Source organism: Nodularia harveyana UHCC-0300 (genome assembly GCF_034931085.1).
GTDB lineage: Bacteria > Cyanobacteriota > Cyanobacteriia > Cyanobacteriales > Nostocaceae > Nodularia > Nodularia harveyana.
Map to the genome: position 1 here is coordinate 1 of NZ_JAYGHG010000013.1, position 57671 is coordinate 57671.

Consider the following 57671-nt stretch of genomic DNA (forward strand, 5'->3'; position numbering starts at 1 on the left):
GTGTGGGAGGTGTGGGGAGTGTGGGGGGTGTGAGGGGTGTGGGGGGTGTGGGAGGTGTGGGGGGAAAGATTTTTAGTCCTCAGTACCCAATCCCCAGTCCCCGTTCCCTGCTATATATGAATATTTGTTAAAGTGTCAGTATCAGTACTTCAATTCCCATAAACAGTAATAATTTATTTTCAATGCAATTATATTTACGGCTGCTAGTTACGGGAGGAATAGTTGTTGTTCTTGCCTACTTTGCCATCTGTCTAGTTCTTTTTGTCAAACAGGAAGAGTTTATTTTTTTCCCCTCTACTGTAATTGAAAAAACACCAGAGTTTTTTAATCTCCCATACGAGGATATATGGTTACCGGTAAAGAGTAATCATGGTGAGACGGAATTGATGCATGGTTGGTGGATTAAATCGCCACAACCTGATGCGAATGTGTTGCTGTATCTGCATGGTAACGCCATCAATGTTGGCGCAAACGTTGGTCATGCTAATCGGTTGCATGAATTGGGGTTTTCTGTATTACTAATTGATTATCGGGGGTATGGTCGCAGTACAGGTGACTTTCCTAACGAAAAGCGGGTTTATGAAGATGCAGCCGTAGCGTGGAATCACTTAGTACAAGAGAAACAAATTCCCCCCAGCAAAATTTTTATTTATGGACATTCTATGGGAGGGGCGATCGCTATTGATTTAGCTATCAAACACCCAGAAGCTGCGGGATTAATTGTGGAAAGCTCTTTTACTTCGGTTCAGGAGATGGTAGCTTTCAGGAATTTGTTTCGGATTTTCCCGGTAAATTTAATTTTGACACAACGCTTTGAATCTATTAAAAAAGTCCCAGATTTAAAAATACCTGTTTTATTTATTCATGGTACTGCTGATACAACCGTTCCTTCTTTCATGAGCCAAAAACTGTATCATGCTGCTCCTGAACCGAAAAAACTGCTTTTAGTACAGAGTGCTGAACATAATAATACAGCTACTGTGGGTGGTGAAGAATATTTAAAATGGGTCAGGTCTTTTGTAGAAGCAGCCAAAAGTTACAGTTTCTAAGTTAGTGGAAATGCTGTTAGTTAGCTGTTAATTATACTACTAGAAAATTTATTGGCGATCGCTCCCACATGATTTTGATGGGCTAAATTAGCATGGGAAAAATCAGTAAATTTCCAGAGCATAATCGAAGTTTATAGTTTTTCTGTTAAACCTGAACAATTAATACAGAATATTCCGGATATTACAGCATAAAAAGCGTGAAATTATACAGATATAGCAGAGAACAGTCTCGAAAATCCCTAGTTCTGAGGATTTAATTATCTGTTTGTGTCCTAACCTGCTTGACAGTTGCTATATCCTTCTTTTTTTGTATCAGGAGCAACTTTAATCATGACGATGACACCTGTTTATTTTTTCACGGTTCCCGGAAATGATAGTGTCAAAATTTCTCAAGATCAATTGCGATCGCTATTAAGTGAAATTGAAACTGAACTTCATAGCAGTAAAGTTTATCTGATCGCTATGAATACATTACAAAATTTGTTGGGTAGTTCCGGAGAATCAATCAATATTTTACTAAAAGCTGTGGGGAGAGAAGCTATCAGTTTAGCATTTCAGCAATTATTACAATCAGAAAAAGTTATAGAAAATCATCATGTCTCACCAACTGTTGTATCTGAAACACCTACTAATTCGACAACTATGCAACTAGAACCCCAAACCAGTAAGACAGATATCACCCCAGATCAGATATCAACAGAAACCACTGAAAATATACCTATTAAATCTCCAGAAAAAGCACTGAAAAATTTGTTTCAGCGCCATAAAAAATCCCCGGAACCTGAAATAAAACAGCCAACATTAGCAGAACAACGTCTAGAAATAATGTCGAGCATTGGTCAAAAACTTAAACAAGCTCGTGAGTCTAAAGGTCTTTCTCTATATCAACTTAATGTTTACACTCATATCCCTATTCATCGCATGGAAGCTATCGAAAATAGCGATTTTGAATTGTTACCAGAAGATACTTTGGTGCGTGGATTTATTCGCTCTATGGGTAATGCTGTAGGATTAAATGGGACAAATTTAGCCGCTTCTTTACCAGCTAATAGTGGGCTACCATCACTTACCCGTTCTTGGAATAATTCTACAGAGTCTTCTGAGGAATTGGGAATCGCTCTCAGTCCCATACATTTGTATCTAGGCTATACAACCTTGATAGCTGGCGCGGTGGGGGGACTATCCTTAACTTCTCAACCAGTAAATAGTGGTAGGATACCGGCTCCAGATGTAGTAACTTGTCCGTCTTCGTCTCTTTCTCAACCATTTGAGATGTCAGCAATATGTATTAAACCAGGGCTAATTGATTCTAATATTGCGCCACCAGAAACTTTTTAATCTGGCTATTAGTTTAGTTCTCAAATCTATACTAAAGAAAAGATGTCAGTGGATTATTATTCCATTTCAGCCAATGCTACCCCCTAACAACTTTTTTCGCGTTGATGATTTATCAGTGCAGATTTACAACTCTCAAGTTGAGATGGCAGATAAAGTTGCAGCGATCGCCCAAAATTATTTACAGCAAATTCTCGATCAACAGGAAACAGCAGCTGTATTATTAGCCACAGGAAACTCCCAACTGAAATTTCTGGATGCTTTAATTAGGTTCGGTGGTGTAGATTGGTCACGTATTACCTGTTTTCATTTAGATGAATATTTAGGTATTAAGGCTGATCATCCCGCTAGTTTCCGGCGATATCTGCGAGAACGTGTAGAGAAACGGGTTTTTCCTCTGAAATTCCATTACATAGAAGGTGATGCCTTGCAACCTCTCACAGAGTGCGATCGCTACACCAAACTATTGCAAGCACAGCCCATTGATTTATGCTGTCTTGGTATAGGTGAAAATGGACACTTAGCTTTTAACGATCCCGCAGTAGCCAATTTTCAAGATCCTCACAGCGTTAAACTCGTGAAACTAGATAAAGCCAATCGCCAGCAACAAGTTAATACGGGTCATTTTTCTAATATTGATCATGTTCCCCAGTATGCTTTCACTGTTACTTTGCCATTAATTTGTGCCGCTAAAAAGATTATTTGTCTAGCACCAGAAAAACGCAAAGCCCCTATAGTCAAACAGATGCTCACAGGGTCAATTAATATAAATTGCCCAGCATCAATTTTGCGTCAAAAGTCACCAGCTACCTTATTTTTAGATATCGATTCTGCCAGTTTATTGTAGTTAAATATAGGGTTTTATTGTTACAGAAAAATCATACCTTCCTTGGGGGTAGGGTTCTTACGATATTGGTTTATGACCCAGTTTCAAGTGAGATAAACAAGATACTTCATTTTCTTTCGTGGATTTCCACAACCACAGGGAGGATTGATACTCATAATTTATTTGTATAGGTTGGTTTAAGGAACAGAGAAACCAGCACTCTTGACAGAGTTGGATTTTCCTAAGCCTCAAGCCAACCTACTTTAATCACGTTTCAGTTATAGCAACCGCCAAGGAAGTTAGGACAGAAACAGATAATAAAACCCTTACAATTAGCGAGTTTCCAGCTTCCTGTTCCCTGCGATGCACTGAGCAGTTCGACAGGCTCACTGTAACACTTGTCGAAGTGTTCCCTGCCATAATAGGAACGGGAATCTCACCGAAGCAAAGAGAGAAGAGACTTGATTAACCAATACCAAATACCGAACCGACTGTTGATTTAAATGAATCCCTAGCATCTCTCAAACTTTGCGCCAAAGGATGTTTAGCTTGCAAAAATACCCGCGCACAATTACGTCCCGGCATTCCTGAAATTGAACCCCCTGGATGAGTTCCCGCACCAGTCAAAAATAGATTTTCAATTGGTGTTTTATAATTAGCTAATTCTGGTAAAGGACGGAAAAACACCATTTGATCTAAAGTCATATCAATATGATAATAATTCCCTTTGTAAGCACCTAACCTTTCTCCTAATTCGGCGGGACTTTCCACACGGCGGGCGATAGTTGCGGTTTTCACATTGGGGGCATAATTAGCTAACTTATCAATTACTTTGTCTGCAACTTGATTTTTTAGTTCATCTGTCCAACCAGTACCCTTTAAACCAGTACCCGCCGCACCTGCTATTTGATAAGGAGCAAAAAACTCAATCCATAAAGTATGCTTACCTGGGGGTGCTAATGTGGGGTCAAGGGCGCTAGGCATCACCGCATACATAGAAGGGTTAGCATCAGGAATCTCTCCCAAGGTACATTTACTGTGTGCCTGTTCCACATGAGCCATTGAATCTGCAATTAAGATAGAACCAGTGAGATAATCATCTTTGTGGTCGTGGTGGGGAAAATGCAGAGGTTCATCTAAAGCCAAGTCAATTTTGAGGATGGTTTCATTGTTATTAATGATGCGACGTTCTAACCTTTCTCGTAAATCAGGGTCAGCATCATTTACTTCACTGGTATCTATTAGTTGTAAAAATAGCCGTTGAGCATCAATATTAGAAATCACACCATATTTAGCCCGATATTCTTGACCACCGGCAACCCCGACACCAACAGCTTTACCATCATTAATTAAGACTTTTTCTACCTGTTGGTCGGTGAGAATTTTACCGCCTTTACTAGTAACTAATTTGACTAATGCCTGAATTAAACCCCCAGTTCCTCCGCGTGGTCTACTCATACCGGGGTTGTGACGCATAGCCATCATCATTACGCCAATGGCTAGGTTTTTTTGTGAAGGTGGCGCACCCAGTTCGGAAGCCAGTCGAGAAAGTGGGGCTTTTAAGAATTCTTCATCAAACCACTCCTCTAAAATATCTTCAGCACTGTTTAGCATCGTGCGGACAAAATCTAAGGTTTTCGATGGTGAACCGACTACGGAAAATAAATCTTTAAATTTTTCAATATTGTAGTTACTAAAAATATCTATAACTGATTTTGGTGGGGCGTTAAACATCGGAATCATGGCATTGATTGCCCTTTGCCAGTAATCTATAAACTCTGCATATTTTTTAGCGTCACGTTGATTATAACGGGCGATTTCGGCACAAGTTTTTTCTACTGATTTATGGGCTAGAAAATACTTTCCATCAGGATGGGGACAAAAAACAACCGGGTCACATTCTAGGTATTCTAAGCCGTATTTTGTTAACTCTAATTCCTCGACAACTGGACCCAAATGGATAAATTCATGGTCAATGGCACACAAGTTAAATTTAAATCCTGGTGCTTTGTCTGGGATACATTCTTCTGTTGTGGCTGCACCCCCTGGAACGGAGCGTTTTTCTAGTAGTAGAACGCTATAACCGGCTTTGAGTAAATAAGCTGCACAAACTAAACCGTTATGTCCTGCGCCAATAATCACAACATCATACTCTTGCATATCTGTAATTGGGAAGATAAGAATAAATTCTTATTATAAATTGTGATCAAATAAAATTTCTGATAATTATTATAAATTCTATAATTTGGTTAACTGAAAGCTTTTCTGTTTGCGGTAGCATTACTGATGAGAAAGTGAAGTTTGGAACTAATTTTTCTGGGTTTAAAGGTATAAAGTCTTGTATTAAGGTAGCAGTAATACTACTGAAAATAAATCTAAATAATTCCGTGTTTGTCAGACAATGATTGAAAGTCCTTATCCTGACCTTGGGAAAATGCAATCTATTCTGGCTACCGCAAAGATGTAAAATTTTGGTTAAATTCATCAAGCATCTACAATTTTCCCTGTTTTTATAAGGTAATCAGCATGACATCAAAAGCATCTTCCCCACTGCCTAATTTTTATGAAGGAATTCAATATTTTGGTGAGGCGTTACCAAATTTTGCCACTTATGGTAAAGTAGCTGCAATAGAATCAGGCAAAAAGGCGATCGCAGACCCTACAGATCCTACAGCCGTCTATCAAACTTTACTTGCTGCCGATGCCCTCCGCTACTTAACCCTACAAGTCACAGCTAGTAAGGCTTCTGGACATCCAGGCGGTTTTGCTAGTCAAGTGGAAGCCTATGCCGCATTGGTGATGCTGGGACACAAAAATATTATCACCGAAGTGGGACACCATGCCCCTGGATTCTATAGTGCCATGTTTTTGGATCGTTCTTTGGAAGACATGGGAATCTCTACAGTACAGCAATTGCGCGATCGCTTCCGAGAAAAGCACGGACTATTAGGACACCTTTCCGGTTTTATCCCTGGTATTCTCGCCCCAGCAGGACCTCTAGGACAAGGACAACACTTCGCCATGTCCGCCGCATTGCTGCATAAAGATACATTATTCCCCTTCACCGTCGGGGATGGTGGATTGGGTGAGCCTTATATTATGAGTTCAATGGCGCACTTTAACACAGCATATCCCAGCGTCACCAACTTCTTACCTGTCATGGTGTGGAATGGTTACAGCCAAGAACATCATAGTATGGTTTCCCTGAAAACCAACGCCGAAATGCAAGCCTACTGGCAAGGAAACGGTTTTGCAGAAGTCATTTTAGTCGATGCCAAAGACTTTGACGATCAAAACCAACCAGGGGATTATGTAGATAGTACAGTATTTTCCTTTGAGCAGCGCCTAGCCTTTACCAAAGCCGTACTTTTAGGAATAGATAAAGCCGCTCATTCTGCCTTAAATGGTAAATTAACGGTATTTATCATTAAACAACTCAAAGGAGCCGGAGTTCACGCCCTGGGTTCCAAATCACACAACCTTTATCCGAAAGATACCCTAGACGCGCCGCACATTATCAGTGCATTAAAAACCCGCGCTTTATCCCTAGAAGCTTGGGAAATCGTCAGAACAAATGCAGAACGCGCCGGAGGTGGACCCGCAGCCAAAACAGTAGTTACAGAATTTGAATTACCATTAGTAGATTTAGGGAAATTACCCTTAGAAGAATATACAGTAGGAGGAGATCCCAAAGTTTCCACAACCGCAATGGGTAAACTAGTGGGATATGTGGGAAATAAGGATAAAAACTTCCTGGTTACTAACGCCGATGGTAACGCCGCATCCGGAATTGGTAACATTAATGAAGCCCTAAAAATCATTCACCCCACCACCGATGACACCTATCATCAAGCCCCAGACGGTCAAGTTTACGAACCATTGAGCGAAGATGCTTGTGCAGGTTTAGCGGCTGGATTATCCTTAATGGGTGCGAGAACTTTATGGTGTTCTTACGAATCTTTTGCCATCAACGGTTTACCAATTTGGCAAACTGTCACCCAAGCAATGGCAGAATTGCGCCGTCAAACTCCCTCGACCATAACATTATTTACAGCCGGGGCTTTAGAACAAGGGCGCAACGGTTGGACACACCAAAGACCAGAAATTGAAGCTTATTTTGCTTCGTTGATGAGAACCGGAAATGTTTTCCCATTATTTCCCCCAGATGCTAACAGTATCCAAGGCTGTTATGACTGGGCTTTGCAAACGAAGAATAAGGGAATTGTGATTACAGCCAGTAAATCTCCGTTACCAATTCGCACAACTTTAGAACAAACTCGGCAAGGGTTAGAAGATGGAGCAATCTTATTACAAGAAGTGCCAGGAGATCAACAAGTTGTGTTTGCAGTCATTGGCGATATGACATTAATTCCTGTGTTTGAAGCGGCGGCTTTCTTAGAAACTGAAGGTATTGGTGTGAAGATAGTTTCTATTATCAATCCTCGCCGTTTGTATCGTCCTAATGATACTGCTTGGGAAACTTGTTCAGAAGCCGATGGTGGTTTTATGGATGATGCCAAATTTGCCGAATTATTTGATGGAAGTGCCTTAATTGGTGTAACTGGTGGTGCTGCGGCGATGCTGGAACCAATTATGTTACGCAGTAATTGCAAGCGTGATACTTTCGCCTGGAAGCGTGGGGAAACTACCGCCAGTGCTGGTGAGTTGATGGCGTTTAATGGCTTGACTGCGGAAGCGTTGACTAAGCGCGCTATTGAGTTAGTTCATTAAGCATTTTTAACCGCAGATGTACGTAGATAAACGCGGATAATTTGGCGTTTACTTGCGTGTATTTGCGGTTTTATCTCTTGATAAAAGAAGATACGCTATTGATTGTTTATATGTTATGTTTCAAATTAGTAGTAAACTCACTTAATCCTGTTAATAATTGATTACAAAAAATTAAATTAAAAAGTTAAATTTTTATGCAGAAAAAAGAAGCTATAGAGAGTAGTATTTTAATTAGTAAACGCTGGCTACAAAAATCTAAATCTGAAGAATATCAAAATAAAAATATAGTGACTGTATTTGATAAGTTTTTTACTTTATTTGTATCCTATAATGCATTGTACTGTGCAATTAATCTACATGATCATTATGTAGATTATGTAAAAGAGAATAAGGATGATAAAAAATCTGTCACTGAAAATGTTCCTAAATACTTAGGTTATTCTAGTTTAACTGAAAACCTTCTTTTTAATGAAAAAATTAAACAGGGGATTAAGCAAATTGTTCGTGTTATAGAAGAGAAAAAATTTTATATAGTACATTCAAGAAAAGATTTTAAACCAGATTTTAATCAGGATACAGCACACATTAATAATATCAAGCAAGGGTTAGATAAGAATTATGATGAGCTAGATCAGTCGATTTCTACAGAATTTATAAAATCATTACTGACTTTAATTTATGAAACTCGTTGTAATATGTTTCACGGACGTAAGCAAATAAACGATCCTCAGATAAAACTATTAATTCCTATGAATGCAATTCTTATGGAAATTATTGAAATGGGTTTATCGAAATTGGAAAGTGACATTAGTGATATTAGATAAACTTTATATAAAACATTTACGTTGATGCTAAATTGGATGTTGGATATAACAACAAATAAATAGAGTTAAGACAAAAGGCACTTCCAAGGAAAATCAACGAGATAATTTATAATATGATTAAATACCTCATTATGAATTACTTTAAGTTCACTAAAGAGAACTGCATTGCTGTCTGATAACTGTTGCGTATATATTTGTTTGAAAAAATCATTTATTAATTTATCATTTGATAGAATTTCGTTACCTTTCTTTATTATGCTTAAATCAAATCCTAAGACTTTTTTAATTTCACCAAAATTGGTAACATTTTCTATTTCATCTTCTAATTCTATACCCTTAATTTCTTGCTTGTAAACATATTTGCCAAAAATATAACTCAGTATTTTTTCTATAAAATCATCACTAGCTTCATTGATTATAAACTCTAATCCCCAAATCAAACTATTAGAGTTTTCTTTTATAAAACTTAATTGACTTTCTATAGAAAGAATTAATATTTTTCTCTGTATTGAATCCTTGCTATATGAATTAATTTTTTGATAGATTTTATCTTTATATAATTGTTCAATTTTCTGAGAGTTTGCTACTTCTAAAATATATCTACCATTTTGAGGTGCTGCAATTATTTTCTTGTTTAAAGCTATAAATATAGCTATGGCTTCTAATGCTGCTTGATTTGTTGAGTAATGTTCTGTAAGACTAACTTCACTTTTATATTTTAAATATTTCAAAAAGTTCTTTTTCAGAAGCTTAAAATATTGTTCGCGTGAATGAGGGTAACTTATTTTGGACTTTGTAGCGCTAAAATTCAAATTTATTCTATGTGGACATTGTTTTTCCAAAACTGTTTCACCTGGAGGATGAATAAAAGCCGCAGTTATTGTTGTGCCATCTGAACGAGTATATTCTTTTCTTAGCCGCAATCCTACTTTACAATGTGGACACTGAAAAATTCCATAATATTCTGGATAATCTACTTCAGATGCGCGAACGATTCTTCCAGTAGCTATATGACGAGCTTCTTTCATCTTAAAGTTTTAACTTAAATATACTTGACTACAGTATACGATACTACATTCCTATGAGTGAATTTAGGACAAGCAGGATGAAATATCTGCCATAATTCAGTACGGTTTATACCCAAGCAAAACCATAAATACCGAATATTATGGTGTTTAGTAGTTTTTGGTTTAAATATTAATTATGACTGAACAACAGAAAGAGCTAGTTATGACAAATATTGCTAAAATGGCTGACCTTGATGAATTAAAGCTAATAGAATTGTCCGAAATTCATAAAAAAATAGGTATAGACAGTGTTGGATTACAAAATATTTTATATTCCTTAGCTGGGGAAGGTTATATTAATGAACTACCGAAAGTTATCAATGATTTTAATAAGGATGAGGTAGTAATAAAGATTACACACTCAGGCATAAATAAATGTCTTACATCTAATCAGGAAAAACAGATAAACCTAGTTTTGACAATTATTGCTGAAATCGCTGAAGATAATATATTTAAGCCTGTTGGCTTTATTGAAATTCTTGAAAAAGCAGATATAGACTGCGATAAACTGGAAAACATTGTAATTTTCTTAGGTAAACAAGATTATATCAAGAATCGGCACAAAGTTTTGAAGCATGGGTCAGCCGAAATATATATTACAGATACAGGTATAGCTAAAGGTCGTTCCTTTAACCAGGGATAAACAATACCGTAGGGTGGGTTAGCGATCGCGTAACCCACCAAAGCAATAACCTAAGTATCAATGGCAGAAAATGACAAAAACTGCCATAATATAGAAAAGCATATTCACCGAACTAACCCTTATGAAAAGTATGAATATTTCCTTACCTGATACTATGCGAACTTATATAGAAGAACAGGTAGCTCAAGGTGCTTACAGCAGCGTCAGTGAATATTTTCGGGAATTAGTGCGACAAGACCAAAAACAGAAAGCAAATGAACGTCTACAAACCATGCTCTTAGAAGGATTAAACTCTGGAAATGCCACACAAATGACTGCTCAAGATTGGGAAGATATCCGTCAAACAGTCAGTGAAAGAATTAACAAACGTCAAAGCGCAAATTAGCAGTGATGTATTAAATTAAAAAAAGACCTCAAAAAAAACGCTATGAAATTTCAAGTAATATTCACTTATGATTCAGAATATCTAGGTTACGTTGCTGAAGTACCAGAACTTCCTGGTTGTGTCAGTCAAGGTAAAACCTTAGATGAAGCAATTGAAAATATCAAAGATGCAATAAAAGGCTATCTTCACGTATTAGAAAAACATGGTAAACCGTATGTACCTAAAGAGTCTCAATCTTTTGTAGGAGAAGTATTAGTATAAATGGGACGTTTATCCAATATTTCCGGTAAACAAACAATCAAAATTTTTGAAAAATTTGGCTATGCTGTAGATCATCAAACCGGAAGTCATATCATACTTTGGCACGAATCAAAACCCATTTTATCAGTTCCCAATCATAAAGAACTAGCACCAGGGTTACTCAGAAGTTTAATTAGACAAGCAGGAATTACAGTAGATGAATTTTTAGGAAATAAGTAATACCTTAGTAATTTTAGCAGAATATTTAGGACATGGACGCATTTTTTCAGTAGATCAACGTGATTTTAATACCTATCGTTGGAAGCAAACTTATCCTTTTGAAAATCTCCTATTTTGACGGATAATTTTTCAAGTTATAATAAATTAATACCGAAAAATTTACTCAATTTAGGGTTTAAGGTTATTCATAATGCTGCAAATCATCCAAGCAACCTGTACAAACGGTGAACTTGTTTTGAGTGAAAAGCTAAGTTCCGAATTAGAAGGTAAAACCATACAAATTATGATTCTCGAACCTAGCGAATCTACTCAAGCAATAGATTCTGAAGAATTAAAAATACAACAATTTTTAGCACGAGTTAATAACTACTCCTTCCCACTCCCCCCAGACTACAAATTCAATCGAGAAGAAATCTATGACAGATAAAATTTTTCTCGATACCAATCTCTGGATTTATCTCTATGCAAAAAATCCGCCCGAAAAATCCCAGCAAGTTGCAGAAATTTTAAAAAATAATTCTTCATCGCTTCTAGTTAGCACTCAGATTTTGAATGAGTAAAATAATTAATTCTTCATCTTGAATTTCATAACGTAAGCGATAGTCTCCAATTCTAATTCGATATTCATTTTCATAACCTTTCAGTTTTACTACTACATTAGGACGAGGTTCATCTGCAAGCTGGAAAATCTTTTCATATACACGCTCTTTGAGATTATTAGGAAGATTATCTAATTGTTTTTGAATAGATTTAGTTATAATAATTTGGTACGTCATAGTATCTATTTACGCTGATTGCTTAGATACTGCTCAAAAGTAGTATATTCACCATTGGCGTATTCATCACGTACTAACTGAATCTCTCTTGCGGTTGCTTCATCTTCTTCCCAACTTTCTTCTTCAGCTTCAGCAATAGCTTGGTAAAGAATCTCCCAAAGTAGCTTTTTTTCTGATAGATTTAGCGCACTTAAGGAGTTAATAAGTAACTCCATAGGAATGAATAAATTTAGTCCTGCTTGTGACATTGCTTTGATTATATTAATGTCTATCTTTATATTTTATCAGATAACTATTAGGCGATCGCACAAAATCGTTTTAAGCTTTTCACACCAGTAGAGTGGGTTAGCAACAGCGTAACCCACCAAAGCAATAACCTAAGTATCATTAGATGAGGATTTATAACTATTACTGATACACCGGGGAAAGTTAAACTAACCTTAGATTTATCACCGGTAACCCACCAAACCAATAACCTAAGCTAAAATGGTGGGTTAGGTTGCAAACAAAAATCTTCACGTTGAACATATTATTATCTGCGCCTAACCCACCCTACATCCTGTGTATCTTTAGCTCTTATATAAATAAGAAATGACAGAGAAATAGAACTCTAAATAGTAGTTCTTATATCGGCTTATATGGTCAAATTTGGGTCAATTGTAAGGATGTTTGTCTAGATTTAGTAAAGCCAGCAATATTCAATGGTGGAGTAAGCGTCGTTGGCAGATAAAGAGATGGTTTAAAACTGCAAAACACCGTTTTGGTTTGAACCGTTTTGGACAAGCTACTCTACTTGGTCTCTATCGCTGGCTCATTCTTTCTGTAACTGCTTAAATCATTGCTTACTGGACTTATTTGGAAACACAGTTTCCGTTACCACCTAATTGGGGTGATGCTGCACAAACTGCTCTGGAATCTCTTTTTACTCAAATAGTTGTGTCTCTTATTGTACTTGATATCAGCGATGTATTTCCCTTGCACGTAGTTCTGGTTTTGACATCTATATTTCCAGGTGGAAGATGTGAGTTTAGCAATTCTAGCTCAAAAATGAGAAAATACTGAGACAAAAATTCTTATTCTATAGGCATTTGAGGCTTATTGAACTCTCATATATCATTTAGGATTGCTATAGCACATGATTGTGTAATAGTATATTACCCAATCAAAAGCTAGAAATATTTACATGATTAAACGACTACAAATCTTTCAAGATGGTACTTTGTCAGAAGTGGAAGAAGACACGATCTTCAAAGTAACAGAAACAAAAGGACAAGTGGACTTGCTGATTGAAGCTTTGCAGTTCACTCAAGCAGAGACTTTTACAGTTACACCGGATGATGCAGTTCCACCAAGTGTACCAGAACCGCGAGCGTCAATAAAAACAATTAACGCCGAGGGATTGAGGTTGCTGCAATCATTTGAGGGATTGTATTTAGAAGCATATTTAGACCCAGTTAATATTTGGACTATAGGTTGGGGAGCTACAGAAGGTGTTTACAAAGGCATGAAGATTACCAAGGCACAAGCTGAGGAAATCCTCAAAAAAGAATTGAGTAAATTTGAAGCTGCGGTAGCCAAGGCTGTCAAAGTGCAAATAAATGACAATCAACATTCAGCCTTAGTTTGTTTTAGCTACAACGTAGGTGCTCGTGCTTTGTTTAAATCAACACTTTTAGCGCTATTAAATCAAGGCAAGTACCAAGAAGCAGCAGATCAATTTTTGCGCTGGGACAAAGCTCGTGGTCAAGCCCTGCTAGGTCTATCACGTCGCAGGAGAGCTGAACAATCCTTATTTTTGAGTAAGCCTTGGGAATGGGCTAAAACTTGGGAGCCAACAAGAGTGCTGCGCTTGGCTGCACCTGGACAACCTCTGATTCAAGGAGATGATGTTATCAAACTTCAGCAAGCCTTAGTCAAAGCTGGTTTTAGTCTTAAAGTTGATGGTTATTTTGGAAATGACACAGATGTAGCAGTCAAGCAATTTCAACAAAAGAAAGGGTTGACAGTAGATGGTGATGTAGGACCTAAAACTTTACAAGCTTTAGGTTTGTGAACTCATAGATAAGAGATAGACAAGGCAGTGAGGCAGCTTCAGCAATGGATAGCTTGAAAGATAGAATTGTCAGTGCTGAAACTTGAAAAATGCCGACTTGTAGATTGTTGACTTTTTGGAATAAATTAAAGAGGTGAAAATGAGCGACTCCATTAGCGATACATCTGAACAATTTGATGATTTGGTTGTTGAACCTTGTCTAGAAATTAATGAATTTGAAGAAAATGCACCGAGAGCAAGTTTTCATGGTTTGCTCGAAAAGGCTCCTACGGCGAATACTTCTGTTGTCAATGGGTTATCCCAACAATTAATCTATCAGATTAATCTCCTCGTCCCAGATGCTTTAATGAGTTTTGATGATCTAGATGTCGAGTTAGGAAGTGCAGCATATCCTTTCGTAGCACCCGCCGCTAAACTGGCATTACAAAAGGCTATTGAAAAGCGGGGTAGAAAACTTGTTGTTAATTCAGCCTATCGAACTCTCGCACAGCAAATGCTGCTGTTTAATGGCAAAAAAAGGGGAGAGAATCCAAATCCTGTAGCTCTACCAGGTAGAAGTTATCATCAGAGTGGCTTGGCGCTCGATATTGAGGATCGCCAAGGATGGCTACCTTTTCTAAAAGGTACGGGTTGGGAGCCTTTGCGTAATGATCCACCACACATCGATTATCGAGGCGCAGGTGCGAAGGATCTTCGCAGAGAAACTATATTAGCCTTTCAGCAACTTTGGAACAAGAATAATCTCACTGAGAAGATTGGCGAGGATGGTGTCTGGGGTCCTAAAACTGAGAGTGCTTTAAATCGCTCTCCTGCAATGGGTTTTGCGAAAACACCTTGGGACGACAAGCCTAGAACTTTGCGTCTCAGCCGTCCGTTAATGGAAGGTTCAGACGTGCGTAAACTTCAGGAAAAGTTAAAGGCAGCAGGTTTTGCTATTACAGTTGCTGATGGTGTCTTGGGAGCAGAAACTCAAAGGGCTATAAAAGAATTCCAACAGCAAAAAGGTTTGGTTGTTGATGGATTGGCTGGAGTAAAAACCCTTGAACTAATCGCATAAACTCCTGCACCAGACAGTTAACCCAAACTTAAATTAATAAGCTAATCGTTATTCAAATTGCATCTCCGTGTCCCCGTGTCGCCGCCTCTTTCTGGGGAGTAGAGTTAGGCAATTTAAAAGCGCATTAGCTTAATAGGATTATGGTTATGGAAAAGCGCAAATTAACGCTCTAAAAATGGACAATATAGCCATTTTTATCGAAATATTAAGGATTTATATGGCTGACGAAATTTCTCAAACAGCAAACTTGTACGCACTATTAATCGGGATTGACTCGTATATGCCCAACAGATTACCTGATGGTAGTCTTTATAAAAGTCTTGGGGGATGTGTACGAGATATTAATCATGTGGAAGCTTTTTTAATTGATGAGCGGAAAGTTCCGAAAGAACAGATTTTGAAGTTGACAGCTTCTATTGGTGACCCGAACGAACCAAGCAAACCACTAGAAAAAGAGACCCCGGAAAAACTACCTACTCGTCAGAATATGATCGATTCCTTCAGAAAGCTGAAGAAAATGGTTCCAGAAGGTTCGCAGGTATATATCCACTACTCTGGACACGGTGGACGGGCAAAAACAGTTTTCCCATCGATTAAAGGTGATGATGGCATTGATGAAGGATTAGTCCCTACAGATATTGGTACTTCTGAAGGACAGTATTTGCGCGATCTGGACCTGAGACAATTGTTAAAGGAATTGGTAGGTAAAAAACTAACAGTTACGGTCGTATTGGATTGTTGTCACTCTGGGGGTGCAACGCGAGGGGATGTAGAAATTCGAGGGGGTGAGGGTGTTGATGATAAACCTCTGCAACCTGGTCAAGAACTTATCGCACCTGTAGAAATACTAGCAGAAACTTGGCGATCGGTCACTGAAGAAACACCCCGTGGACTAAAACCTTCTGGACTACGTGCAGCCAGAGATTATGTGCTTCTAGCAGCCTGTCGTCAGAATGAATATGCTTATGAGTATGCGTTCAATCGGGAAACCAAAGAACGAAACGGTGCGCTGACCTATTGGTTGCTAGATACTTTAAGACAACAAAATCCTGGACAAACTTATAAGGATTTGTTCGAGCGCATTAATGCCAAAATCCACAGTCAATTCCCACAACAAACTCCCATTTCAATGGGTGAGGTAAATCGGATTATTTTTGGTGATGAGTTTGCTGAAACTGTTTATGCAGTTCCAGTTTTGAATGTGGAGAAAGATGCACAGACAGGTGAAATACAGGCAAAGTTAGGGGTGGGACAAGCAAATGGTGTTGCTAAGGGAGCAGAATTTGCGATTTATCCTCGTACCGTAACTGATTTAAAAAATAAACAAAATCGGATTGCGATCGCCACAATTATTCAAAGGGGAGCAACTGAATCTCTTTGCTATTTGAAACTTATTGAGGGCAGAGAACTTGAGGTTGAAGATGGAGATCAAGCTGTTTTAGTTTCTCCTTCAATTAATCTGGTTCGTAAAGTTTCTCTGTTTAATCAAGAACAAGCAACAGAAACAGAGTTGGCTGAATCTGGTAAAGTACCAGCTAACAAACTTCTGCCAGAAATCTTTAAACAGCAACCGAATGCTTTGCAGTCACTAAGAAAAGCTCTTCCTGAAAATGGTAATGGTTGGGTAGAGTTAGCAGAAGAAAAAGTAACTGAAGATGACGATGATGGAGTTGCTTATCGAGTTGTTGTTAATAACAAGGGAGAATATGAGATATGCGATCGCACTGGACATCCATATCAAAATATCACTCCTGTAAAAATAAGTGACCCTGATGCAGCTGCAACTGTCATTAAAAGATTAGTTCATCTAGCCAAATACCATGCTACAGCAGAGTTAGATAACAGAGATAAAGCTTCGCCTTTAGCAGGTAAACTAACTATTGAGTGGCTAGGAACATCAGATATTTATGAGGAAGGAGATGATATTCCACCTCAATCTCAGTTGAAAAAGTTTGCCGATCCCAGTAACCCCACTGTAAAATCAGGTGAATATGTATTCCTGTCAATTTATAATAATTCATCGCAAGACCTCAATGTTGCTGTTCTAGATATTGCTTCTGATTGGTCAGTGCAACAAATTCATCCAGGTAACGGAGAAAAGTTCGTGACAATTTATGCATCCAAAGGAGAGGTTGTAGCAATTCCAGCAGGTTCGGCAGGTGAAGATACTGTGAAAGCCTTTGCTACCGTTGACCAAGCAAACTTCCGTTGGCTAGAACTACCTTCACTTGATAAACAGCCTAAAGCTCAAGGATTAACCCGCTCCGGGAATCCGCTAGATACTCTCTTGGCGGCAATTGGTCAGGAGCAACCACCAACTAGAAAGTTATCTGTAGCTGCATCTCCCAGCCGCGAGTGGACAACAACACAGATAAGCTTGACTGTCACCAAATAATCAAATGCTATCTTAACGCTCTTAGTTAGTCTAACAAGGATAATAGGTTAATCCTAGCGCATTTAATTTTTTTGTTGGATGCTTTTATATGAAAAAGTGTAAAAAATTTGACATATAAATGAATAAAAACTTTGAAAAAGAAATCTTGACTGAAGCTGAACGAGCCTTTGGAATTTATCTTGAAGGAGGCTCTCCACTGGAACAATAAGAAGTACAGCAGCGATCGCCTTTTCTATAGGATTTTATAATAGCGTTGGGGCTAGAAAATGTATTGAAGTTGCCTATGAGCTAGAGTGCAACTCAATTGCTCTGGAGTTTTCTTCTCCCTCTACTCAAAGTCGTAAACTTATCCCAATTCAGTCTCCTGAAAATAGACAAACTCCAGTCTTTCTCGACCACTTGATTCCTGTACTGAAGAAAAAAGGAAATCTCAACTTGCAAAAGGAGAACCAAAGAACAAATCACCTTTAACCAATGGGATGATTTCCCGGATTAACAGCGTGAATTTGTTCACTACCCGATTGCGGTCTTCCCCGTTTGTAACGAGCTTCTTCTGGTTTTCCCCATCCTAATTGCAAAATCATTTCCAAAAAGTTAGAATTTTCCCACTTCCATAAACTTGCCCATTCTGTGGTTTTAGCAATTCTCTTTACATCAGGTGGGAGAATTTTTTGGTGTTGTTTATTGTTATTAAAACTCAAGTACAAATCCATCCCCGCAGTCACTTCATCCCAAAATGTTAAGAGAGAATTTTTCTGCGCTTTAATGATTTCTAAGTCCGTACTCAGAGCGATTAATTCGGTATCGACTTCTGGATAGTGCAAAGTTTTACCTTTGACTGTCATTTCTCTCCAGACAATCCCTGATACTTGATTTTCTCTTTGATAATCGTGAATCGCCGCTTTAAAATCTTGATAGGCGGTGAACTTTTGCAACCCATCAGTTTTGATAAACTGGTCGATTACAGGATTACCAGAAACTGTCACCTCTAATTTTAGGCGTTTCCCCTTCAGACAAGCTTGGCGTTCATCTGCCAAAATTTGGATTAGTTCTTCGGAAGTATAAACCTTTGACATCAGAACACACTCTAGTAATCATTAGTCATTAGTTATTAACTTTTATATTATCCTTTTTCATCCAGGGGAATGCAGTATCCCACGAAACTAAAAATTAGGGCAGACCGATTTGGTCTACCCTGAAAGTTATTCGGCTAATTCACTACTAAATTCGTTGAATGAACGTCGCTGTAATGGCAGAGATTCGGTGCGGGGTAATAAATCAAACACTTCCCGAAATTTATCGTCTATTTCTTCGTAAGGTACTTGACCAGTTTTATTTAAAACTACTTCACCTGATTTATTAAAAACCACAACTTGGGGTACAGCGCCAGAATAATAGTATCCTGGTTCTGTGGGTTCATAGCTTGCTTTCACAGGAATAGTATCCACATCTATAGGGATAATCTCTGCGGCTCGCCCGTAGAATTCCTGTACTTGTGAAATTGAAATAGCGTATTTTTTACAATCGGTGCTGTCATCTACATAAAACGCTAAAAACACGGCTTTATGTTCTTCTAAAGATTTGGCTAAACTCTCTCTGGGGGGAACCAGTGAACCATTACCAGCGTAAACTACGAAAATGTTACCATCATAAAGATCATCATTTATACCAGCATAAGCAGGTTGTATATTTATCATCAATAGACAAGCAACAAATAACAAACATTTGGAGAGTATTCCTCGCCAGTTAGCAATTGTTTTATGTAAAAATAGAAACTTTAGATTTTTCATCAAAGACAACCTTGCAAGCTATTAATTTTCATCAGTTTGTACTGAATTTGTTCCAGTGGGCTGGATATGTAATTACACCCAAGCACTATCCTTTAAGATAACGCTTACAGGTATGGGAGTGGGGAATAGGGAATAGGTAAATTAAAGATTATAAATTAGAAACCGCTAGCAGATTAGGATAGGGATGTGGGAAATAAAATTCAACTCATAGATAGATTGCGGCTCGGTTTCGCGGTGTCGGTGGCTAAAAGTGTGACGTTTATAGTCAAGTCGCTGCGTTTGGGTGCTGCTAGTGTATTACCAGGCTCAATTGCTCGTCGTATTCAACCCCGATTGTTGGAATTATTGAGTCAGCAAGTGAAAAATGGGGTAATTCTGATTGCTGGTACTAATGGCAAAACTACCACGGCACTGCTTTTATGTACAATCCTAGAACGCCAAGGTTATCGCATCGCCCATAACTCTACAGGCGCAAATCTGGAAAATGGCTTGATGACGGCGTTGATGGAAAATACCAGCTTGCTGGGAACGCTGAATGTTGATTACGCGATTCTGGAAGTAGATGAGAATATTGTACCCAGAGTTTTAAAGCCTCTCCAGCCGAGAATTATTCTCTGTTTAAATTTATTCCGCGACCAATTGGATAGGTATGGGGAAGTGGACAGTATTAGTAAGCGCTGGACGAAGGTAATTTCTACTCTCCCTCTGGAAACGGTGGTGATTCCTAATGCTGATGACCCAACTTTATGTTATCTCGGTCAGCAGTTACCCCAAAAGGTGTCATTTTTTGGGATGAATGAACCGGAATACTATCTGGAAGCTATTCCTCACGCTGTGGATTCGATTTATTGTCCCAGTTGTGGACATTCTTTAGATTACAAAGGTGTGTATTTGTCCCATTTGGGAGATTTTACTTGTCCCCAGTGTGGTTTTAGTAAAAGTAAACCGACGCTAGAAAGCAGCGAATGGTCACAAATTTTGGTGGGTTTATATAACAAATATAATACTTTAGCGGCTGTAACTGCGGCAAAAGAGTTAGGCGTTGATGAGGCGGTAATTCGAGATGCAGTTAACAATTTTCAAGCTGCTTTTGGTCGGGCTGAAGATTTGGTAATTAATGATAAGCGGGTGCGGATTTTATTATCAAAAAATCCGGTGGGGACTAATGAAACAATTCGGGTGGTGACTGAAAGCAATGATAAAACTACACTTCTGGTTTTGAACGATCGCACTCCTGATGGTACTGATGTATCATGGATTTGGGATGTTGATACAGAGAAGTTAGTCCAACGGGGAGGAACTTTGGTTGTGAGTGGCGATCGCGTCTATGATTTGGCGTTACGTCTGCGGTATAGTGAAAATCTGGGACAGAGTAACCTGAATTTAATTGTAGAAGAGGATTTGCGTCAGGCGATCGCAATTGCATTAAAACATACGCCAGAAAATGAAACTCTCCACATTTTACCAACCTATTCCGCGATGTTAGAAGTGCGCGAAGTTCTGACTGGGAGAAAAATTTTGTAAAACGATATTGGGAAAGTCCTGGGGATGAGAAATCGCAGCTACACAGACAAAACCCACACTTCGGCAAGCTCAGTGACCACCTGCGTGGGTTTATATTCTCCCCTTTTCTTAGTCAGGAAAATGGTTGAAGTTTCCCTAGACTAAATAACTAGTATTAGGAATGATGGGAAAAAACACATAGGAATAACGTTCGCGTAGCGTGCGCGTAGCGCATACCACAGAGACGCAGAGGACACAGAGAAATCAGGATGTGAGAGAGTTTTTGCGTAACTCCTAACACATATTCATCCTTTGATATTTTTGTTGATAATAGGACTTACGCATAATCTACGTTTTCTTGGCGTTCTTGGCGGCTTGGCGGTTGGATAAATCAAGATTTTTGGCAATTGTTGCGTAAGTCCTGGATAAAAATTATTAGTTATTAGTGAGGTTTTATGAGTTCGGAAAATTTAGAATTAATAATTGGCTGGTTATATCCCACTTTAATGAGTACTTATGGCGATCGCGGAAATGTGATAACTATCCAACGTCGCGCCCAGTGGCGGGGGTATAATGTGGAGGTGGTGGCATTAGACCAAAATTCCACAGCTGCTGATATTCAAGGTGTAGATATCATCGTGGGTGGTGGCGCACAAGACCGTCAGCAAGAAATTGTCATGCGTGATTTGCAAGGCGCGAAGGCTGAGGCGATGCGTGAGAAAATTGAAAATGGCACACCAGGAGTATTTACCTGTGGTTCTCCTCAATTGCTGGGAAAATATTATGAACCTGCTTTGGGAAAGCGGATTGAAGGTTTAGGAATCCTGGATTTAGTCTCTATTCATCCTGGTGAAAATACTCAACGCTGTATTGGTAACTTGGTAATTGAAGTTACAGCTTCTCGTCTGGCGCGGGAACTGGAAGAGATGACGGGGAATAAACCTTATTTAGTGGGGTTTGAAAATCATGGGGGACGCACCAAGTTAGGTAAAGTGGAAGCTTTGGGGCGTGTGGTCTATGGTTTGGGTAATAATGGTGAAGATGGGACTGAAGGAGCATTTTATCAGAATGCGATCGCCACTTATTCCCACGGTCCTCTGTTACCCAAAAATCCCTTTGTCGCTGACTGGTTGATTCAAACGGCGTTGCGTCTCAAATATCAACAGGCGATCGCCTTATCAGCTTTAGATGATAGTCTAGCTTTACAAGCTCGGTCAGCCATGTTAAATCGGCTAAAAGTCAGTTTACCAAATTCTGCCACGGCTAAAGTTTAGCAAAAAAAATCCCCTCCTCGTTTCCGGTTTGGGGTGATTATTGATATTTTATCTAACTCCCCTCATCCCTTGGGGTTTAGGGGTGATTATTGATATTTTATCTAACTCCCCTCATCCCTTGGGGTTTGGGGTGATTATTGATATTTTATCTAACTCCCCTCCTCCCTTCCGGTTTGGGGTGATTATTGATATTTTATCTAACTCCCCTCCTCGCTTGCGGGGAGGGGTTGGGGGTGGGGTTCTTAACGTTTAGCAAACTTTTTGCTAACTTTCCGTAAACGAATAGATTCCGGTGTCACTTCCACCAATTCATCGGGTCCGATATATTCCAAAGCCCGTTCTAGACTCATGTCTATTGGTGTTTGCAATTGTACTAGTTCTTCACCACCAGAAGCGCGGTGATTGGTTAACTGCTTAGTCTTACAGACATTTAGTTCTAAGTCTTGGGGGCGATTATGTTCACCGATAATCATACCCTTGTAAACTTTAGTACCTGGAACGATAAAGAATGCGCCTCGGTCTTCCGAGTTTTTCATAGCGTAGAAAGTCGAAACACCTTCTTCAAAAGCAATGAGAACGCCTTTGTTACGGGCTTCAATATCACCAGATAGGGGACGATAATCATGGAAACTGTGGTTCATAATACCTTCACCACGAGTCATCCGCATAAATTCACCCCGGAAACCAATCAAACCACGGGCGGGAATAATAAACTCTAGTAGAGTGCGTCCATTACCAACAACCTGCATATCCTGCATTTCGCCTTTCCGTTGTCCCAGGCGTTCAATACAGCTACCGACAGCATCTTCAGGGATATCCAATGCTAGGAGTTCAAAAGGTTCGCAAGGTTGACCATTGATTTCTCTATAAATTACCTGTGGTTGAGATACTTGGAACTCGAAACCTTCTCGGCGCATGGTTTCAATTAAGATACCCAAGTGTAATTCACCCCGTCCACAAACTTGGAATTTATCGGGAGAATCAGTTTCTTCCACTCGGAGGGCGACATTAGTTTCTAGTTCGCGGAATAGGCGATCGCGTACTTGTCTAGATGTTACCAGTTTACCTTCTTGACCAGCAAAAGGTGAATCATTTACCCAGAAGGTCATTTGTAAAGTTGGTTCATCAACCTTAATCAGTGGTAAAGCTTGGGGTTCATTGGGGTCAGTAATAGTTTCTCCAATGTAAGCATCAGCGAAACCAGACACAGCCACAATATATCCGGCGGTGGCTTCTTCCATTTCCACCCGCTTCAGTCCTTCAAATCCCATCAATTTGGTAATTTTGGACTTGACAATTGTGCCATTTTCTGTTACTAGAGCCGCTTGTTGTCCAGCGCGGATCGTACCATTGTGGATTCTACCAATCACAATCCGTCCTAGATATTCTGAATAATCTAGAGTGGTGACTTGCAATTGCAAAGGCTTGTTGATGTCGCCAACAGGAGGTGGAACGTGTTGCAGAATCGCATTAAACAGAGGCTGCATATCTACATCTTCTGCTTCCATGCTTTCCTTAGCGAAACCGCCCATCCCGGAAGCAAACAGATAGGTAAAATCACACTGGTCTTCATCTGCGCCTAATTCTAAGAACAGATCCAAAACCTTATCCACAGCAACGTGGGGGTCAGCTTGGGCGCGGTCAATCTTGTTAATGACAACAATGGGGCGCAAACCTTTTTCCAGCGCTTTTTTCAAAACAAAGCGGGTCTGAGGCATAGGGCCTTCGTTAGCATCGACAATTAACAAACAACCGTCAACCATCCCTAACACCCGTTCAACTTCGCCGCCAAAGTCAGCGTGTCCTGGGGTATCAACAATATTGATTAAAGTTTCTTTGTAGCGAACGGCTGTATTTTTCGAGAGAATTGTAATACCCCGCTCCCGTTCTAGGGTGTTGGAATCCATGACACAATCCGGAACGTCTTCACCTTCTCGGAAAATACCAGATTGTTTGAGGAGCGCATCAACCAGGGTAGTTTTGCCGTGGTCAACGTGGGCGATAATGGCGACGTTGCGAATTGGGAGCGTCATAGGAGCTTTTTATTGAACTCTAGAGGGGGCTTTTAGATTTAATTTTCAATGCTGAGTTGCTTTAACAGAATTGTTTATGATTTGCAATTTCTGTAAAGAACCTTTAATAATTCTAGCGTAATTGTCACAATTCCGGTTAGTTTTCTGGCGACTATCCAGGAATCAATAATTTTTCTTGATAATTTTGTTGATAATCGTGTCACAATTAACACCAATTTTGTAGAATAGCAAATCATGGCTTGGGTATCAGGACAGCAATTGCAGGGTGGTATAGCAAAAGTCAAAAGTCAAAAGTCAAAAGTCAAAAGTCAAAATTGAAATGCTTGGTGTGGCTGGGTTTTAGACTTTTGCCATGTCCTAACTACCTTGGCGGTTGCTGTAAATATCTATCTCACCTTCAACCAACTAAAAATATCTTTTGCTTGTAACCGCCAATCTGTAAACACATCGAGAACAGGTAAGATATCAGCATTGTATTTAACTTCAGGTAATTGATGGGGTTGAAATACCATCACCGATTTATCATTAGGGTCAATAAACCAACCTAATTTAGTCCCCTGGTTAATACAAAAAATAATTTTATTAATTACATGATTAGGAGATTGATCAGGGGATAAAATTTCAATAGTCCAATCTGGATAACTTTCAAACCTATTGGCAATTTCTCCATCTGCATCAGTAGGGATGCGTGACCACTCAAACACAGCAATATCTGGAACTAAAGAACGTCCCCCAAAAGTGCAGCGTAACTCAGTTAATGCTAAAGCTTTCTGCTGGGGTTCACCCACCTGATTAATATTAGTTGATAAACAAGTTTGAATCCTGCTATGTTTACCTTGGGGCATTGGTTTTTGGTAGATGCATCCATCAATATATTCACTAGCTGGTTTAGTTTCTGGTAATTTAAAAAATTCTGCTAAAGAAACTTGAGAATTTACCTGAGTTGGTAGTGTCATCAGCAATTACTCCTAAACTAATCCTGACAAATCAATATTTTAAGACTTCCGCAAACAACCCCTCAAATCTTAATTTCTCTGCGTTCTCTGTGCCTCTGTGGTTCGTTTATCCTCTATTATAAGATTTGCCAGAACTTCTTAGCTAAACAAAAAAACCACCTAAACCAAATCAGTTTAAGTGGAAAATCTTATAGACAAAAAAACTCTAATTATTCTAAATTAACTCGCCGCTAACTTACCCCAACTGATATAAGGCAACTTTGCAGCCGTAGCCCGAACTTGGTCAGCATGAGCGACTAACTGACCGCAAGCATCCCATGTCCCCGCAATAAAAGTACTGCGAGTGCCTTCATTCATGGCAACTTTGGCAGTATAATCATTAATCTGGGCTTCTAAAGTTTCCAAGTTCACTGTGACAGCAGCTTGGGGATTAGCAGCTACAAGTTCTTGCAGTTTTTTCACTGTGGTAGTGTCTGCGGTCAGGCAAGGTATACCCATTGCTACACAGTTACCAAAAAATATTTCGGCGAAACTCTCACCAATTAAAGCTTGAATACCCCATTTAGCGATCGCCTGGGGAGCGTGTTCTCGTGATGAACCACAGCCAAAGTTGCGGTTAACTATTAAAACATTCGCCCCTTGATATTGCGGTTGGTCAAAAGGATGTTCACCTTTCAAAGCTGTCCGGTCATCAATAAATACACCTTCACCCAATCCATCAAAGGTGATGGCTTTTAAGTACCGGGCGGGAATAATTCTATCTGTATCTATATCATCCCCAATAAGGATTATACCGCGCCCTGAGATTTTTTTAACTTCACTGACCATAAATTTAAATTCTTACTCAACTTTTAACAACAATCTGGTTATGAGAGATTTTCCAACTTATCTGGGTAAAGTACACAAGAAAATCCCAAAATTACACCTCTTAAACTCCTCTTCTTTGCGACTTTGCGCCTTTGCGTGAAACTAATCCATATTCATAACAACTCGCGCACATCTGAAACTTCCCCTTGGATAGCCGCAGTTGCAACCATAGCCGGACTCATGAGTAATGTGCGACCAGAGGATGAACCTTGTCGGCCTTTAAAGTTGCGGTTGGAGGAAGAGGCGCTGATTTGTCTGCCTTGGAGTTTGTCGGGGTTCATGGCTAAACACATAGAACAACCGGGTTCACGCCACTCAAATCCTGCTGCTTCAAAGATTTTGTCTAGTCCTTCGGCTTCTGCTTCTTGCTTCACTCGTTCTGAACCAGGGACAACAAAGGCTTTAACTCCCTCTGCAACTTTGCGCCCTTGAGCAATTTTTGCGGCTTCTCGCAAGTCGCTGATTCTGCCGTTGGTGCAACTCCCAATAAAGCAGACATCAATTTTAGTACCTTTGATTGGTTGACCGGGAAACAAATCCATGTATTTATAGGCTTCTTCCGCAATAAATCGGTCTTCTTCCAGCAATTCTTCGGGTTTGGGTATAAATTGATTTACCCCGATACCTTGACCGGGTGTAATTCCCCAAGTAACTGTGGGGGAAATATCGGCAGCGTCGAAGACTACCACATCATCATATTCGGCATCAGCATCACTCTTGATGGATTCCCACCAAGACACCGCTTTGTCCCATTCTGCACCTTTGGGGGCGAAATCTCGACCTTTTAAGTAATCGTAAGTTACTTGATCAGGGTTGACATAACCGCATCTCGCGCCGCCTTCAATAGCCATGTTGCAAACGGTCATCCGTTCTTCCATGTTCATCTCTGCGAAGGTGCTACCCGCGTATTCATACGCATAACCCACGCCACCTTTTACACCTAGAATCCGAATAATGTGGAGGATGACATCTTTGGCGTAAACACCAGGGTTTAATTTACCGTTGACTTCGATTTTGCGGACTTTGAGTTTAGATAAAGCCAGGGTTTGAGAGGCGAGAACATCCCTTACTTGGCTAGTACCAATTCCAAATGCGATCGCACCGAATGCGCCGTGGCTAGATGTGTGACTATCTCCACAAGCGATCGTCATTCCTGGCTGAGTTAGTCCTTGTTCTGGGGCGATGACGTGGACTATCCCTTGATTACCAGAACCGATATTATGAAAAGTGATGTTATTTTCTTGACAGTTTGTTTCTAAAGCCTGGATCATATCTTCCGCCATCTTGTCAGTAAATGGCCGGGCTTGATTATCAGTAGGGACGATGTGATCCACTGTGGCGATAGTGCGTTGGGGAAATAGCACCTTGAGACCCCTTTCCCTCAACATCGCAAAGGCTTGGGGACTGGTGACTTCATGAATCAGGTGTAGCCCAATAAATAGTTGCGTCAGCCCTGAAGGAAGTGTTCCAACGGTGTGTAAGTTCCAAACTTTATCAAACAGGGTGCCTTTGCTCATACGAAAACCGTTATTTCACGAGTTAGAGCTACTATCGTATCAAAAAACCGTCCGGCTTTTGCAGTTTTACTTTGTGTCTTTGTGCTTTGGGGTTTCTTTCTCAAATGATCAATGTTGATTTTTTCGTTGGTTCTTAACCTCGGTTGTGAGCAAGAGTAATTTAGATGGGTTTACCCTGCATCATCATCTGTAAACTATAGATAGTATTTAATAATCCAAAATCATGAGAAAAAACCCTATACCGTTACTGCTATGTGGATTAGTTGTGAATTTTGGGCTACTGCCATTCTTAGCTCAAGCACAACAAATGGTTTCTAATGCTCAAGTAGCAGCAACCGTAGAGGCTCTGAGACAGTCTGCACCGCAAACAGGTATCGAAAACGATGGACTTTACAGTGAATGGCAAGTTAAACCAGAAACCATCAAAGCTTGGTCGAAATATTGTCTCCAACGGGAATTAACAGCTACGCAGTTTGAAGATAGCCCCGTGACAGCACGCTTTATCGTATCCTGTATCACACGTCGTGAGTTAAACAATCAATTTAAGACTAGTAGTAATAATGAAACTAAAGCTGTGCATGGTGTAGCTTGTTGGTGGATGACTGGTAGCTATACAGGCTGCGATCAAGGCTTTACTGCTACTTACGTGCAAAAAGTTGTTGGCTTTTACCAACAGCAGCGAGCAATTCCAGGGGCTACTCCATCGGCATTACCAACAAAATCCTCACAATAATCAAATCCGGCTCAATGGAGAATGCTAACACGATTGCTAAGAGTCTGGCTGCTTTAATCTGTGGTAAGGGTGAAATTTACTCAGGCAAAAAATCTTTATGCAAACATTCATCCGCAGTAAAAGGAGAATCCATAGGAAAAGTATTAATTAACAAACCAGTTTCTAAAGCCGCTTGTTGTCTTGCATCCTGATAACATATCGCAAAATTTTCGTCAAAGTAGTTTTTTAAACTAGGACTCTCTACTAAACCTTCTTGAAGTCTCCGACGATGCTCAAATATAGTAGATAGCCAACTATTAGTACGTTTCTCTGGCTGATACTTATATTTCAGTAAGTGCATTAAAACAACTATTAAATTACTTTTTAATGCTCTTTTTTCACTTCTACCCATGCATTCAATTTCTTCAATGAGATTGACTAAATCAACTTCCGCTAATTTACCTGCTTTGAGTTGTTTAGCTGTTGTCTCTAGCCAAAGATAAAAATCTTCATTGTAAAGCTGGGAGTTTGTCAAAACTTTTGGTTGAGGTGCTGTCATCTAATTCTTCAACCTCCCGATATTTAACCCGTAAATTAGAAACCATCTGCTTCCAATTTTATTAGGACGCAGATGGTAACATTCTTGAAAAGTGGGTAGTACCAGACTCGAACTGATGACATCCTGCTTGTAAGGCAGGCGCTCTACCAACTGAGCTAACCACCCGTTTGCTCTCACAGTTAACCAATATAGCAAAAGATTTCTGATGGCGCAACCCCTTTGGGAAACTTTTTTTTTCACGTACAATAATAACTCAGTAATTCTTTGCATACAGGCAATTTAACTGCATTATGCCCTCTGGTGGAACCCACGATCGCATCACCTTATATACTCTGCCTGTAATCGCCGGTGTAACTTTATGGCAAACTCGCAGCAGCAATTTAACCTTATTGGTGGCGAGTGGGTTTATGTTTAGCGGTTTGATGTTCGGCCCCGATTTGGATATTTACTCGCGTCAGTTTCAACGCTGGGGCTATTTGCGTTGTATTTGGCGACCTTATCAAAAACATCTCCGTCACCGTTCTGTATTTTCTCATGGTCCCCTTATTGGCACAATTATCCGGGTGATTTATCTGGGCTGTGTGCTGGGGTTGGTGGCGATCGCCTTTTTGCTGATTGGGGAAATGCTGGGAATTTTGGCTGTGACTTGGCAAGATGTGGTTATGGGTCTGGGGCGATCGCTTGTGGTTTACACTACTGAATATTTGGCTTTGTTTTTAGGCTTGGAACTCGGTGCTATGAGTCATTCTCTCAGCGATTGGGGGGGTTCGGCTTATAAGCGGGTGCAGAAGCAGGGGGTTAGGGGTTTGTTTGCTGGGAAGAAGAAGGGGAAGAGAGGAAGAGTTAAACGCAGAGGTACGCTAAGGTAAGCGCAAAGGTTCGCGGAGGTTTTTTATGGATGCTTTAGAAGAGTTGATTGGGGTGGTGGCTAAGTTGCGATCGCCTGATGGGGGTTGTCCTTGGGATTTGGCACAAACGCCTCAAAGTCTGATTCCTTATGTGATTGAGGAGGCTTATGAGGTGGTTGATGCGATTCGGGAAGGGGATCAGGCGGGGATTAAGGAGGAGTTGGGGGATTTACTGTTACAGGTGGTTCTCCAAGCCCAAATTGCTGGGGAGTCGGGGGATTTTAATTTGGAGGATGTGGCTAGGGGAATTTCGCAAAAGTTAATTCGTCGTCATCCCCATGTTTTTGGTGATGTGTCGGTGGATAGTGTGGATGAGGTTCGCCAAAATTGGGAGGCGATAAAGGCACTGGAAAAGGGAGATGTTCCGGAAAAGCATCAATTTAGTCATAAACTAGCTCGTTATTATCGCACTCTTCCCCCTCTAATGGCGGCGATGAAGATTTCCCAAAAGGCTGCGGGTGTCGGGTTTGAGTGGGAAAATATTGACGGAGTTTGGGCGAAGTTTCATGAGGAGTTGGGAGAGTTCCAACAAGCTTTGGCTGAGGAAACACCAGAACGACAAGAAGCAGAATTAGGTGATTTATTATTTGCAGTCATGCAGTTAGCACGGTGGCATAATATTGACCCTAGTGCTGCGTTACATGGGACAAATCAACGCTTTGTGCAGAGATTACAAAAAATGGAGGCGGTTGTCGATCGCCCCCTTTCTGATTACAGTTTGGATGAGTTAGAGTCTCTATGGCAACAGGCTAAAGCCCAAATAGCCAAGGAGAAGTGATAGTTTGATAGTTTTATTGTAACAGTCTTGACTTCGGTGTCATGAGAGTAAGACAGGTATGAAGAAACCCTGGGACAGGAATCTAGGAACTCAAAAAGATAACTAGGAATATTCCCAGGATAATCGCCCCACTACCCAGGATCAATGCCCAAAAGCGATGGTAACTATTTACAATTGTCCCATTATCACTCTCTAGTTGAATTAAATCCATCCAAGGGGCGATACCACGACGGAACCAACCCACAGCCCCGACTTGTTCACCAATCAGGCCTTGGACTCGTGTCATCCCAAATAAGAAGTTACCAATGGGACCAAAGCGAGAACTGTAGTGCAGATACAGCATACCGCTACGGTCTTGGATTTTTAAATCAGAACCAAATTTATAACCTGCGTCGCCACGACCAATGAGTGAACCTGCTATTTTTGCCGGTTGTCCCCGTAAAGGACTAGCATAGGGGTCTGACATTAAGGTGAGAACGTCGGTGGCTGGTGCTTGCTGGTAGCTGGGAAACATCACTAGGGTTTTGATCAATATTCCTAAACCTAAACCGATAAGTGGCGTACCTAGAACTAAACCTGAGTTGGAGGAATTTAAGATCAAGATCATACCCAGGAGAAGCCCAGCGAAGAAACCAATGGTTTCAGCACCATATAACAGGATATCTAAGAAAAAGTTACCGTACAGCCTTTTCTTATTCAGGGTTTTGCCTTCTCCTACGACTTTTCCCATGTCGAACTCAATTGCTAAACCTAACTGTTCCGCATAGTTACTTAACGCCCGGACACGTTTACCAGTTAAGGGATGAGTGGAACTTAATTCCATCCACCAACCCCAAGGGTTAAACATATCCCACAAAAAGACGCGCCCAATTTTTTGGGTATCAGATGCAACTCGATAGGCGGTTCCTGTGGAGGTTGCGGCTTTATGGTCATAAATTCCTAATGCGCGAGTACCTTCCACTAACTGACTGGGTTCTTTGGTTCGCGCTCCTTCTTCTAAAATTCCATAGGCAATCTTCACCAAAGCGCGGGATAATCCATTGGGATTACCTGTGGTTTCGGCGGCGAAGTGGTCAGCAAAGTATTCTCTAGTGCGGGAAAGATAGAGTAATAAATATGTACCGACAACATAAAATACATAGGCCAGAAAAGCCGCGCTTTGTGCTGCATCTTTGATTCTGCTATCGCCACCACCACGACCAAGATTTCTGGCTGTAGAGTAAATCAGGTAGCAAATCTGGACGAGGGTAGATGCTACTGTCATCACGGCAAAGTCCCAATGGACGATGTGTCCTAATTCGTGGGCGTAAACTGTCGCAACTTCATCATCATCTAGGTATGTAAAAAGTCCCTGACTGACTACTAACCGGGCGCTGTTGGGTAAGGAACCATAGGTAAAAGCGGTGGGGTTTTGGTCGTCAATGATTCCTAATCGCGGGGTTTTAAGGTTTTTATCTCGGCAGATTTGACGAATAATTTTAGCTGTTTCTGGGCTGAGGCTTTCTACTTCTGCTAAGTCTACCCAGCGTCTTTGGTAAAGCCAACCTTGGGTTAAGTCCATGAACCACGGAGATAGGAAAAAGGCGGCGATATTGAAAATTAAGGTAATGGCAATGGCGAAGAATAATCCTTGTGCTGGATTTTCACTCCCGACAATGAAGATTAAGTTTAAGCCTAAGACTAATACCATGCCAAACATTAAGGTCATGGTGACAGCAGAGGCCAAAACTAAATTCCCGCCGATAGAACCCATGGCGATTTTGACACCAGTAGTTGCCGCCCGTCCAGCTTTGTGGATGGTTTTGGGCTGGTTGTCTGGTTTTTGAGTGAAAAATTGACTGGCTTTTTCAGCCCATGTCCGCACCTTGGGGTTCTGACTCGTTATTAATTTTTGACAGAGGCTTCTCCCTTTTTCGATTTCGCCTGTAGCTTTATAAGCTTTGGTGAGGCACATTTGTGCAGAAATATAATCAGAGGAGTCTTGATTAATACAATTAATACTAAATTTTTCGAGTATTTCTACTGCTTCCTGATAACGTCCAGCTTGAAAAGCATCTAATCCAGATTGCAATGACATAATATGGCAAGCGTCAAGGTAATTTAAGGATACAATGCGAGTAATTGCTTTTCCAGCTTTGGTGATTAAAAATATTAATTAGGCGATCGCTATATGCCCAAGGGCAGGACTACAATTATAATCTACGTTAAAAGGTCATCCCAGCTATTGAACTTGATGGTTGTAAGAAAACTGAAGCCAGTCAAATGTTTAGTTTAATATTAGCCGCCACACCATCACCTTATAGTTGAAGCGAAAAACCGAAACCGGAGACTTCATCAGCTTTTAGGGTAACCAAAATTAATGAGCTTTACCTGCACCTAAATATAATTCAGCGACTTTAGGATCATGTAATAATTCTTGACCAGGGCCAGAAATAGCATCGCGCCCTGATTCCAGTACATAACCACGGTCAGCCATTTCTAAGGCTTTACGGGCGTTTTGTTCCACTAGGACAATCGCTGTACCTGTTTGATTAACTTGTTTAATTTGCTCAAAAACTTGGGTAACGAGGATGGGAGATAAAGCCGCAGAAGGTTCATCTAAAAGCAGTAAACTCGGTTCTAACATCAAAGCTTTGCCCATCGCCAGCATTTGACGTTCACCACCTGATAGTGTACCAGCACGTTGACGACGGCGATCGCTCAGTCTAGGAAACATCGTAAAAATTCTCTCTTTCAGAGGTTTCAGGGGTACATTACGCACAAACGCCCCCATTTCCAGATTTTCTTCCACACTCAGAGAAGGAAAAACATTAGAGATTTGTGGCACATAAGACATTCCCCGCTTCACTATTTGATTTGACTTTAGCCCAGCAATATTTTCATTTTTAAAGGTAATTGTCCCTGTGTGAGGAGTTAACAGCCCGAAAATAGTTTTGGCTAAGGTGGATTTACCTGCACCATTCGGGCCAATTACTGTGACCAATTCCCCTGCGTCCACCCGAAAATTCACCCCTTGGAGGATATCTATATCTTTGCTGTATCCAGCGTGAACGTTTTGAACTTCTAGCAGTGGCGTAGAATTATTGACTGAAGCTGACATAAAATCCTTTGAAGTCTCTGATGTGCAGTAAGCGTTCTTTGCATCCTAGCTTAAGGGTTTACTGATGAAACCTTTGTGATATTCGCCTTTTGCATCGGTTTAACGCTCACACATTCACTTTTATTAAAATCTGCCTAGTTAGAATTATTTTTTATAAAAAAAATATTCACATAAAGTTAACATAGATTTTCCCACAAAAAAGCATAGATATTTGAATCTATGCTCCAATGTCTGGGGACTGAATCCCACTTCTTATCCAATTGAGGACAGAAGTTTATGGGGGTTTCTATCCTCAATTAGCGGACTTCAGCGTGAAACCTATACAGTTTTTGCAGCTTGCTTACGACGAGATGCAAAGTAGACTCCCATTAAGGATAAAGCAGCCAAAGTAGCAGGTTCTGGAACTGAAGTAGGAGGTGTTACAACATTATGCTGTCCGGAGACAGTTACTTGACCTAGTGACTCACCGTTGTTACCCACGTCTCCAACATAAAGATATAGTGGACCTGCGGCAGAAACGGCACTAGTCAGGTTAAATAGAACTTCGCCATTATCACCTAAGCTAGCAAATCCGCTACCAACAAAATCTGCTGGGTCGCCGTTACCAACGGTATCAAACAAGTTACCATCAAAGCTTCCCAATGTCGCAACGGTGTTATCAATATTACCGCCACTGGTACCAAATAAAGCAGGATCAGCAGGAGCGCGTTGGGTTCCTGGAGTCAATACAGTGCCTGCTGGAGTGAAATCGAACACGCCTAATCCACTAACCGTGTTGATTTGTGAAGCATCGTTAATCAAGGTGGTGCTGAGGATGATGGAATCTAAATCAAAACCACTAAATTGACTAGTTGCGCCAGCCAAGTTACCACTATCCCGCAACAGAATGGAACTGATATCGCCGCCCAAAGTGGAAAAATCAGCACGGAAAATGCCAATATCTGAGGTGTTCGCGCCTGTGTTTATAGAACCTGTTAGTTGTGTGAAGCCAACATCAGTGGTAAATGCTGCGGCTGAAGCCGATTGAGCAGACATTACACTCACTGCTGTAGCAGAGAGACCGAATGCCAATATTTTAGAAATGTTAGTTATGCTGTGTTTGGTCATAAGTTTTGTAGAAGCCTTGGGTGATTTACCGTTTACACGGTTTTTCTATTAACCAACTAATCATACCTGCTAGCTGAGAATATTGACTAGGCATTTTTACACACTTTACAGAAAATTTATTCAGAGATCAGCATATTAGTAAATGTTTCTAACATATCGTATGAGTTGGTGAAATAACATAGATTTATAGAAAAAACAGGCAGTTTTGAAGTGTTTCAAATGCCTGTATTCAGCAAAAAATTCAGTCAATATGTGAATTTAGGGTGTTTTTTGCAAATCTGGTCGTTCTTCAGGGAGGATAGCATCTGTTACAGGACAAACCTGAATACATATACCACAATCGATACAGGTGGCAAAGTCAATCCAATACCAATCGGTTCCCTTAACATTTTTGCCTGGTCCTTCATGAATACAAGCTACTGGACAAGCGTCTACGCAGTCAGCAACCCCTTCACAAACATCAGTCACAATGGTGTGAGCCATTTCTTGTCAATTTCCTTTCTTGCGGATCAGCTATTCTAGCCTACCAGGGGGCTGGGGATTGGGTATTGGTCATTAGTCATTAGTCATTGAGAAGTTACTGCCTTCTCCCCCCTGCTCCCTGCTCCCAGCTCCCCTGCTTCTTTCCCCCTATTCCCTAATTAACTCAAGGATTCATTGGCGATGGAACCATCAGATTTAATCCAAGCAATTTGGGTAATACCGCGATCGCTGGCGTATTGTCTCACAACTGCGGTATCTCTGCCACCTAAATGTATTTCTACCCCCAGGATATCTTTAGAATCACGGAGTTTTTGGGCATGGACAAAGGCCGCCGCTTCAGAATTTGCGGTCTCGGCTACTACTAACCAGTCACTGGCTGGGGTTGATTGTGGTAATTGCTGTGTAGATAAAATCACTTGGTATAAATCTTCGATATTCAGCACAAAACCAATACCGGGAATATCCTGTCCTTGGGGATGATACAGTCCCAAAAGCTGGTCATAGCGACCACCACGCCCCAATACTCTGGTTTGTGAATTGGCATGGCTGACGATTTCAAATACTATGCCAGTGTAGTAATTTATGGTTTGAATTAAGCTGAGGTCAAGAATTAAAGGAAAGTCTCCTGCTGATTCTAATAACTCTACCAGAGATTTGAGGTGGTTAACTTTTTCTTGTTGCTCTGGATCTAAACCAAGGCTACTGACTTTTTGTAAAACATCGGCACTGTTACCGCGTAAATCCATCATGATTCTGGCGCGATCGCGTAGTTCATCGGTCAGGGGTAAAGTATCTATAGCAATACGATCAAGATGAGCGATCGCACTACGAACTTGACCTTGGATATTCACCGGAAAAGCATTCAGGAGCGATCGTGTAATTCCCGCTTCCCCCAAAATTAAATGCCAATCCTCCACACCCAGCGCCGTCAAACAATTTTTCGCCAATAGCAGCACTTCTGCATTCGCCAATAATCCCCCCACACCTAACAACTCAACCCCGGCTTGATAAAACTCTTGCTGGCGATTATGCTTGTTTTCCCAGGTGCGGCGAAAGACATTAGCATTGTAATACAGCCGTTGGGGATAGGTGACATCTGCCATTCTGGTAGCCACTGCACGAGCAATAGAAGCAGTCAACTCTGGACGTAAGCCTAATTCTTCATCTTCACCATTTTGCAGTTGAATCACCATCTGGCGTTGAATTGCTTCTCCCGCCATCAAAGTATCCATGCGTTCCAAAGTTGAAGTGATAATCCTGTGATATCCCCAACCATGAAACACCTGCTGTAACCTATCTTCAATCCAGCGTTTTTGAGCTACATCTAAAGGTAATAAATCTCTAGCTCCCGCTGCTGGTTGATACACCATTATTTTTTCTTCCCACCAAAAAAACCACCAAACAAGCCTCCACCCCCGGACTGATCTGATGGCTGATTTCCATCATCCGGAGGTGAAATAACTTTAGAATCACTGGATTGTTGCCCTAAAGCCTTTTCTATTTTAGGTTTCCATGTCAACGCTATTTTATCCGTGGGATCTAATTTCAAAGCATTATCAAAATGAATTTTAGCCATTTTCACTTGATTTTGCTTCAAATAAACCAAGGCTACCAAACTATGACAGTGACTATTCTTGGGTTCTAGCCTGAGTGCGTCTTGTAATTCCACCTTGGCTTCACTAAGTTTGTTTTTTTCAATCAAATTTTCAGCGCGACGGATATAGTGATCTACAGCCGAATCTTCTTTAATTTTTTGTGGGGGTGGGGGTGGGGGTGGTGTAGAAGATCCTGTTTTGGATTTTGAGGTAGCTAAGTTACCTCTAGCGACAGCTGATGACCCCGGTGAGCCAGAACCATTGGCAGCACTCCGGATGAGATAAACTAAATTTAATTCGCTGATCCGAGATATAAATTTAGTAGATTTTTGTAACGTTTTATACTGTTCTTCCGCCAGTTTAGCGATCGCAGTTTTATAAAAAGAATCAATATTAGGAGCAGCAGCCAGTTGTTTCGCCAAATCCCCATTCAATTCCACTGAACTAGATTGCTGTGCCAGGGACTTACCCATATGGGACAAAATAATTATCTGTTCTGTGCGACTGCGTTCTGTGGACAGATGTTCATAAGCTGGGTTAACCAACTTTGAGAGTAATTCACTCGCCAGATGTTTTTCCTCGGCAGAGGTAAATGCATTACTATCTGGGTGCAAACGGCGAGCAATTTCCAGATAACGTTTACGTATTTCCTTAATATTAGCGTCAACGGAAACACACAGAATTGCGTGATTATCTACGACATCATATTTAAAAAAGCCACGATCTATTTTCAAAGACATAGAGCGGTGTTGCACCCAAAGAGCTTAATATTTTTATAGTTTACCGAACAAATGGTGTTAAAGCTTCGTCCACTTCGGCAAATGTTACACAGTGAGTTTGCTGAACTGCTCAGTGCATCGATTTGAGGAGGGTTTTTTGATACAATAGTGGAAACACGGACGGCATTGTTTATTCTTTATTAATTAACCCTTACTTCCAACTAGACAAAGGCGGAACCTCTACTAACTCACGACTTAGCTGTTCGTGAATATTGCCATTAGTTGCCAAGATTCTACCTGACTCAATTTTGAAAGGAGTACCATCGTAGGCTGTGACTTTACCTCCAGCTTCTCGCAATAAAACTATCCCGGCCACTACATCCCAGGGAGAAATTCCCCTTTCCCAGTAACCATCAACCCGCCCACAAGCAACATAAGCCAAATCCAGGGCGGCGGAACCGCTACGGCGGACACCTTGGGTAAGATGGGTCAAATGACAAAACTCTGCATAGTTGTTATCCGATGTTTCCCGGCGATCATAGGCGAATCCCGTTACCAGAAGACTTTTACTCAGTTCTGATATTTGGGAAACCTGGATTTTTTGGCGGTTACGGGTCGCACCTAAGTCAGTAGCTGCCCGAAATAGTTCATCATGAAAAGGGTCATAAATTACCCCTACCTGCGGCACACCATTAACTAATAACCCAATGGAAACAGCAAAAGCCGAATATTGGTGAGCGTAGTTAGTTGTACCATCTAGCGGATCAATTGCCCAGAGGTACTGATTATCTTGATTTCCTAACTTTCCTGATTCCTCAGCCAAAATCGAATGTTGAGGAAAGTGACGACGCAAAATATCTAAGATCACGACTTCCGAAGCTTTATCCGCAGCCGTAACTAAATCACCAGGGCGGCCTTTTTCCGTAATCGCATCTCCTAACTTACCCAAATAGCCTTGTAAAACAGCACCCGCAGCTAACGCCGCTTCCGTAGCAATATCTAGAAAAATTTGTAAATTAGTCATAAATTAGTCATTTGTAAATTAGTCATTGGTCAGTAGGAAAGAAATTACCGTCTTCTCCCCCCTGCTCCCCGCACCCTGCTCCCTTGCCTCTTACTCCCCCCTGCTCCCCGCCCCCTGCTCCCTTGCCTCTTACTCCCCCCTGCTCCCTGCCCCCTGCCCCCCTGCCTCTTTCTCCCCCCTGCTCCCTGCCCCCTGCCCCCCTGCCTCTTACCCCCCCATTCCCTAAAGATTAAGGCGGCGAAACTCAGCAGGAGGGATTCTCATAGGTTTTTCTGGGTTCCAAATGCCTTTTCCCATGAGTCTAGCCGATTGTTGGGCGCGTTCCAAGCGCTGGTCGTATTTATGGTTAGGCGATCGCCCGATAAACAAAGCATATCCCTGTTTAACCACTTCTTCATTCAATAACTGCTGATTTTGCCACACATAAGCCAAAATGCGACCATTTTTATCTTTGGCTTCCACATCAAATTCCAGGGTTACTGGTTGTGTAGGGTCACCAATCAACTGTGCTAATAGTTCCCTCGATTCTTCTCCCCAAGGGCGTTGGCGAAAATCTGGTGCATCAATCCCCACCAACCGGACACGAGAAATCAAATTTGGTTGTTCAGCCATACCTAATACATCCAAACTTTGCCCACTGACTACCCGCGCTACCTTCACCTGAACTTGATTGCTTACTGTTGGATAATCAGCTTGACAACTCACCAGCAACAGCAAGCAACACAAACAGGCGATTCTACTCAGCAACACCCCAATAAAAACCTGAGTGCGAACCAAAATTTAATCCTCATCTAACGGTAAACCCGCTTTAACTTTACCTCTGGCAAAATAGCGCCCAAACTGTAATTCATACACCTCATCCTCATCTTGAGTTTCTACCTCCAAATCGGAACGGGCATAACTCACGCACAACAAAGCGTAACCTTTACGGCGCAACGCTGGGGATAATCCAATAGCCTCTGGTTGGTATATTTCTCCCGACACCACCCGCACGGCACAAGTCGTACAAGCCCCATTCCGGCAAGAAAAAGGTAGTTCCCCACCTTGTTGTTCGATGGTGTGGAGAATGTAGCGATCCTCTGGAACTTGTAGACTGTATTCTTTACCTGTAGCGCGATCGCGGACTTTAACTGTATAGGTATCGGACATCGTGATTAGAGATCAGAATGTGGACTTTCAACTTTAATTTAATTTATTTGCTCCTCTATTTGCATTTTTTTTAATTCCGTAGTATAGTTGTAAATCGTTGCACCTGGAGAGGTGGCCGAGTGGTTGAAGGCGCAGACCTGGAAAGTCTGTTATGCGGGAACGTATACGAGGGTTCGAATCCCTCCCTCTCCGTTGAAGAACTGAAAATAAGATTTTTTAGTAACCAGTGAAGCTGTGATTCAAAACTACTAATTTCTTGTAGGGGATAGTCTATTAAGATTTAGTTTCCTCTGTCTGCTCCTCAATTACTGAACTCCAATTATCATTTTTAACAGCAGCTTCCAGTCTATGTTGACGTTCTGCTGAACTCCCTTCAATATTTTCTATTTCCGCAGACAAGGTGGAATCAGCCATTGCTTTGCGTAACTTTAACTTTTTCTCCTCGTAGGCTTGGCGTTCGGCTTCTGACATTACCGCTTTAGCCGCTTCCCCCACTGTACTCGCCCATATTCCCCCATCAGCTACATTACCAGGGGGTGTAGTTTCCAGTTCTGCAATCCAAGCATCACGCAAGTCTTCCATTTCTTGACGCTTAGGAAACTTAAAGGTTTGCACACGCACAAAGGCGCATTTTTGTTCACCATATTGACTCACATGGCCGTTGAGGGAAAGCAACACATTTCGGGAATAACCAATATACTGGGTTTGGCTTTGTGCATCTAAAACCGCGTAAACTCCGGCAATTTTGGCGTTATCGGAAGCTGTGCGCCAGGTTTCCAGAGGTATAATTTCCGCCCCATTGTTTGCTAATTCCGGCGTTGCTATCACTTCAGTGATATCGTGTTCATCATCGGAACTGTACAAAAATTCATGTAAGCCACGGTGATTAACTGGGACATTTTGATGCTCAATGGGCAAATTTTTATCAGGTTCCATCATGGTTTATCTCCGTTTGACTAATTATGAGTGTTTACTGTGCGATCGCTGATCCAGGCTAATATTTGTGTAATATTAATTAACTTTTTATCGTTTTTAACAGGTGAATAATTCCTCCACCCAATCAACTATAAAATGCCTATATGAATCAATTTAAGCTGGAAAATTGGAATTTTATCAAACACCGTCTGACTCCTTACCTATTTTTACTCCCGGCTTTAATTCTCTTAGGTTTAACAGTTTTTTGGCCAGCAATACAAGCATTTTACCTAAGTTTCACCAGTTACGAAGACCTTTCCCAGCCTCCCCAATGGATAGGTTTTGATAACTTTCTTCGCCTGTGGAAAGATGCAGTTTTTTGGAAAACATTAGAAAATACATTTCTCTATCTTGTCGGAGTTGTCCCAATTTTAGTCATGGCTCCCTTAGCTTTGGCAATTTTAGTAAATCAGAAACTGCGAGGGATGAATTGGTTTAGAGTAGCTTACTACACCCCAGTAGTGATATCAATGGTAGTGGCTGGTATAGCTTGGAAATGGCTATATGCAGAAAATGGCTTACTCAATCAATTACTAAAAACTTTGAATATTTTTCCTGAAGGTATTCCCTGGCTAACTAGTCCAGAAAAATTGCTGGGTATTGTGCCAATTTCCCTAGCCAGTGTTATGGTTGTGACCATTTGGAAAGGACTAGGTTATTACATGGTGATTTATTTAGCGGGGTTACAATCAATTCCGGCTGATGTATATGAAGCCGCCGCTATTGATGGTTCTGATGGTATTCGCAAACACTGGGATATTACCGTACCGTTAATGCAACCTTATTTAGCATTGGTGGCGGTAATTTCTGCTATTTCTGCGACTAAAGTATTTGAAGAAGTTTTTATTATGACTCAAGGCGGTCCACTGAATAGCTCCAAAACTATTGTTTACTATTTATATGAAGAAGCCTTTAGTAACTTAGAAATTAGCTATGCTTGCACAATGGGATTAGTATTATTTTTAATTATTTTAGGGCTGTCAGTTTTACGATTACTAATTAATCAACAAGAAGATATTACAATTTAGACATTGTTAGAACAAATTAAATGTAGAAATGTTCCATAAACTGATGATCTTTACAGATGGTTTGGCTGGAGAAAAACAAATGAGTTAGTCAATTAGTAGTGAAAACTATTAAGGTTGACTGTTAAGGAATATTGGCGATCGCACATAAACTATTACAGCAGATATTATTCTCATAGCTACAGATGGGAGTTCCACTAGGGACTGAGTTAAAAAAACTAAATTTATACATATTTTTAGATCATGGATTGGAAATGGGCGATCGCCAGTGATGCTGTAAATACTTGGTGGTATCTAGTATAATAGTTCCCACACCAGCCTATCCTAACTTTTTCATAATCTGAGTCTATGTATGGCGTTTCTAAGGAGAATCTTTCAGTGCATCTAAGTAGCCATACTATCGCCGATTTGTTTTATAGTACTATTCGGGAATGATGATCTTCTGATTATCAGTTGCCAAAATTACCATATTTTCTGGAGGTATTCTGAACTCACACAGGTGCAAAAATGGGGAAAACTGGTGATTTTCCAGTAATTACACCCAAGTACCAGCAATAACTGTCAGAAATACTGCACTCAAGAAAGAACCTCCACTGAGGTAATTACCTCAACAGGCCATTCGCGGGGATAGTTTTCAGTTAACTTGAGGTTATATTGGCAGTAGAGGCATTTTTTTTGGTGAAGCTACTAGATATATGTTATTTTGCCGTATCGTGTTAATAGTTAATTTAAGTTGTACTACTTTATTTATTCAGGACCGGTTTAGCTAGAAATAGATTGAACTAAAATTTAAATGAGAACCTTATACTTTTGTAATATCTTTTCTATTTTTGACCAAACTTGGGTTAATAAATTGCAACTCAGTCAGCTATTAAGCAAAATCTGGCTCAACTGATTTTCTGATCCAGAGCAAAGCTGTAATCATGTCACAGGTTACAGTGGAAAGCCTACGGCTTCAGCAGTTAGTGAGGATAAGATTTAATTATCGTTATCTTGCCAGAATTTTGATAAGTCCACGCATTTACCATCAAGTTGATATTTTTATGAAGTCGAAAATTTATAGCTGGTTATCCATATCTTGTGCTAACAACTATGCCTGAGATATTTGAAAACGAACTGGACAGTTTCATGAATAAGAATACTGTTAATCAGCCGATTTTATGGATTAATTTTGCTGATGAAGTGTTTATGAAAATGTCAAACCTCAAAAGGTTGAAGTTTCAGTAGCTTAAGTCTAATATCTTAGCCGATTTTGTGCGGTGCGGGAGGTAAGATAAAAGCTATACATAAAACCCGGTTATGGGAATTTTTGCAAATTGATCATTTGAGAATTGCTATAATCTATTGTCCAATCTATTACTTTTCTATTTGTTAGGTGTATTTTTCTATGGGTTCCCCAATGAATCGTCTGTCTATTTTTGTAGACGGAAATAATATGTTCTATGCTCAACAAAAAAATGGGTGGTTTTTTGACCCAAGGCGAGTCCTAGACTATTTTAAACATGAGCAATCAGACACAACATTGATTAATGCTTTCTGGTACACTGGTTTAAAAGATCCACAAGATCAGCGAGGTTTCAGAGATGCTCTAATTAGCTTAGGATATACAGTACGCACTAAAATTCTCAAAGAATATTATGATGACTCATCGGGGCGCTACTCCCAAAAAGCTAATTTAGATATTGAAATTGTCGTAGATATGTTTAATACCGTTGATCAATATGATCGAGTGGTTTTATTCAGTGGTGATGGGGATTTTGAAAGAGCTATCGAGCTACTCAGGTCTAAAAATACGCATATAACTGTAGTATCAACGGAAGGAATGATAGCTAGAGAGCTACGTAATGCTACTGATAGATATATTGACTTAAACGATATCAGAGACCGTATAGAAAAAGTAGAAGGTTAGTAACCTTAGCAAATAGTTACAAATCTTTAGAGTAAAAAAACTAAGGTTCAAGATATTTTATTAAGCCAACAGTAAAAATTTACCAGGAGGAAAAATGACCAGCAAAGGCGAGAAAATCATCATTTTTGACACGACCCTCAGAGATGGAGAACAGTGTCCAGGAGCAACTTTAAATATAGATGAAAAGCTAGCGATCGCCAAGCAACTATCCCGTTTAGGCGTAGATGTGATTGAAGCGGGTTTCGCCTTTGCGAGTCCTGGAGATTTTGAAGCAGTTAATAAAATTGCTCAACTTGTGGGGACAGAAGACGGCCCCGTAATTTGTAGTTTAGCCAGAGCGATTAAAGCGGATATTGAAGCCGCAGCCGAGGCCTTAAAACCAGCAGTTCATGGTCGGATTCATACCTTTATTTCCACATCAGATATTCATTTAGAGTATCAGTTACGGAAATCAAGAGCCGAAGTGTTGGCGATCGCCGAAGAAATGGTAGCCTATGCGAAGTCATTCATGGCGGATGTGGAATTTTCGCCAATGGATGCAGCCCGTTCTGATCCAGATTTCCTTTATCAGGTATTAGAGCGCACTATCGCCGCCGGTGCAACTACTGTTAACATTCCCGACACTGTAGGTTACTTAACACCCAGTGAATTTGGGGCAATGATTAAAGGTATTAAAGATCATGTCCCCAACATTGATCAAGCCATTATTTCCGTACATGGACATAACGACTTAGGTTTAGCCGTTGCCAACTTCCTGGAAGCTGTGAAAAATGGTGCTACCCAGTTAGAATGTACCATCAACGGCATTGGTGAACGCGCCGGTAATGCTTCCCTAGAAGAATTGGTCATGGCTTTGCACGTGCGGCGACAATATTTCAATCCCTTCTTAGGAAGACCCGCAGAATCGGAAGCACCCCTAACGAATATTGACACCAAGCAAATTTATAAAACCTCCCGCCTAGTTTCTAATTTAACCGGAATGCTAGTGCAACCCAATAAAGCCATAGTGGGAGCCAATGCTTTTGCTCACGAGTCAGGGATTCACCAAGATGGGGTGTTAAAAAACAAGCTCACCTACGAAATCATGGACGCTCAATTGATTGGCTTAACAGACAATCAAATCGTCTTGGGTAAACATTCCGGGCGCAACGCTTTCCGTACTCGGTTAGCAGAATTGGGTTTTGAACTCTCAGAAACCGAATTGAATAAAGCCTTTGTGCGGTTCAAAGATGTCGCCGATAAAAAGAAAGAAATTTCTGATTGGGATTTAGAGGCGATCGTCAATGATGAAATTCAACAAACACCAGATTTATTTAAACTTGAGTTAGTACAAGTGACTTCTGGTAGTAATACTCAACCCACAGCTACCGTTACTCTCCGCAACCCAGACGGTGAAGAATTGACTGATGCGGCCATTGGTACTGGGCCAGTAGACGCAGTTTATAAAGCAATTAACCGTGTTGTGAATGTCCCGAATGAGTTGATTGAGTTCTCTGTCCAGTCAGTTACAGAAGGAATTGATGCGATCGGGGAAGTAACCATCCGTATCCGCCATGATTCTAGAGTATTTTCTGGTCATGCGGCGAATACAGATATTATCGTTGCTTCAGCCCACGCTTATGTGAATGCGCTGAATCGTCTTTACGCATCTTTGCAAACTCAAGAAAAGCCAGAAGAAGTAACTGCTTAGAAAGTGTAAAACTTCCAGGGGTAAGGTTGTGATGAATTATTTTTGTCTTCAACCTGACCCCAACAATCTAAAAATGTCTTTGTAAACAAGGTAATATTTAATTTGGTAAATTATTTGTAATACTTTCGGAGTTACTTACTAATGTTATGAATGTGTGTTCCGCAGAGTTTCAGCTAATCAAATTGTAAGAGATGTAATTTTCCCTTTTAATATTCAAATTAAGCAATGCGAAATCTTCCATGTATTTCGGTAATTATATATTAATAATATATTAATCAATTTTACATAACAAATTATCCTTACATGGTTTTCCAAAAGGTTTATTAAATATACTCTTCCCTGTACAAACCCTCCCTTCATCCCAACCTGTTACTATAAGATTGTCATTTTTAACTTCAAAGTCTACACTGACTGGATGGCAGTTTTCAGTATTGTCCCACTCGAATGTGATCAGATTTGGATATCCACTTTCAGGTTCGCCTAGTTCTCGCCTAATAGCATCAGTAACAACTGAATCAGGATTCCTTTTCAATAATGTAATAACCTCTTTATAACTCATACCTATTCTCATTAGTTGAGCAGACTTAGATAATTCTGTCCTTAAGGGTAATTGTGCAGAAATAGAAGAATCAGGAGTTCTATCATCATCAAAAGCAAATGGGTTATCAACGCAAAGTTGTGTAAGATCAGTAGCTTCTTCTGTAGTTATCTCTCTCCCTGTGGAAGTAACTATCTTAGAGTAGCCTTTCTTCTGACACTCTGATATTGGATTACTGCCACATGAAACCATCAGAATATGTAATATATTAAAGCTTAAAAATATTATTAATTTATTTATTAACATATGTTGTTTTTGGTTATTAAAAGAAATCTTGATTTATTTTACCAAATGTATAAAATGTTTTATTTATTTTGGTGACTTTTATACTCTAACATATTTGAATGCATCATAGTCTTCAGAACAATACATCAAAATATTTGAGCGAATCTAAGAATACCTTCGGCTAGTTCTTGTTCTGTCAATTCACCATAGCCAAAAATGAATTCTCCTGTATGATGAGGTTGAAGATATTGGGGTTTAGCAGACATAATCCCTACACCCATTTGGGGTGCATGATGGATGATTTCTTCATCGCTGAGATGGCTATTTATTTTTACCATTAAATGGATTCCGGCTTTTTCGCCTAAAATAGTGACTTTTTCCCCAAAGTGCAAGTTTAAGGCTTTAACCAGGACTTGAGAACGGCGTTCATAAAGCGATCGCATCTTTCTGATATGACGTTCTAAATGTCCTTCTGAAATAAAATCTGCAAGGGCTTGTTGTTGTAAAATTGGTAAATGGCGATCGCTTAACCACTTAGCACGGGCAAATAAAGCCACTAAATTCTTTGGTAATACTAAATAACCAATCCGCAATCCCGGAAACAGCACTTTGGAAAAAGTCCCAATATACAGCACTGCATCACTACGATCTAAACCTTGTAAAGCTGGAATTGGTCTGTCACCATGCAGCTTAACGAAGTTATCGCGCATTTAAAAGCAAAACGAAAAAAAGGGAAAATTTAGAATATATATTCTATTCTCCCTATACCACGACTATAAATAATCATGAATACACCTGAAATAAACTCTTGGCAAGCAGTCCGCGCTACTTTTCAAAGAATTTGGGGTTATGATGATTTTCGTCCGCCCCAGGGTGAAATAGTCAGGAGTTTATTAGCTAAAAAAGATGCCTTGATTATTATGCCCACAGGAGGCGGAAAATCAATTTGTTTTCAACTTCCTGCACTACTTCAAACAGGATTAACCTTAGTAGTTTCGCCCTTAGTAGCACTAATGGAAAACCAAGTGCAGGAATTACTACAACGCCAACAAAAAGCCGCACTTTTACATAGTGAATTACCAACCTATCAACGCCGTAGCACACTCCAAGCTTTAGAAAGACAACAACTCAGATTACTGTATTTATCCCCAGAAACTTTATTAAGTCCACCAGTCTGGGAAAAATTGTGTCATCCAAGTTTACAAATTAATGGTTTGATATTAGATGAAGCCCATTGTTTAGTCCAGTGGGGAGATACATTCCGCCCAGCTTATCGCAGATTAGGTGCAGTCAGAGAGGCGCTACTCAAAACCAAGCCACCGGGAACAAAAATCTCTATTGCTGCTTTTACTGCTACTGCTGACCCCACCGCCCAGAAAATTATCCAAACAGTTTTAAAATTACAACAACCAGAAATTTTTAGATTAAATCCCTACCGCCCAAATTTACATCCCATTGTGCGGATAGCTTGGACACCACGAAGTCGAAAACAGCAATTATTAAAGTTTATTCAAAATCGCCCCCAACAATCGGGATTAATTTATGTTCGCACTAGAAAAGATAGCGAAAATTTAGCTGTTTGGTTAGCAGAAATGGGTTACACCACAGCTAGTTATCATGGGGGATTAGGAGCAGCAGAACGCCGTGCTATAGAAGCTAAATGGTTAAGTGGTCAAATTCCCTTTGTTATCTGTACTGGTGCTTTTGGGATGGGTATTAATAAATTAGATGTGCGTTATGTAATCCATTTTCACGCCCCTGTCCTGATCTCTGAATATTTGCAAGAAATTGGCCGGGCTGGACGAGATGGAAAACCAGCAGAGGTGTTGGCTTTAATAAGTGAACCTACGGGGTGGTTAGATCCAGAGGATCAGCAGAGAAAGCAGTTTTTTGATCAACAAAGGCGATCGCAACAACGCACAGCCCAACAATTGCTGAAAAAACTGCCCAAACAAGGAGAAATCAATGCAGTCAAGCGTCAATTTCGTGATTCTGATATAGCTTTAGCTGTACTCCATAGCAGTGGTCAACTCAATTGGCTTGACCCTTTCCATTACACTATTGAATCCGGGGCGAAAATTCAGGTAGCAACACAATCACAAGCTGCTCAACAAATGCATCAATATTTGCATAGTAAGAAATGTCGTTGGCAGTTTTTATTAAATGCTTTTGGGTTTGAAAAAGAAGCTGCTAACTGGCGTTGTGGACATTGTGATAATTGTCGAAGTAGCAACAAGTGAAACTTATATAATCAACACTGAATATGATTCTGATATCAACCTGTATCCTCTACTAATTCTATGATATTCAGGGTGTATTTTCCATATTTTAGTATATTTGACCATTTAGAAATTGAGTCTTTGCTATTTAAGGCTCTACAAGGATTGTAGCTAAACTTGCTGTTTAACACAAAGCTAATTTTCAGACTTAAATTCTAAATCAAGAAACCAAGAATTACATTATTTACCATCGTCGATGCTGGCTTCTAGTAACGCTCTCTGTTTTTCTATTCGCTCTTGCGCTCGCTGATTACTACCATAGACAAACACGCCTACTAACGAGACAACAGTGGTTCCAGCAAAAATACTTCCAGCCAAATCATGACCTTGTAGAATTAAAAACGTGCTAGATCCAATACAGATTGAAGCAAGTATAAAACCAAAGATCAGACCAAGCCATGAACGCTTGCTATCACCATTAATCACAGTTTTTTCCATTTCCATACGATGCTGTGATTGTTTTTTAGCCATATCAAATATTTCAACAGCAAGACCTGGCTGAACCAGGTCGTACGCTTTTAGAATCTCAGGTGGGGGAAGAGGCCCGGAAAACATTGACATCGCTTCCAGACGCTTTATCATCGTCTTTTCTGTATTAGCTTTATTTGCTAGACTTTGCTCCAGCTTTTTAGCCTGAGTCTCATTATTGTCTTCATTCTCCATCACACCAAATTAGTCCTTTGTCTAAATTCGAGCCGACTCTAGAGCTTCACAAGCTTCCTGAATCAGCTTATCTCCTATATGGGATTGTACTTCTTTGTACTCAGACATTGCAATCCGCAGATCATTCCCTACTGTCAACCAATCAGATAACAAAGCCAAATAGTCTGCCTGTTCCGTTGTTAATGATGTGTTGTACTCCTGTAGTGTGTTTCCAAAATCAACTATTCTGGCAACACCCTCAGACCAAGATGGTCGTGCGTATAAATAGCTTGAAAATAAGTTCATAGAAACCTGCGCTAGATTACTTCCATACTTTAAGAGTAGTTCGCCTCAGTTTCACTATACATCAGTCAAAAGTACACACTGTACAAGTAGTGTCATCTTGAGCAAATCTTTTATTAGTTTTACTATAAATTTCATCTTGAGCAGACACTAATCCTGAAACATTCTTCAGCAAACTGAAAATTTATAGTTTTATTGATATCTCAATAAAGTAAAATGCTTGTAAAACACGGCTTTGGCTTTTTTATCTAAAGATAACTGTTGTTGTTTGGTTCATTTTCACACACCTGACATGATGTCTGAATATGTACAAAATTGTTTGAGTCAATTCTTATTTTATCATAAATTAGCTGTTATCCCTGAATTATAAATCCAGGGATAAAAACATAAGCAGATTTTATCCGTCCTTAAAACTGCCGTAAAAATCTTAAATCACTAGAGTACAAGCGGCGGATATCATCAATTTGATGTAAAACCATTGCAAAACGTTCTACACCAAAACCAGCAGCAAATCCAGTGTAAACTTCGGGGTCATAACCTACCGATTTCATGACGTTAGGATCAACCATGCCGCAACCCATCACCTCTAACCAGCGACCATTCCACTGTAAATCAACTTCGGCAGAAGGTTCTGTAAAGGGGAAATAACTAGCGCGGAAACGAATGGGTAAATCACCAAATATTGCTTGTAAAAACACTTTCACAGTACCTTTGAGGTCTGTAAATGTTAGACCTTCATCGATCGCTAAAAGTTCTATTTGATGGAAAACCGCCGAGTGCGTCGCATCGACATTATCTCGCCGATAAACTCGCCCTGGAGCCACAACCCGGATCGGTGGTTCTTCTTTTTCCATGTAGCGAATTTGTACGGATGAGGTATGAGTCCGCAACAGATTTCCGTCACTCAGGTAGAAGGTGTCCTGCATATCACGAGCGGGGTGATCTGGGGGGGTGTTCAGAGCCTCGAAGTTATAATAATCGGTTTCCATCTCTGGCCCTTCTGCTACGGTGTAGCCCATGCCGACAAATATATCCAGGGCGCGGTCTATAATGCCGTTGAGTGGATGAATGCGACCTTGGGGGCGGTAAATTCCCGGCATGGTGACATCAAGGGTTTCCGCCTCTAGCTGTGCCTGAATTTTGGCAGATTCTAAGGAGGCGCGTTGCTGGTCTAGACTATTTTGTAGGGATTCTTTGACTGTATTGGCGATCGCCCCAATTTTTGGTCTTTCCTCCGCACTCATTTGTCCCATACTTCGCAATAACGCCCCCAGTTGCCCTTTTTTACCCAGATAGCTAATTCTGAGTTCCTCTAAACGTTCTAGGGTATCGGCGGCGGCGATCGCTTGTTCTCCTTCGTCCCGCAGTGCTAAAAGTTGAGCCTCTAAATTGGTAGTCATTATTTATTAGTTATTGGTTATAGTCTGTAACCAAATAATTTAAACAGAGACTAAGGTAAAACCCTAGTTCTTTTTACTAGTTTAAAGGCCATTGGCTGTCTGAGAGTGATTTTTTGCCTCATACTGAATACATCTGTAATTAACTATTCACCGATGAAATTACTCATTAGCAATGATGATGGAGTATCAGCCTTGGGTATTCGCACCCTAGCTGATTGTTTGGCAGAAGCCGGCCATGACGTGAGTGTAGTTTGCCCAGATCGGGAGCGATCGGCAACTGGACATGGAATCACCATGCATCAACCAATTCGCGCTCAAGTCATAGAATCGGTTTTTCATCCTGCTGTCAATGCTTGGGCTTGTGATGGTACTCCCTCGGACTGTGTAAAATTGGCACTGTGGGCGTTGCTAGATTCCCCCCCTGATTTGGTACTGTCAGGTATTAATCAAGGCGCAAACTTGGGAACTGAAATTCTCTATTCTGGGACTGTTTCGGCGGCGATGGAAGGGATCATTGAGGGGATTCCCAGCATAGCCTTAAGTCTTAATAGCTATACATCCCAAGAGTTTCAACCTGCTGCTAAGTTTGCCCAAATTTTGGTGGACAAAATAGCCGTCAATCCTCTGCCAGAATTGATGTTACTGAATGTTAACGTTCCCGCAGTCAGCTGGGAAAAAATCGCTGGGGTAACTTTTACCCGTCAAGGCGTGCGGCGCTATGTTGATGTTTTTGATAAGCGCGTTGACCCTCGTGGCAAAATTTACTACTGGTTAACGGGAGAAGTTTTAGAAGAAGTGGAACAACCGTCGGGTTTACATCTGTCGGAAAATGTACCGGTTGATGTCCATGTAATCCGCGACAACCATATCAGCATCACTCCTTTGCAATATAACCTCACATCTCCTCAAGGACTAGAGAAGTTGTCTAACTGGGAATTTCCACTTGTATAAGTTGTCAACGCCTTGTAATATCATCTAGTCTAGGTTTAGACAATTAACCAAAAAAGTATAATAGTTTACTAAGTGATAGTCTTCTCCTAAATACATTAAAATAGATTAGATAAAACTCATAAACTTGTTTTTATTGCTCGCCCGATCAATCCAGCAAGCAACAGCCATGTCCAGGATAGAGAACCAATTTAACGTAAAATTTTGGGGCGTTCGCGGGAGCATCCCTTGTCCAGGTCCAAACACTGTCCGTTATGGCGGTAATACCCCTTGCGTGGAGATGCAAGTGGGGGGGCAACGCTTGATTTTTGATTGTGGTACAGGACTGCACGTTTTAGGGCAATCCTTATTGCGCCAAATGCCCACAGAAGGTCATATATTTTTTACCCACTCCCACTGGGATCATATTCAAGGTTTTCCCTTTTTTGTCCCTGGGTTTGTTGATGGGAACAAATTTCATATTTACGGGGCGATCGCTCCTGATGGTTCCACCATAGAACAGCGTCTGAATGACCAGATGCTACATCCAAATTTTCCGGTTCCCTTACAAATCATGCGGTCAAATCTGACCTTCCACAACATTCAACCAGGGGAAGCATTACAGATAAATGACATTACCGTAGAAACAGCAGCCCTGAACCATCCAGGGGAGGCGGTGGGATATCGAGTTAACTGGCGTGGTGGTGCGGCCGTTTACTTAACTGATACCGAACATTTTCCTGACAAGCTGGATGAAAATGTCCTATGGCTATCACGGAATGCGGATGTGATCATTTATGATTCCACTTATACAGATGAGGAATACAATTCACCAAAATCACCAAAAATTGGCTGGGGACATTCTACATGGCAAGAAGCTGTGAAAGTAGCCAAAGCTGCGAATGTGAAAAATCTGGTGATTTACCACCACGATCCCTCCCATAATGACGAGTTTTTGGATCATATCGGGGAACAAGCATCTCAGGAATTTCCAGGTGCAATCATGGCGCGAGAAGGAATGGTTCTCGAAATTCCTACCCCAGATGTTTTATCAGAATCTTTTCCCACCAGCAATTTCTCTGTGTGAAATTTGCAGCCGAAGCAATTGTAGATTTTAGATTAGATTGGTGATCAAGAGCTATTAGCGCGATCGCATACCTGAAAAATCAGCCGCGACCAATGGAGGATCAGCTATGTGGTTGACCGTAAGGTAGCTTGTAGCTAATAGCTAAATAAACCTAAAATCCCAGAATCCGGATGCTCAATTTGTCTAAAAATGGATGTTCTCTGTGGGTTGCTTCATCCACGGAAGAGCTGCTCAAGCCAAATACTGTAGCTCTTGGCAAATTTGATGGTGTGCATCTTGGTCATCACAGGGTTATTCAACCAATTTTGCCGCCAGCATTCCATGAGGACAGACCAGAAAATGGCGAGAACATACCAAAATTTCCTCCCAGATCACCAACCCCACCACAAGAACAGACATACTCGACAGTTGTCACCTTCGATCCCCATCCACTGGAATTTTTTACAGGTCAACCACGGACTTTGTTAACACCACTGGATGAAAAAGTCGAGCAATTGCGATCGCTAGGAGTAGAACAACTTGTACTCCTACCCTTCGACCAAGAACTCTCCGCCTTATCACCCCAAGATTTTGTCAATCAGATATTAGTACAGAAACTCCAATGTCGGCGAATTAGTGTAGGACAGGATTTTTGTTTTGGTAAACAGCGTCGTGGTACTGCTCAAGACCTGCAATCACTAGCCGCCCAGCACCATATCCCCGTCACCATCGTCTCCTTACAAACTTACACAGACAAAGCTCCCACCCAAGAAGCTCCCATTAGCACCTCACTGATTCGGCACTACTTAGAAAGTGGCGACATCAAAAACGCCAACCTCCTATTGGGTAGACCTTACATCCTGCGGGGGACTGTCATTCCCGGTCAAAAAATGGGACGAACCATTGGTTTTCCCACCGCTAACCTGCAACTACCAAAGGAAAAATTTATCCCCCGCCAAGGTGTTTACGCTGTCCGCGCTGCTATTTTGAGTGACACACCAGATGCAACCACTACACAAAAGATAGTAGGTGTAATGAATATAGGTAATCGCCCCACGGTGAATGGTAGCAACTTATCAGTAGAAGTGCATCTGTTCGACTGGTCTAGTGATTTATATGGCAAAAAACTCACCGTACAGTTAGTAGAATTTTTGCGCCCCGAACAGAAATTTCCTTCTCTAGATGAGCTGAAAACACAAATTCAACTTGACTGTACCGTCGCCAGAGAACTTTTAAAAGCTGAATGCTGATTTTGGATCACGGAGTGGGAATACTCTAGACAAGGGAATGGAGAATCTAGCACAAGTAATTCTCCATCCCCATTACTTGACAAATTACCAACCTTTTATTCTGTGGTGCATGAGAGAAAAAATTGACACCCTAACACAAAATCTTGCTCGTACCATCGTCGGCAAAAACGAAGCCATCCGCTTAGTAATAGTCGCCCTGTTAGGTGGTGGTCATGCTCTGCTAGAAGATGTCCCTGGAGTGGGCAAAACTCTCCTCGCTAAATCCCTAGCCCGTTCATTAGATGGCAAATTTCAAAGGCTACAATGTACCCCAGATTTACTTCCAACAGACATCACTGGTACTAATATTTGGAATCCCAAAAGCGGCGAATTTACTTTTCTCCCTGGTCCAGTATTTGCAAATATCCTCCTAGCCGACGAAATCAACCGCGCCACACCCCGCACCCAATCAGCTTTACTGGAAGTAATGGAAGAGCATCAAGTTACAATTGATGGTGTCTCTCGTGCAGTTCCTCAGCCTTTCTTCGTCATTGCTACCCAAAACCCCATAGAATATCAAGGCACTTTTCCCCTACCAGAAGCCCAAATGGATCGGTTTATGTTGTCCTTAAGCTTGGGATATCCTGGGGCTACAGAAGAACTAGAGATGCTGCAAAACCTCCAAAAAGGAGCGAGCTTTAGTGATTTACAGCCTTGTATCACCTTGGCGGAAGTAGCCGAATTGCGTCAAATCTGTTCCCAAGTCAGAGTAGAAACTTCCCTCCAAGAATACATTCTGGAATTAGTCCGCTCAACACGCGAGGATGAAGAAATTACTTTGGGTGTTAGTCCGCGCGGTACTGTCGCATTACAAAAGGCTACCCAAGCCCTAGCTTTTCTCTCAGGGCGTGATTACGCTATTCCCGATGATGTCAAATTTCTCGTTCCTCACGTACTCTGTCATCGCCTGATTCCCAGAGGAGGACGCAACGCTAGAACTGTGGTTGAGCGATTATTAAGGTCAGTTCCCATACCTTAATTTCCTTGTCCTGCTTAAATTTGGGCGTGTTAGGATCTTCTATAAAATAGGAAGATCAAACATGAAAGCTATCGAAGTTACTGGTAAAATTGACGCTGAGGGAAACTTGCTTCTAGATCAGCCGATTCAGGGAACAACTTATCCTCATCAGGTGCGGGTAATTGTGTTAGTTCCAGAAGCGGTAGAACTAGAAGCTGTTGACGCTGATCATACACCTGTTGAAGAGATTAAAGCCAGATTAAAGATAGCTTTGCAACAAACAAAAGCAGGGCAAATTCGACCAATTAGCGATCTCTGGGACAGGATTGATGCAGATTAAAATTTAATTAAAATTATCATGGTATATCTACTCAAGAAAAAAATTAGCATATCTCTACAATAATAAATACTAAAAAAAACTAATCCAGAGTAATCAACTATGATTAAAATCAAAGTATTTTAGCCAGGACTTACGCAACAATTGCCGAAAATCTTGATTTATCGTTCGCGTAGCGTGCGCGAAGCGCATACCGCCAAGCCGCCTTCGCGTAGCGTCTCCCCTTGGGAGAAGAACGCCAAGAAAATGTAGATTATGCGTAAGTCCTATTAGCATCGCCATCTATCTCCTATTCATAGCAGGGGAAATTCTCGCTTTGAGCGACTTGTATGTCCAAAGGCTTAAAACTCCCTTCTCAGGGTTTAATTATCTGTTTATGTCCTCACGCTATACATAAAAATTCCTGCAAAGTAGTAAGTCTGTATCAGATAGATGATTGGTGAAAATGGATATATCTAAGTATTTGGGAATGTGAGGAATGTCAAATCTTGTCAAGGGTAAAGCTCGCACCAAACGTCAACTCAAACGCCGTCCCTTGGGCTTAATTGCGGTAATTTTAGCTTGGAGTTTAGCTATGGGTGGACTGCTTTCCCTTGCAACTACAGCTCACAGCGCTACTCCCGCCTCAGAAATTGGTACAGTTGACGTAGTACCTGCACAATATCAGTTAGGGAAACAACTATATCTGGAAAACTGTGCCACTTGTCACATTGCTCTCCCTCCAGAAGTTTTACCCTCCCAAACCTGGAGAAATCTTTTACAAGACTCACAGCACTACGGCGCACAACTTACACCTCTAATCGACCCGCCCCGAATTCTGGTTTGGAGGTATCTTTCCACCTTTTCTCGCGTACAGCTAAAGGAGGAAGCCACGCCCTATCGTGTCAATTCTTCACGTTATTTTCAGGCTTTACACCCCCAAGTTGATTTACCCAGTCCAGTTAAAATCGGCAGTTGTGTCAGTTGTCATCCCAGCGCGAGGGATTTTAATTTCCGCCATCTAACTGCGGAATGGGAAGGTAAATAAGCAGGGGAGCAGGGAGCAGGGGAGCAGGGAGCAGGGAGCAGGGGGGAGAAGGCGGTAACTTCCCAATGACTAATCACCAGTCCCCAGACACTGAGCGACTTGTACTGAGCGCAGTCGAAGTAAGTCAAAGTAAGTCGAAGTAAGCCGAAGTGCAGTCCCCACCTTGTATGACGCAGTTGAAAGCAAAATGATACTATTAGATTAGTTGCAAATTTAAACTGAAAAATAAAACCAATCGGTTTAGTAAATGATTGGATCTACTTTTTACTGTTTTTGAGTTAGTTCTGATTTTATACCCATCTACGACCTCAATGGCTGCACTGGGTTAAATTCTTATAATCAATACAAAAACTTGATTTTCCGTAACCCTTGATTTAGTTTCATAATCTGCCATGCTAAAACTCTTGTTGGGCGATCCCAACGCTCGTAAGCTCAAAAAATACCAACCTTACATTACTGAAATTAATCTCTTAGAGGAAGAGATTAAAGTCCTTTCCGATGAGGAGTTAAAGGGCAAAACAGGAGAATTTAAACAGCGCCTTGCTCAAGGCGAAACCCTAGATGATATTCTGCCGGAAGCTTTTGCTGTGGTGAGAGAAGCAGGACGGCGAGTATTGGGGTTGCGGCATTTTGACGTTCAGATGTTGGGCGGTGTGATCCTACACTCTGGACAAATTGCCGAAATGAAAACTGGGGAGGGTAAAACTCTAGTTGCTACCTTACCAAGTTATTTAAATGCTCTAAGTGGTAAAGGTGTACACGTAATTACAGTTAACGATTACCTGGCTCGTCGGGATGCTGAATGGATGGGACAGGTACATCGGTTTATGGGTCTGAGTGTGGGGCTAATTCAGTCCACGATGATTCCCAGTGAACGCAAGAAAAACTATGACTGCGATATCACCTATGTTACTAACAGTGAGGTAGGCTTTGACTACCTGCGGGACAATATGGCAACATCAATAGCTGATGTGGTACAACGCCCGTTCAACTATTGCGTGATTGACGAGGTAGACTCGATTTTAGTGGATGAGGCGCGGACACCGCTAATTATTTCTGGACAGGTGGAAAGACCTACGGAAAAATATCTCCGGGCTGCTGAAATTGCCTTTACTCTGCAAAAAGATGAGCATTACGAGGTAGATGAAAAAGCTCGTAACGTCCTGTTAACAGATGAAGGTTTTGCGGAGTCAGAAAATCTGCTGGGAGTTACAGATTTATTTGACCCGGAAGATCCCTGGGCGCATTTCATGTTCAATGCTATTAAAGCCAAGGAATTGTTCCTCAAGGACAAACACTACATTGTCGGTAACAAGGAAGTGATTA

The 57671-nt window shown here is 40.8% G+C and carries 54 protein-coding genes, 2 tRNA genes and 1 pseudogene (1 of these 57 running past the window's edge); 30 read left to right on the forward strand and 27 right to left on the reverse strand.

Features of this window, described 5'->3' with window-relative positions; all coding sequences use genetic code 11:
• Positions 1 to 182 precede the first annotated feature (182 nt).
• The 3 genes from VB620_RS10035 (at position 183) to VB620_RS10045 (ending at position 3231) form a co-directional block, all read left to right on the forward strand.
• Positions 183 to 1049: an alpha/beta hydrolase gene (locus VB620_RS10035; protein WP_323196009.1), complete on the forward strand. Its 867-nt coding sequence runs from the start codon at positions 183 to 185 to the stop codon at positions 1047 to 1049.
• 330 nt (positions 1050 to 1379) lie between these two features.
• A complete protein-coding gene (locus VB620_RS10040; protein ID WP_323196010.1) occupies positions 1380 to 2387 on the forward strand; it encodes a helix-turn-helix domain-containing protein in 1008 nt (335 codons plus the stop codon).
• A gap of 73 nt (positions 2388 to 2460) precedes the next feature.
• Entirely contained in the window at positions 2461 to 3231 is a 771-nt protein-coding gene (locus tag VB620_RS10045; protein WP_323196011.1) for a glucosamine-6-phosphate deaminase, read from the forward strand.
• A gap of 444 nt (positions 3232 to 3675) precedes the next feature.
• Here VB620_RS10045 and crtO read toward each other — a convergent pair whose 3' ends face one another.
• Positions 3676 to 5370, reverse strand: coding sequence for a beta-carotene ketolase CrtO (crtO, locus tag VB620_RS10050; protein ID WP_323196012.1), 1695 nt, complete (start codon positions 5368 to 5370; stop codon positions 3676 to 3678).
• A 366-nt stretch (positions 5371 to 5736) separates the two neighbouring features.
• Between crtO and VB620_RS10055 the strand changes: the two genes are divergently transcribed.
• Both VB620_RS10055 and VB620_RS10060 read left to right on the forward strand, forming a co-directional pair.
• On the forward strand, positions 5737 to 7941 hold the full coding sequence (locus VB620_RS10055) for a phosphoketolase family protein (protein ID WP_323196013.1): 2205 nt from the start codon (positions 5737 to 5739) through the stop codon (positions 7939 to 7941).
• 194 nt (positions 7942 to 8135) lie between these two features.
• Complete coding sequence (locus VB620_RS10060) at positions 8136 to 8765, forward strand: hypothetical protein (RefSeq protein ID WP_323196014.1); 630 nt, start codon at positions 8136 to 8138, stop codon at positions 8763 to 8765.
• Positions 8766 to 8830: 65 nt separating this feature from the next.
• Here the strand turns inward: VB620_RS10060 and VB620_RS10065 are convergent, their stop codons facing one another.
• Positions 8831 to 9793, reverse strand: a complete 963-nt coding sequence (locus VB620_RS10065) for a hypothetical protein (protein WP_323196015.1) — start codon at positions 9791 to 9793, stop codon at positions 8831 to 8833.
• A 175-nt stretch (positions 9794 to 9968) separates the two neighbouring features.
• Between VB620_RS10065 and VB620_RS10070 the strand changes: the two genes are divergently transcribed.
• From VB620_RS10070 to VB620_RS10095, 5 genes are all read left to right on the forward strand, one after another.
• Positions 9969 to 10475, forward strand: coding sequence for a hypothetical protein (locus tag VB620_RS10070; protein WP_323196016.1), 507 nt, complete (start codon positions 9969 to 9971; stop codon positions 10473 to 10475).
• Positions 10476 to 10596: 121 nt separating this feature from the next.
• On the forward strand, positions 10597 to 10860 hold the full coding sequence (locus VB620_RS10075; protein ID WP_323196017.1) for a type II toxin-antitoxin system ParD family antitoxin: 264 nt from the start codon (positions 10597 to 10599) through the stop codon (positions 10858 to 10860).
• Between the two features lie 42 nt (positions 10861 to 10902).
• Complete coding sequence (locus VB620_RS10080; RefSeq protein WP_173403327.1) at positions 10903 to 11121, forward strand: type II toxin-antitoxin system HicB family antitoxin; 219 nt, start codon at positions 10903 to 10905, stop codon at positions 11119 to 11121.
• The gene (locus VB620_RS10085) at positions 11122 to 11340 is read left to right on the forward strand and encodes a type II toxin-antitoxin system HicA family toxin (protein WP_323196018.1); all 219 of its coding nucleotides are present in this window, start codon (positions 11122 to 11124) and stop codon (positions 11338 to 11340) included.
• Positions 11341 to 11530: 190 nt separating this feature from the next.
• Positions 11531 to 11767 carry a hypothetical protein gene (locus tag VB620_RS10095; RefSeq protein WP_323196019.1) on the forward strand — a complete coding sequence of 79 codons (237 nt, stop codon included), beginning with the start codon at positions 11531 to 11533 and terminating at the stop codon, positions 11765 to 11767.
• A gap of 103 nt (positions 11768 to 11870) precedes the next feature.
• Here the strand turns inward: VB620_RS10095 and VB620_RS10100 are convergent, their stop codons facing one another.
• Positions 11871 to 12116, reverse strand: coding sequence for a type II toxin-antitoxin system RelE family toxin (locus VB620_RS10100; protein ID WP_323196020.1), 246 nt, complete (start codon positions 12114 to 12116; stop codon positions 11871 to 11873).
• Positions 12117 to 12121: 5 nt separating this feature from the next.
• The gene (locus tag VB620_RS10105) at positions 12122 to 12364 is read right to left on the reverse strand and encodes a hypothetical protein (RefSeq protein WP_323196021.1); all 243 of its coding nucleotides are present in this window, start codon (positions 12362 to 12364) and stop codon (positions 12122 to 12124) included.
• Between the two features lie 935 nt (positions 12365 to 13299).
• Here VB620_RS10105 and VB620_RS10110 point away from each other — a divergent pair.
• The 3 genes from VB620_RS10110 (at position 13300) to VB620_RS10120 (ending at position 17621) form a co-directional block, all read left to right on the forward strand.
• Complete coding sequence (locus VB620_RS10110; protein WP_323196022.1) at positions 13300 to 14169, forward strand: glycoside hydrolase family protein; 870 nt, start codon at positions 13300 to 13302, stop codon at positions 14167 to 14169.
• A gap of 139 nt (positions 14170 to 14308) precedes the next feature.
• Positions 14309 to 15226: a peptidoglycan-binding protein gene (locus VB620_RS10115; RefSeq protein ID WP_323196023.1), complete on the forward strand. Its 918-nt coding sequence runs from the start codon at positions 14309 to 14311 to the stop codon at positions 15224 to 15226.
• A gap of 217 nt (positions 15227 to 15443) precedes the next feature.
• Positions 15444 to 17621 carry a caspase family protein gene (locus tag VB620_RS10120; protein WP_323196024.1) on the forward strand — a complete coding sequence of 726 codons (2178 nt, stop codon included), beginning with the start codon at positions 15444 to 15446 and terminating at the stop codon, positions 17619 to 17621.
• Positions 17622 to 18088: 467 nt separating this feature from the next.
• Here VB620_RS10120 and VB620_RS10125 read toward each other — a convergent pair whose 3' ends face one another.
• Entirely contained in the window at positions 18089 to 18697 is a 609-nt protein-coding gene (locus VB620_RS10125) for a hypothetical protein (RefSeq protein ID WP_323196025.1), read from the reverse strand.
• A 126-nt stretch (positions 18698 to 18823) separates the two neighbouring features.
• Positions 18824 to 19411 carry a thylakoid membrane photosystem I accumulation factor gene (locus tag VB620_RS10130; RefSeq protein ID WP_323196026.1) on the reverse strand — a complete coding sequence of 196 codons (588 nt, stop codon included), beginning with the start codon at positions 19409 to 19411 and terminating at the stop codon, positions 18824 to 18826.
• 186 nt (positions 19412 to 19597) lie between these two features.
• Between VB620_RS10130 and VB620_RS10135 the strand changes: the two genes are divergently transcribed.
• Positions 19598 to 20935, forward strand: coding sequence for a Mur ligase family protein (locus VB620_RS10135; protein ID WP_323196027.1), 1338 nt, complete (start codon positions 19598 to 19600; stop codon positions 20933 to 20935).
• Positions 20936 to 21369: 434 nt separating this feature from the next.
• A complete protein-coding gene (locus VB620_RS10140; RefSeq protein WP_323196028.1) occupies positions 21370 to 22188 on the forward strand; it encodes a type 1 glutamine amidotransferase in 819 nt (272 codons plus the stop codon).
• Between the two features lie 242 nt (positions 22189 to 22430).
• Here the strand turns inward: VB620_RS10140 and typA are convergent, their stop codons facing one another.
• From typA to leuC, 4 genes are all read right to left on the reverse strand, one after another.
• A complete protein-coding gene (gene typA / locus VB620_RS10145; RefSeq protein ID WP_323196029.1) occupies positions 22431 to 24221 on the reverse strand; it encodes a translational GTPase TypA in 1791 nt (596 codons plus the stop codon).
• Between the two features lie 386 nt (positions 24222 to 24607).
• Positions 24608 to 25177, reverse strand: a complete 570-nt coding sequence (locus VB620_RS10150) for a Uma2 family endonuclease (RefSeq protein WP_323196030.1) — start codon at positions 25175 to 25177, stop codon at positions 24608 to 24610.
• 219 nt (positions 25178 to 25396) lie between these two features.
• The gene (gene leuD, locus VB620_RS10155; RefSeq protein ID WP_323196031.1) at positions 25397 to 26005 is read right to left on the reverse strand and encodes a 3-isopropylmalate dehydratase small subunit; all 609 of its coding nucleotides are present in this window, start codon (positions 26003 to 26005) and stop codon (positions 25397 to 25399) included.
• A 152-nt stretch (positions 26006 to 26157) separates the two neighbouring features.
• A complete protein-coding gene (gene leuC, locus VB620_RS10160) occupies positions 26158 to 27561 on the reverse strand; it encodes a 3-isopropylmalate dehydratase large subunit (protein ID WP_323196032.1) in 1404 nt (467 codons plus the stop codon).
• Positions 27562 to 27784: 223 nt separating this feature from the next.
• Here leuC and VB620_RS10165 point away from each other — a divergent pair, with 223 nt between their 5' ends.
• On the forward strand, positions 27785 to 28294 hold the full coding sequence (locus tag VB620_RS10165; protein WP_323196033.1) for a hypothetical protein: 510 nt from the start codon (positions 27785 to 27787) through the stop codon (positions 28292 to 28294).
• Between the two features lie 76 nt (positions 28295 to 28370).
• On the opposite strand, the gene VB620_RS10170 is transcribed toward VB620_RS10165, so the two are convergent.
• On the reverse strand, positions 28371 to 28832 hold the full coding sequence (locus VB620_RS10170; protein ID WP_323196034.1) for a DUF29 domain-containing protein: 462 nt from the start codon (positions 28830 to 28832) through the stop codon (positions 28371 to 28373).
• Positions 28833 to 28924: 92 nt separating this feature from the next.
• A tRNA-Val gene (locus VB620_RS10175) sits at positions 28925 to 28997 on the reverse strand.
• 125 nt (positions 28998 to 29122) lie between these two features.
• On the opposite strand from VB620_RS10175, the gene VB620_RS10180 reads away from it, so the two are divergent.
• Positions 29123 to 29701, forward strand: coding sequence for a metal-binding protein (locus VB620_RS10180; protein WP_323196035.1), 579 nt, complete (start codon positions 29123 to 29125; stop codon positions 29699 to 29701).
• A 25-nt stretch (positions 29702 to 29726) separates the two neighbouring features.
• Positions 29727 to 30518: a nucleoside triphosphate pyrophosphohydrolase gene (mazG, locus tag VB620_RS10185; RefSeq protein WP_323196036.1), complete on the forward strand. Its 792-nt coding sequence runs from the start codon at positions 29727 to 29729 to the stop codon at positions 30516 to 30518.
• An 82-nt stretch (positions 30519 to 30600) separates the two neighbouring features.
• On the opposite strand, the gene VB620_RS10190 is transcribed toward mazG, so the two are convergent.
• The 9 genes from VB620_RS10190 to VB620_RS10230 form a co-directional block, all read right to left on the reverse strand.
• A complete protein-coding gene (locus VB620_RS10190; protein WP_323196037.1) occupies positions 30601 to 32595 on the reverse strand; it encodes a zinc metalloprotease HtpX in 1995 nt (664 codons plus the stop codon).
• Between the two features lie 279 nt (positions 32596 to 32874).
• Positions 32875 to 33618 (reverse strand): ABC transporter ATP-binding protein, encoded by a 744-nt coding sequence (locus VB620_RS10195; RefSeq protein ID WP_323196038.1) that lies wholly within the window; start codon positions 33616 to 33618, stop codon positions 32875 to 32877.
• A gap of 318 nt (positions 33619 to 33936) precedes the next feature.
• On the reverse strand, positions 33937 to 34725 hold the full coding sequence (locus tag VB620_RS10200; RefSeq protein WP_323196039.1) for a PEP-CTERM sorting domain-containing protein: 789 nt from the start codon (positions 34723 to 34725) through the stop codon (positions 33937 to 33939).
• 258 nt (positions 34726 to 34983) lie between these two features.
• Entirely contained in the window at positions 34984 to 35208 is a 225-nt protein-coding gene (locus tag VB620_RS10205; RefSeq protein WP_323196040.1) for an indolepyruvate ferredoxin oxidoreductase subunit alpha, read from the reverse strand.
• A 158-nt stretch (positions 35209 to 35366) separates the two neighbouring features.
• Positions 35367 to 36578: an ATP phosphoribosyltransferase regulatory subunit gene (locus VB620_RS10210; RefSeq protein WP_323196041.1), complete on the reverse strand. Its 1212-nt coding sequence runs from the start codon at positions 36576 to 36578 to the stop codon at positions 35367 to 35369.
• Positions 36578 to 37543 (reverse strand): J domain-containing protein, encoded by a 966-nt coding sequence (locus VB620_RS10215; protein WP_323196042.1) that lies wholly within the window; start codon positions 37541 to 37543, stop codon positions 36578 to 36580. The genes VB620_RS10210 and VB620_RS10215 overlap by 1 nt, the downstream gene beginning before the upstream one ends.
• Before the next feature lie 190 nt (positions 37544 to 37733).
• Positions 37734 to 38546: an inositol monophosphatase family protein gene (locus VB620_RS10220; RefSeq protein WP_323196043.1), complete on the reverse strand. Its 813-nt coding sequence runs from the start codon at positions 38544 to 38546 to the stop codon at positions 37734 to 37736.
• A gap of 222 nt (positions 38547 to 38768) precedes the next feature.
• Entirely contained in the window at positions 38769 to 39323 is a 555-nt protein-coding gene (locus tag VB620_RS10225; protein ID WP_323196044.1) for a thermonuclease family protein, read from the reverse strand.
• Positions 39324 to 39326: 3 nt separating this feature from the next.
• On the reverse strand, positions 39327 to 39695 hold the full coding sequence (locus VB620_RS10230) for a 2Fe-2S iron-sulfur cluster-binding protein (protein ID WP_323196045.1): 369 nt from the start codon (positions 39693 to 39695) through the stop codon (positions 39327 to 39329).
• 105 nt (positions 39696 to 39800) lie between these two features.
• Here VB620_RS10230 and VB620_RS10235 point away from each other — a divergent pair.
• Positions 39801 to 39887, forward strand: a tRNA-Ser gene (locus tag VB620_RS10235).
• Positions 39888 to 39968: 81 nt separating this feature from the next.
• On the opposite strand, the gene VB620_RS10240 is transcribed toward VB620_RS10235, so the two are convergent.
• Complete coding sequence (locus VB620_RS10240; RefSeq protein WP_323196046.1) at positions 39969 to 40634, reverse strand: GIY-YIG nuclease family protein; 666 nt, start codon at positions 40632 to 40634, stop codon at positions 39969 to 39971.
• 140 nt (positions 40635 to 40774) lie between these two features.
• Between VB620_RS10240 and VB620_RS10245 the strand changes: the two genes are divergently transcribed.
• From VB620_RS10245 to VB620_RS10255, 3 genes are all read left to right on the forward strand, one after another.
• Positions 40775 to 41698 (forward strand): carbohydrate ABC transporter permease, encoded by a 924-nt coding sequence (locus VB620_RS10245; RefSeq protein ID WP_323196047.1) that lies wholly within the window; start codon positions 40775 to 40777, stop codon positions 41696 to 41698.
• A 1384-nt stretch (positions 41699 to 43082) separates the two neighbouring features.
• On the forward strand, positions 43083 to 43604 hold the full coding sequence (locus tag VB620_RS10250; RefSeq protein ID WP_323196048.1) for a LabA-like NYN domain-containing protein: 522 nt from the start codon (positions 43083 to 43085) through the stop codon (positions 43602 to 43604).
• 94 nt (positions 43605 to 43698) lie between these two features.
• Positions 43699 to 45294: a 2-isopropylmalate synthase gene (locus VB620_RS10255; RefSeq protein WP_323196049.1), complete on the forward strand. Its 1596-nt coding sequence runs from the start codon at positions 43699 to 43701 to the stop codon at positions 45292 to 45294.
• Between the two features lie 271 nt (positions 45295 to 45565).
• Here VB620_RS10255 and VB620_RS10260 read toward each other — a convergent pair whose 3' ends face one another.
• Positions 45566 to 46138 carry a hypothetical protein gene (locus VB620_RS10260; protein ID WP_323196050.1) on the reverse strand — a complete coding sequence of 191 codons (573 nt, stop codon included), beginning with the start codon at positions 46136 to 46138 and terminating at the stop codon, positions 45566 to 45568.
• A 125-nt stretch (positions 46139 to 46263) separates the two neighbouring features.
• Positions 46264 to 46803, reverse strand: a pseudogene (locus tag VB620_RS10265) (aminotransferase class I/II-fold pyridoxal phosphate-dependent enzyme); the annotation flags it as partial.
• 99 nt (positions 46804 to 46902) lie between these two features.
• Here VB620_RS10265 and VB620_RS10270 point away from each other — a divergent pair.
• Positions 46903 to 48357 carry a RecQ family ATP-dependent DNA helicase gene (locus VB620_RS10270; RefSeq protein ID WP_323196051.1) on the forward strand — a complete coding sequence of 485 codons (1455 nt, stop codon included), beginning with the start codon at positions 46903 to 46905 and terminating at the stop codon, positions 48355 to 48357.
• Positions 48358 to 48576: 219 nt separating this feature from the next.
• Here VB620_RS10270 and VB620_RS10275 read toward each other — a convergent pair whose 3' ends face one another.
• From VB620_RS10275 to pheS, 3 genes are all read right to left on the reverse strand, one after another.
• Entirely contained in the window at positions 48577 to 49059 is a 483-nt protein-coding gene (locus VB620_RS10275; protein ID WP_323196096.1) for a DUF2335 domain-containing protein, read from the reverse strand.
• A gap of 21 nt (positions 49060 to 49080) precedes the next feature.
• Positions 49081 to 49344, reverse strand: a complete 264-nt coding sequence (locus tag VB620_RS10280) for a hypothetical protein (RefSeq protein ID WP_323196052.1) — start codon at positions 49342 to 49344, stop codon at positions 49081 to 49083.
• Positions 49345 to 49748: 404 nt separating this feature from the next.
• Positions 49749 to 50741 carry a phenylalanine--tRNA ligase subunit alpha gene (pheS, locus tag VB620_RS10285; RefSeq protein ID WP_323196053.1) on the reverse strand — a complete coding sequence of 331 codons (993 nt, stop codon included), beginning with the start codon at positions 50739 to 50741 and terminating at the stop codon, positions 49749 to 49751.
• Between the two features lie 153 nt (positions 50742 to 50894).
• On the opposite strand from pheS, the gene surE reads away from it, so the two are divergent.
• The 7 genes from surE to secA all read left to right on the forward strand — a co-directional run.
• The gene (surE, locus tag VB620_RS10290) at positions 50895 to 51692 is read left to right on the forward strand and encodes a 5'/3'-nucleotidase SurE (protein ID WP_323196054.1); all 798 of its coding nucleotides are present in this window, start codon (positions 50895 to 50897) and stop codon (positions 51690 to 51692) included.
• A 166-nt stretch (positions 51693 to 51858) separates the two neighbouring features.
• Positions 51859 to 52755, forward strand: a complete 897-nt coding sequence (locus tag VB620_RS10295; RefSeq protein WP_323196055.1) for an MBL fold metallo-hydrolase — start codon at positions 51859 to 51861, stop codon at positions 52753 to 52755.
• Between the two features lie 170 nt (positions 52756 to 52925).
• A complete protein-coding gene (locus VB620_RS10300) occupies positions 52926 to 53984 on the forward strand; it encodes a bifunctional riboflavin kinase/FAD synthetase (RefSeq protein WP_323196056.1) in 1059 nt (352 codons plus the stop codon).
• Positions 53985 to 54093: 109 nt separating this feature from the next.
• Positions 54094 to 55002, forward strand: coding sequence for an AAA family ATPase (locus tag VB620_RS10305; protein ID WP_323196097.1), 909 nt, complete (start codon positions 54094 to 54096; stop codon positions 55000 to 55002).
• A gap of 61 nt (positions 55003 to 55063) precedes the next feature.
• Entirely contained in the window at positions 55064 to 55321 is a 258-nt protein-coding gene (locus VB620_RS10310) for a type II toxin-antitoxin system RelN family antitoxin (RefSeq protein WP_323196057.1), read from the forward strand.
• Positions 55322 to 55796: 475 nt separating this feature from the next.
• Positions 55797 to 56345, forward strand: coding sequence for a cytochrome C (locus VB620_RS10315; RefSeq protein WP_323196058.1), 549 nt, complete (start codon positions 55797 to 55799; stop codon positions 56343 to 56345).
• A gap of 392 nt (positions 56346 to 56737) precedes the next feature.
• A protein-coding gene (gene secA, locus VB620_RS10320) for a preprotein translocase subunit SecA (RefSeq protein WP_323196059.1) crosses the window boundary here: on the forward strand, positions 56738 to 57671 show its beginning. 1859 nt of this gene lie beyond the right edge of the window; 934 of the gene's 2793 nt are visible here — the first part of the coding sequence; the start codon lies at positions 56738 to 56740; its stop codon lies beyond the right edge, outside the window.

Bases quoted from the DNA above. Each gene is read 5' to 3' on its own strand.
- VB620_RS10035 (WP_323196009.1), top strand. From the start codon at position 183: ATGCAATTATATTTACGGCTGCTAGTTACGGGAGGAATAGTTGTTGTT.
- VB620_RS10040 (WP_323196010.1), top strand. From the start codon at position 1,380: ATGACGATGACACCTGTTTATTTTTTCACGGTTCCCGGAAATGATAGT.
- VB620_RS10045 (WP_323196011.1), top strand. From the start codon at position 2,461: ATGCTACCCCCTAACAACTTTTTTCGCGTTGATGATTTATCAGTGCAG.
- crtO (WP_323196012.1), bottom strand. From the start codon at position 5,370: ATGCAAGAGTATGATGTTGTGATTATTGGCGCAGGACATAACGGTTTA.
- VB620_RS10055 (WP_323196013.1), top strand. From the start codon at position 5,737: ATGACATCAAAAGCATCTTCCCCACTGCCTAATTTTTATGAAGGAATT.
- VB620_RS10060 (WP_323196014.1), top strand. From the start codon at position 8,136: ATGCAGAAAAAAGAAGCTATAGAGAGTAGTATTTTAATTAGTAAACGC.
- VB620_RS10065 (WP_323196015.1), bottom strand. From the start codon at position 9,793: ATGAAAGAAGCTCGTCATATAGCTACTGGAAGAATCGTTCGCGCATCT.
- VB620_RS10070 (WP_323196016.1), top strand. From the start codon at position 9,969: ATGACTGAACAACAGAAAGAGCTAGTTATGACAAATATTGCTAAAATG.
- VB620_RS10075 (WP_323196017.1), top strand. From the start codon at position 10,597: ATGAAAAGTATGAATATTTCCTTACCTGATACTATGCGAACTTATATA.
- VB620_RS10080 (WP_173403327.1), top strand. From the start codon at position 10,903: ATGAAATTTCAAGTAATATTCACTTATGATTCAGAATATCTAGGTTAC.
- VB620_RS10085 (WP_323196018.1), top strand. From the start codon at position 11,122: ATGGGACGTTTATCCAATATTTCCGGTAAACAAACAATCAAAATTTTT.
- VB620_RS10095 (WP_323196019.1), top strand. From the start codon at position 11,531: ATGCTGCAAATCATCCAAGCAACCTGTACAAACGGTGAACTTGTTTTG.
- VB620_RS10100 (WP_323196020.1), bottom strand. From the start codon at position 12,116: ATGACGTACCAAATTATTATAACTAAATCTATTCAAAAACAATTAGAT.
- VB620_RS10105 (WP_323196021.1), bottom strand. From the start codon at position 12,364: ATGTCACAAGCAGGACTAAATTTATTCATTCCTATGGAGTTACTTATT.
- VB620_RS10110 (WP_323196022.1), top strand. From the start codon at position 13,300: ATGATTAAACGACTACAAATCTTTCAAGATGGTACTTTGTCAGAAGTG.
- VB620_RS10115 (WP_323196023.1), top strand. From the start codon at position 14,309: ATGAGCGACTCCATTAGCGATACATCTGAACAATTTGATGATTTGGTT.
- VB620_RS10120 (WP_323196024.1), top strand. From the start codon at position 15,444: ATGGCTGACGAAATTTCTCAAACAGCAAACTTGTACGCACTATTAATC.
- VB620_RS10125 (WP_323196025.1), bottom strand. From the start codon at position 18,697: ATGTCAAAGGTTTATACTTCCGAAGAACTAATCCAAATTTTGGCAGAT.
- VB620_RS10130 (WP_323196026.1), bottom strand. From the start codon at position 19,411: ATGAAAAATCTAAAGTTTCTATTTTTACATAAAACAATTGCTAACTGG.
- VB620_RS10140 (WP_323196028.1), top strand. From the start codon at position 21,370: ATGAGTTCGGAAAATTTAGAATTAATAATTGGCTGGTTATATCCCACT.
- typA (WP_323196029.1), bottom strand. From the start codon at position 24,221: ATGACGCTCCCAATTCGCAACGTCGCCATTATCGCCCACGTTGACCAC.
- VB620_RS10150 (WP_323196030.1), bottom strand. From the start codon at position 25,177: ATGACACTACCAACTCAGGTAAATTCTCAAGTTTCTTTAGCAGAATTT.
- leuD (WP_323196031.1), bottom strand. From the start codon at position 26,005: ATGGTCAGTGAAGTTAAAAAAATCTCAGGGCGCGGTATAATCCTTATT.
- leuC (WP_323196032.1), bottom strand. From the start codon at position 27,561: ATGAGCAAAGGCACCCTGTTTGATAAAGTTTGGAACTTACACACCGTT.
- VB620_RS10165 (WP_323196033.1), top strand. From the start codon at position 27,785: ATGAGAAAAAACCCTATACCGTTACTGCTATGTGGATTAGTTGTGAAT.
- VB620_RS10170 (WP_323196034.1), bottom strand. From the start codon at position 28,832: ATGACAGCACCTCAACCAAAAGTTTTGACAAACTCCCAGCTTTACAAT.
- VB620_RS10180 (WP_323196035.1), top strand. From the start codon at position 29,123: ATGCCCTCTGGTGGAACCCACGATCGCATCACCTTATATACTCTGCCT.
- mazG (WP_323196036.1), top strand. From the start codon at position 29,727: ATGGATGCTTTAGAAGAGTTGATTGGGGTGGTGGCTAAGTTGCGATCG.
- VB620_RS10190 (WP_323196037.1), bottom strand. From the start codon at position 32,595: ATGTCATTGCAATCTGGATTAGATGCTTTTCAAGCTGGACGTTATCAG.
- VB620_RS10195 (WP_323196038.1), bottom strand. From the start codon at position 33,618: ATGTCAGCTTCAGTCAATAATTCTACGCCACTGCTAGAAGTTCAAAAC.
- VB620_RS10200 (WP_323196039.1), bottom strand. From the start codon at position 34,725: ATGACCAAACACAGCATAACTAACATTTCTAAAATATTGGCATTCGGT.
- VB620_RS10205 (WP_323196040.1), bottom strand. From the start codon at position 35,208: ATGGCTCACACCATTGTGACTGATGTTTGTGAAGGGGTTGCTGACTGC.
- VB620_RS10210 (WP_323196041.1), bottom strand. From the start codon at position 36,578: ATGGTGTATCAACCAGCAGCGGGAGCTAGAGATTTATTACCTTTAGAT.
- VB620_RS10215 (WP_323196042.1), bottom strand. From the start codon at position 37,543: ATGTCTTTGAAAATAGATCGTGGCTTTTTTAAATATGATGTCGTAGAT.
- VB620_RS10220 (WP_323196043.1), bottom strand. From the start codon at position 38,546: ATGACTAATTTACAAATTTTTCTAGATATTGCTACGGAAGCGGCGTTA.
- VB620_RS10230 (WP_323196045.1), bottom strand. From the start codon at position 39,695: ATGTCCGATACCTATACAGTTAAAGTCCGCGATCGCGCTACAGGTAAA.
- VB620_RS10240 (WP_323196046.1), bottom strand. From the start codon at position 40,634: ATGATGGAACCTGATAAAAATTTGCCCATTGAGCATCAAAATGTCCCA.
- VB620_RS10245 (WP_323196047.1), top strand. From the start codon at position 40,775: ATGAATCAATTTAAGCTGGAAAATTGGAATTTTATCAAACACCGTCTG.
- VB620_RS10250 (WP_323196048.1), top strand. From the start codon at position 43,083: ATGGGTTCCCCAATGAATCGTCTGTCTATTTTTGTAGACGGAAATAAT.
- VB620_RS10255 (WP_323196049.1), top strand. From the start codon at position 43,699: ATGACCAGCAAAGGCGAGAAAATCATCATTTTTGACACGACCCTCAGA.
- VB620_RS10260 (WP_323196050.1), bottom strand. From the start codon at position 46,138: ATGTTAATAAATAAATTAATAATATTTTTAAGCTTTAATATATTACAT.
- VB620_RS10270 (WP_323196051.1), top strand. From the start codon at position 46,903: ATGAATACACCTGAAATAAACTCTTGGCAAGCAGTCCGCGCTACTTTT.
- VB620_RS10275 (WP_323196096.1), bottom strand. From the start codon at position 49,059: ATGGAGAATGAAGACAATAATGAGACTCAGGCTAAAAAGCTGGAGCAA.
- VB620_RS10280 (WP_323196052.1), bottom strand. From the start codon at position 49,344: ATGAACTTATTTTCAAGCTATTTATACGCACGACCATCTTGGTCTGAG.
- pheS (WP_323196053.1), bottom strand. From the start codon at position 50,741: ATGACTACCAATTTAGAGGCTCAACTTTTAGCACTGCGGGACGAAGGA.
- surE (WP_323196054.1), top strand. From the start codon at position 50,895: ATGAAATTACTCATTAGCAATGATGATGGAGTATCAGCCTTGGGTATT.
- VB620_RS10295 (WP_323196055.1), top strand. From the start codon at position 51,859: ATGTCCAGGATAGAGAACCAATTTAACGTAAAATTTTGGGGCGTTCGC.
- VB620_RS10300 (WP_323196056.1), top strand. From the start codon at position 52,926: ATGCTCAATTTGTCTAAAAATGGATGTTCTCTGTGGGTTGCTTCATCC.
- VB620_RS10305 (WP_323196097.1), top strand. From the start codon at position 54,094: ATGAGAGAAAAAATTGACACCCTAACACAAAATCTTGCTCGTACCATC.
- VB620_RS10310 (WP_323196057.1), top strand. From the start codon at position 55,064: ATGAAAGCTATCGAAGTTACTGGTAAAATTGACGCTGAGGGAAACTTG.
- VB620_RS10315 (WP_323196058.1), top strand. From the start codon at position 55,797: ATGTCAAATCTTGTCAAGGGTAAAGCTCGCACCAAACGTCAACTCAAA.